The sequence below is a fragment of the Microbacterium sp. B35-30 genome (genome assembly GCF_010634855.1).
Classification (GTDB): domain Bacteria; phylum Actinomycetota; class Actinomycetes; order Actinomycetales; family Microbacteriaceae; genus Microbacterium.
Genome location: NZ_MWLQ01000020.1, coordinates 1 through 56,415, shown reverse-complemented (window position 1 = coordinate 56,415; position 56,415 = coordinate 1). Strand labels below are relative to the sequence as shown.

Sequence of the window (56,415 nt, the reverse complement as noted above, 5' to 3'; positions counted from 1 at the left end):
GCTGTGCGACCGAGGTCGATGCGCCGAGGTCGGTCGTGAGCGCCGGCAGCGCCGGCAGGTAGAGGTCCATCGAGATCGGCCCGAACACCGTCAGCAGGAGCAGCAGCGTCGGCAGCAGGCGCGTGAGTGCGGGACGCAGCGCGGCGGCGGATTCGGTCATGCATCGAGCATCGCGGGAGTGCGACCGCCGGGGGAGTTCCTGATGAGACGTGTATTGACAAGGCACCCCTCGCGCGCCGGAGCCGATCTAGCCTTCTCGTATGGACAATCGAGCCGAGGTCCGCGAGTTCCTGATGAGTCGCCGCGCCCGCGTCACGCCCGACGCCGCCGGCATCGCCGCGGGGCCGGGCCGCCGGGTCGCCGGGCTGCGCCGGGGCGAGGTGGCGATCCTGGCAGGCGTCAGCGTGGAGTATTACGCCAAGCTCGAGCGGGGCGCCATCGCCGGCGCATCGGCGTCGGTGCTCGACGCCATCGCGCGCGCCCTGCAGCTCGACGACGCGGAGCGCTCACACCTGCTCGACCTCGCCCGCGCGGCCGACGGCATCCCCACCAGCGGTCGGCCGCGCCGTCGCGGCGGCCGGGCGGCGGCCGCACGGCCCAGCCTGCAGTGGGCGCTCGCGTCGATCACCGACGGGATCGCGTTCGTCCGCGACCCGCGCCAGAACCTCCTCGCCACGAACGAGCTGGGCCGCGCGTTCTACTCCCCCGTCATCGGCGACGGCGGCCGCGTGCCGAACCTCGCGCGCTTCCAGTTCCTGGATCCGGCGGCCCGGGAGTTCTACCCGGACTGGGATCGGTTCGCCGAGATGTGCGTCGGGGTGATGAGGGCCGAGGCCGGCCGCGATCCGCACGACCCGGCCATGCAGGAACTCGTCGGCGAGCTGTCGACGCGCAGCGAGACCTTCCGCCGGCTCTGGGCGGCGCACGACGTCCGCACGCACGGCGCGGGCACGAAGCGCTTCCACCACCCGGTCGTCGGCGAGCTCACCCTCGCCTACGAGGAGCTCGCGCTCACCGCCGAGCCCGGCCACGTCATGCTCATCTACACGGCCGAGCCCGGCTCGCCCTCCGCCGAGCGCCTGCGCCTGCTCGCGTCGTGGGCGGCGACGCACCCGCGACCCGACGAGACGGCGGCCGGCGTCGGTCAGCTCGCAATCGAGGGCGCCTGAGAGGCGGGCAAGGGCGCGACGTCCCGCATCGCCTCAGCGAGCGCGGGATTGTGCGGGGCGAGGTGGTCCGTGATGTTCTCGCGCACCTCCGCGGGCTTGTTCTGGCTGAGCTTGGCCCGGGCATCGAACCGCGTGACGCGCAGACGCAGGCCGACCGTGCCCTTCGCGATGCGGCGCGTGCCGGCCTCGTCCTCGTCGAGGCTGCGGCCGTGCGGATGCCCCGCCTCGAAGTGGTCGGTCAGCCGCGAGAGCATCGCGTAGTTCGCCTCCTCGGTGAGGATCTCCGGCGTGCCGTACAGGTGTGCGGTGACGTGATTCCAGGTCGGGACGAGGTCGCCGGGCGCGTACCAGCTCGGCGACACGTAGTCGTGCGGCCCTTGGATGATCACGAGCATCTCGTGCCGGCCGAGCTCGTGCAGCTCGTCGTCGGGCCGGCCGAAGTGACTGACCACGACGATGTCGTCGGTCTCCTCGTCGAGGAGCACCGGGTAGTGGGACGCGACCAGCCCATCGGCCGTGTGCGAGACGAAGGTCGCCCACGGGTGGCGGCGGATGAGCTCCTTGACCTGCTCGGGGTCGGTCATGAGATAGCGCGGCGTGTGTCGCATCAGGGTTCCTTTCTGGTGAGGCGGGTGCGGACGGCAAGGCCCGCGCAGGCGATGACGGCGAGCCCGCCGAGCAGCGTCGGCAGTCCGATCCGCTCGTGCAGGAAGAGGGCTGACCACAGGATGCCGAGCACGGGCTGGATCAGCTGCACCTGGCTGACCTGCGCGATGGGGCCGATCGCCAGCCCGCGATACCAGGCGAAGAAGCCCAGGAACATGCTGACCACCGCAAGGTAGGCGAACGCCGCCCACTCGACCGGCGTGGCAGCCGGCGGCTGCTGGACGACCGCCACGATCGTCGCGACGATCATCAGCGGCGCGGCCAGCACGAGTGCCCACGACACCGTCTGCCACGCGCCCAGCTCTCGGGCGAGCAGACCGCCCTCCGCGTAGCCCATGGCACAGAGGAGCACCGCCAAGAACAGCAGCAGGTCGGCCTCGTGCAGCTCTCCGAGACCGCCGTTCTGCAGCGATGCGAAGGTCATGGCCGCCACGGCGCCGAGGCCCGCGAACACCCAGAACGAAGTGGCCGGGCGCTCCTTGCCCCGCAGCACCGCCATCACTGCGGTCGCGGCGGGAAGGAGGCCGATCACGACGACGGCGTGGTTCGCCGGCACCGAGAGCAGCGCGTACGACGTCAGGAGCGGGAAGCCCACCACGACGCCGGCTGCGACGACGGCGAGGCGCGCCCACTGGACCGCGTTCGGCCAGTGCTGCCGGGTGAGCGAGAGCGCGAGGGCTGCGAGGGCCGCGGCGACCACGGCGCGGCCGGCTCCGATGAAGAGCGGCGACAGACCGCCGACGGCGACGCGCGTGAACGGCAGCGTGAACGAGAAGGCGACGATGCCGACGAAGCCCCATCCCAGGCCCGCCAACCGCGGTAGCACCGGCGCATCCGAGAGAGTAGCGCTACTCTGTTGTGTCATGAGTCAGGATAGCACCACGCGCATCGCGGTCGGTCTCCGCGCCTGGATCGCAGCCGCCCCGCCGGGAGCGCGACTCCCGTCCAACCGGGCGCTGGTCGCCGAGTACTCGGCGAGCCCGGTCACCGTGCAGAAGGCCATGCGCACGCTCATCGACGCCGGCCTGGTCGAGAGCCGGCCCGGCATCGGCACGTTCGTGCGGGCGGTCCGGTCGGCACGGCCCGCCGACTACGGCTGGCAGGCGGGAGCGCTCGGTGCGCCCCCGGCACGGCTGTCGGTGCTCTCGTCGACGCAGCGGTCGGTCGCACCCGATGCCATCGGCCTGCACTCCGGGTATCCGGCATCCGATCTCCTTCCGGAGCGTGCGGTGCGGGCCGCGATCTCCCGCGCGGCGCGCTCGAGCGCGGCGATCACCCGCTCGCCCGTGACGGGCATGCCCGAGCTGCAGGAGTGGTTCGCCCACGAGCTGGCCGCGAGCGCTCCCGCCGGCATCACGCCGCCCGCCGCACGGGACGTGCTGGTGATCTCGGGCAGCCAGAGCGGCCTGTCGTCGATCTTCCGCGCGGTCGTGGGGCCGGGGCAGCCGCTGCTCATCGAGTCGCCGACATACTGGGGTGCCATGCTCGCGGCCGAGCAGGCGGGCGTCATCCTGGTTCCCGTGCCGACCGGTGCCGACGGTCCGGATCCGGACGAGGTCGACCGGGCGCTGGAGCGTACCGGCGCACGGGCGTTCTACGCGCAGCCGACGTTTGCCAACCCGACCGGCGGGCAGTGGACGGCAGAGACCGCCGACGCCGTCCTCGAGGTCGTCCGCCGGCGAGGCGCCTTCCTCGTGGAGGACGACTGGGCGCATGATCTGGCGATCGACGCCGACCCTCGCCCCGTCGCCGCACACGACGACGACGGCCACGTCATCTACCTGCGCTCGCTCACCAAGAGCGTGTCGCCGGCGCTGCGCGTGGCATCCGTCATCGCTCGGGGACCGGCGCGCGAGCGCATCCTCACCGATCGCGCCGCCGAGTCGATGTACGTCAGCGGACTGCTGCAGGCCGCAGCCCTCGATGTCGTCACGCAGCCCGCGTGGCGCACCCACCTGAAGAGCCTGCGCCCGCAGCTGAGGGCGCGGCGCGACCTGCTGCGCGACAGCGTGCGCGAGCACGCGCCGACTGCCCACATCGAGACGACGCCGAAGGGCGGCCTCAACCTCTGGGCACGACTGCCGGACGGCACGGATGCCGCACTCGTCGTTCGCGAGGCCGAGGCGCGGGGGCTCATCATCGCCGCCGGAGACGAGTGGTTCCCGGCCGAGCCCTCTGGGCCCTACGTGCGCCTGAACTACTCGAGCGACGACCCCCGGCGATTCCCGGATGCCGCGCGGATCCTCGGCGAGACGCTCGACAGCGTCACAGGCTGAGCCCGGCCCGCGGTCGTTGAGCGAGTGAGGAACGAGCGAGACGAAACGCCCCGAGCCGGGCGCCGCGGGTCGGCCCGACGCGTTTCGTCTCGGTCGCTGGCGCTCCCTCGCTCAACGACCGATATGCACATCCCCCGGTCGTTGAGCGAGCGAGGAACGAGCGAGACGAAACGCCCCGAGCCTCCGCAGAGCCCCGGGCGCGCTTCGTCTCGCTTCTCCCGCTCAACCGCCGATGAACGGCATCCGTCTCCTACTTCGTCACGGTCACCTTGAGGGGCGCGCTCACCGTCGTGCCGGCGGCGTTCGTGAACTCCACCGTGTAGGTGTACGTGCCCTTCGCCTTGCCGGTGATCGGCAGCGTCGCGCGCTGCGCGTCGGGCGAGGCCGCGGTCAGCGCCCCGGCTCCGACCTCCGCGCCATTCTCGAGGAACCGGTAGGACGTGGCGTTCGTGCCCCACCACAGGTCGGCCGTGACCACGTACTTGCCGTCGCCGTCCTTGTTGTCGGCCGACAGCACGGGCTTGCCGGGCGACGCATCGGTGACCTTGACGGTGAGCGGCGCGGTCGCCGTCGTGCCCTTCGAGTTCACCAGCTCTCCCGTGAAAACGTAGGTGCCGTTCGGAAGGCCCTCGATGTCGACGACCGCGCGCTGCGCGCCGGGCGTCATCATCGTGAGCGGCACCTTGGCGACGAGCTCGCCGTCGCGGTAGAGCTTGAACAGCGACCCGTTCTCGCCCCACCACAGGTTCATCGTGACCTGGAAGGTGCCGTCCTCGAGGCCGGTGTCCCAACCGTCGTTCGACGAGAGCGCGCCCTTGCCCGGCGCCGTCTTCGCGCCGTCGTCGGACGGCACCTCCGGCAGGGTGACGGATGCCGTCGCCGCCGACCGCTCGCCCTCACCGATGGCGTTCACGCCCGCGACCTCGTACGCGTGCGTGGTGCCGAGCTCCAGCGCCTTCACGGTGCAGGTCGTGCCGCTCGTCTCGCACACCGGGTCGGTGCCGCCCGCCTCGTACACGCGGTACCCGCTGAATCCCGGTCCGGTGAGGGCCGAGGCATCCCACGAGACCGTGATCGAGGTGTCGCCGGCACGGGTGGCCGTCGCGTTCTGCGGCGCGCCCGGCAGCGTCTGGTCGGCGACCGCGAGCCACGAGATGACCGGCTTCTCGCTGCCGGCGCCCTCGTTGGTGACGAGGTAGTCGACGGTGGCCGGAGCGGTCAGCGTGAAGGTGAGCGGAGCGGCGATCGGCGTGTTCGAGCCCGACAGCGGCACGGTGCCCTTCGCGAGCTCGGTTCCCGCGACCGACACCGTCTGGTACATCGCGCGGTTCACGCCCCACCACTCGGTGAACCCACCGGTGAGCGTGTAGGTGCCCGCGTCGAGCGGCAGCCGGTAGACGAGCTTCGTCGTGTCCTGGTACAGACCCGTCGAGTACTTGTCGTTGATGTCGGTGGTGCCCTTCGTCTTCATGCCGTCGGCGATGTGGCCCCACTGGTCGGCGGCCGTCGAGACCTGGTCGACCTTGTCGTTGCGCAGCGCCACCGAGCCGGCGACCGCCGTGTACTGCGGCGAGGCCGCACCGCTGGTGCCCGCGTCGATGTAGTACACCAGCGCCGGAGGAACGATCTCGAAGCCGGCGACGACAGCCTGATCGGAGTCGGTCAGGCGACCCGTCACGGTGAGCTTCGCGTACTCGGCGCGCGGCTGCGCGGCGGATGCGGCATCCCACTCCACGGCTCGCTCGGTGCCCGCGACGACGACCGTCTCGGGCAGCTCGTCGTCGACGCCCAGGGCGCCCTGCACTCCGAGATCACGCGGCAGGCTCTGCACGTACACCAGCGCGAGGCGGGCGTTGTAGCCGCTCGTGCCCGTCGTGCCGAACTCGAGGTCCACCACCGCGTCGGCATCGATCGTGAGCTTCTGCGCGACGGGTGTGGCCGAGCCCGTCGACACGGCGGTCTTGGTGGTCTCGGTGCCGGCGACCTTCACCTTGGAATACACGTTGGTCGTCAGGCCCGCACGCGGCGCCTGCACGCCGACGATGTTGTACGAGCCGGCCGGCAGCGTCAGGTGGTAGGTGATCGGCTTGTTGAAGTCCGCGCCGACGTACGACGAGGCCCAGTCCTGCGGGTTGCCGGCAGCCAGCGTCGTCGCGGCGGTGGAGTAGCCCCACGTCTCGCCGGCCGCTGCGCCGTCCCACTTCTGGTCGCTCGTGTCGTTGAGCAGCTCCGGGAAGGATGCCGCGGCCGCGGCGTAGACCGATCCGTCCGGGGCACCCGAGGCGCCCGAGTCGATGAAGTACTCCAGGTCGGCCGGCACCACGAGCACCGTGGCGCTGAAGCGCTGGTACACCCCGGACGAGAGCTTCTCGGTCGAACGGCCGGTCGCGGCGAACGTGCCGAGCTCAGCCGTGGTCTTCGCTGCGGCGACGGAGCCGAGGCTCCACGTGACCTTCGCCTGCACACCGGCGAGCGTGAGCTCGGCCGGCAGCGCGCGATCGGTCGAGGTGATCGACACCACACCGAGGTTGAGCACGTCGGCACTGACGTCCTTGGGCGTCAGGCCGTCGGCCGCCGCCGTCAGGCGAGCGGCGAGCGCCGCCGAGCCCTCGGCATCGAGGCCGTACGCCACCGGGTCGGCGACGGCCGACTCCGCGTCGGCGAGCACCGCCGCGAACACGGCCCACGTCTCGGCGCTGTACTCGCTCTCGTCGAGACCCTTCACGGTGTCGATCGCGGCGGTGAGCGCCGCGGTGTCCACCGCGGCGGAATCCGCAGTCGCGGTGATCACGCCCACCGCGTCGACGTTGATCGACGCATCGTTGGCGGTCTTGATGACGACGGTGTGCGCGGCGTCCTCGAGCCCGCGCAGCATGAACGTCGTCTTCTCGCTGCCCGCCGCAAACGTCGGGGCTGCTGCCGCCACGGTGACGCCGTCGACGATCACGTCGAGGGTCGTCGCTCCGTTGTTCGTGCCGATGATGTCGAGGCCGGTGCCGGTGAACGAGTACGTCATCGCCGCGCCCTTGGCGGTGCTCTTCGACGCCGTCCGCTGCCACTCGAACATGCCCTGCCCGTTCACGTGGCTCCAGCTCGCATCGAACTTCAGCACCGGGACGGAGCGGTCGTCCCAGCTGGTCTGGTGCATGCCGTCGATGATCGTCGCGTAGTACGGCGTGTAGCCGGGCACGGTCTCGACCTTCAGGTTGTCGAACTGCACGAAGCTGAAACTCGCACCCAGCTGGATCCGTCCGGCGGCCTGCGGTGCGGCATCCGTGTACGTCGCGACCTGCACACCGTTGACGAGCGCCGTGTAGACGTTGCCGGCGACCTTCACCGCGATGTTGTTCCAGACGCCCGCGCCGGTCTTGAAAGCGACGGCCGGGGTGCCGGCGACGCTGCCGCTCGACAGCGTCGCGCCGTAGCGCATGAAGGTCCAGGCACCGGCCGGGTCGACCCGCAGCTCGGCGGCCGAGACGCTCTGCCCATTGGCCGTGCCGCCCTGCTCACGGGCGCCGATGGTCGCGTACTGCGATCCGGTCGCCTCGAAGAGCACGTCGGACGAGACGGTGTAGTTCGCCCAGCGCGCGTCGCCGATCGTGGTCTTGGGATCGCCGGCGTTCCACGCGCCGCCCGCCATACCCGGGCCCACCTGCTGGCGCAGCACCCGGTCGTGTGCGGCATCCCCTTCTCCACCGGAATACACCGTCGCGACCGACTCGAACGCGCCGTTCGTGTCGTTCGTGTAGCGGGGGGTCGCGCCGTAGTCCTCGCTCTGGACCGCGGGCGTACCTGCAGGCTTCGCCTCGGCGCCGCGGCTGCCGAGGAACGTCTCGCCGGTGTCGACGAGCTGGCCCGTCGCCGGGTCGTAGCCCTTGATCGTGCCGGCTTCGGCGTAGTCGAAGTCGTCGGCGTAGATGAACGCGTCGTCGGTCACGCCGTTGACGTTTCCGCTCGCGTCGGTGTCGAGCACATCCCGGCCGCCCTCGGCGTCGGTGTACTCCTTCGACGTCGGCAGCGAGCTGCCGTAGCCGTCCTTCGCGGTGAGCTCGCCACCCGCCCCTGCGGTCGCGTGGTCGAGCGTGGTGAACGTGAGCGCCGACCACGGCTTGACCGTGACGGTGTACGAGCCGTCGGCCGCGGGCGCGACCTCGCCGACCGGCTTCAGGTAGTTGGCGTCGTAGGATTCGCCGTCGTCGGCGGCGCGCGTCTCCCACAGCTCGGCCGTCTGGTCGGAGCCGAGGTTCAGCCCGTTCGGGACGACGCGATAGGTCTTGGTGAAGCTCGAGTCGTTGATGACCACCGTCGAGAAGTCCGAGGCGTCGGGCGCGGCCAGCGTCGTGTACGACGCCCCGCCCGCACGCGCGCCACTCGGCGGGTTGCCGGTGCCGAGCTCGCTCTTCGATGCCTGCGGGATCGCCCGCCAGATTCCGGCGGTGTTGTCGGCGTTCTCCCACCCGAGCTTCGCGAACTGCGTGAACTGCTCGATCACGGCGAGGCCGCCGTCGTAGTACATCCAGCCCGACCACGGGTCGCGGGCGTTGACGAGCTCCTTCGACGAGTACTGGAACCCGTCGTAGAACGACCCGATCGCCGGCTGGAAGATGTTGAGAGTACGTCGCGAGGCCGAGAAGCCGGTCGTGACCCAGTTGCCCATCTCGAGCGCGCTGTTCGTGCCGCCGAACTGCGTGCCGAAGCCGCCCTGCTCGTTGCTCGCGTTGTTGTTCGGGCGGTCGGCCGAGCTCGAGAAGGTCGACTGTCCCTCCGAGTTCCAGACCTCCTGGTCGAGCTGCTCGGCGATCTTCTTCATGTTGCCGGCGCTGTCGTCGGCACTCGAGTAGTGGAACCCGACCACGTCGACGGCGTCGCGCAGCGACGAGTCCGTGGGGGACGTCATCGCGTTGCCGAACGAGACCGGGGGTGTGCCGACCGTGTCGGCGGCGACGGTGCGGATGGCGCGGAAGAGGCTCTTCTCCTCCTCCGACGCGAAGCCGTTGTTCGGGTCGGCGGCGCTCGCGCCCTCGTACCCGGCGGCGTCGTTCGCGACCCAGCCGGAGAAGGTCTTGTAGAGCGGGATGTTGGGGTTGCTGGTCTCGTTGGTGTCGGGGTTGATCGAGTCGACCATCACGCCGAACTCGCGGTACGCCGCGATCACGGTGTTCTTGAACCAGATGTACTGGTCGGCGTCGTTCGCCACCCACGCCGGGCGGTTCCAGCGGAGGATGCTGACGTGGATGTCGCCGTGGGCCACGAGCTGCGCGTCGGCGGCGAGCTGGAAGCCCGGTTCGCGGAGCACGTTCGGATACTCGTCGCGCGAGCGCATGGTCGACGCGTTCGGCCCCGTCGAGGTGTTGCGGTCGTTGCCCATCTCGATCTTGACCGTGTTCATGATCGGGTGGTCACCGCCGAACAGCGTCTCGATCAGCTCCCAGTACTTGTCGGGATGCTGCGACTTGTAGTCGAGGAGCAGCGCACTCGTCGAGTTCGCCGACAGCACGCCGAAGCCCTTGAACGTGAGCCCGTTCTTGTTCTGCGCTGCTGCGGCGACGTCGGCGCCGTTGACGTTGACGACGACCGGGTCGGTCACCGCCGCCTGGGCCATCGTCGGCACCGCCAGCGGTGACGCGATCAGCGCCGCCGTCACCGCGGCGGCGAGGCTGATCCGCAGGGATCGCGTGCTGCGACGAGGGGTGTTCCGGTCGTCCTTCGGACGAGGCATCCTTGCCTCCGACATCTGCGGTTCTCCGTTCCGGGGCTGCTTCCGCGCGCTCGAGGCCATGGGGTCGGCCGCGACGCACGAAGGGCACGACACCGTGCCCGCATCGAGATCCTCCATCGAGAGCGACGGATGCCGGAAGTCAATCGAACAGACTCGTTCATGCTTGAAGCGAATCGCACACAGTTGTACGCTGAGGCGATCATGGAGCCGCCCACGGACCCGCCTGCCTTCGGCCTGTCACGCCGCGAGCACATCCTCGATGAGCTGCGCCGGACCGGCTCGGTCCGGGTCACGGACCTCGCGCGGGAGCTCCGGGTGTCGGAACTCACCATCCGCCGCGACATCGGCCACCTCGCCGACCGCGGCCTCGTCACACGCGTCCATGGCGGCGCGACGCTGCGCAGCCGGCTCGACACGACGGTGCCCGCATCCGCCACCGGCGCGCCGATCCGGTTCCGGGTGGGCATGGTGGTGCCGTCGCTCAGCTACTACTGGCCGCACATCATCATCGGGGCGCGCGCTGCCGCCACGGAGCTCGGCGTCCAGCTCATCCTCCGCGGAGCGAGCTATTCGGTCGATGATCAGCGGCGCCAGATCTCGTCGCTCGTCGAATCGGGGAGCCTGCACGGGCTCATCGTGGCGCCCGAGACGCTCGGAGCCGACGGGCGGGCGCTGCTGCACTGGCTCGAAGCGCTGCCGATCCCCGTGGTGCTCGCCGAGCGCCGCGTGCCCTCCGCTCTCGCGCTCACGAAGCTCGAGTGGGTCACGACCGACCACGTCTTCGGCGGCTCGCTGGCAGCCGATCACCTGGCCTCGCTCGGACACCGGCGTGTCGGCATCCTGACCTCCGCCGGCTCCCCCACTTCGTGGCAGCTGCGGCGCGGCTGGGACCGTGCCGTGGCGGCGCTCGGCCTCGAGTGCCTCGTCGACGTCGATGCGACCCTCGACGCGCTCGACGGCGTCGCCCGCGAGGTGCTCATCGCCGAGCTTCTCGGACGGTGCCGCGAGACCGCGACGACCGCGCTGCTCATCCACAACGACCCCCAGGCTGTACTGCTGGAGCAGTACGCGCGCGACCACGGCTGGTCGATCCCCGACGACCTCGCGATCGTGGCGTACGACGACGAGGTGGCGGAGAGCGCCGAGCCCGCGATCACGGCACTCCGCCCGCCCAAGCAGCACGTCGGCCGGCTCGCGGTCGAGACGATGGTCGCGCGACTGGCCGAGGGCGGCCGGCGGCCGGTGCAGCGCGTGCACCTGCTGCCCGAGCTGCTGCCCCGCGACTCGACGGTGGGCCGGGCGACCTGATCAAAATTTGCACGCACGCCCCTAGAGTGCAAAACTGCATGACGTGACCGATAGTGCAGATGGACTCCGCGAGCGCCGACGCTCCGAGACCACGCGCACCCTCATCCGCTCTGCCCGCCGCTTCACCGCCGAGCGTGGTCTCGCCGGGTTCACCGTCGAGGAGCTCTGCGCCGAGGCTGCGGTGTCACGGCGCACGTTCTTCAACTACTTCGCCTCGAAGGACGACGCGGTGCTGGGCGTCCCTCTGGAGCGATCAGATGCCGCCGCCATCGCCCGCTTCCTCGCCCGCGGCTCGGACGGCCCCGGGCTCTCACCCAACCTGCTCACCGAGCTCGCGCTGCTCGCCGAGGAGCGCTGGCGCGCCCTCGACATCGCGCCCGACACGGTGCGTGACCTCTTCCGCGCGGTCGAGAAGGAGCCCCGCCTGCTCGCCCGCATGCTGGAACTCGGCGCCGAGGGCGAGCAGTTCGACGCGCGACTGATCGAGCAGCGCGAGAACCTGCCGTCGGGCGATCTGCGCGCGCAGGTCGCGTCCCACCTCGTCGGCGCACTGGTGCGCTCGGCGGCCGGCGAGTTCCTGAAGCCCGGCAACGACGACACCTTCATCGAGATCTTCGAGAGGCGCGTCGCCGCGGCACGCAGCCTCTTCGCCACACAGAACGCACTGATGGGAACCCCCGAATGACGACCGCCACGATCCCCACCGTCACGCCCGGTGGCGACGCACCCTTCCTGCTGACGCAGCGCCGCATCTGGATCATCTTCTCCGCCCTGATCGCGGGCATGCTGCTGTCGAGCCTCGACCAGACGATCGTCTCGACCGCGATGCCCACGATCGTCGGCGAGCTGGGCGGCGTCTCGCACCAGGTGTGGATCACGACCGCGTACATCCTCGCGACGACGATCGTCATGCCGATCTACGGCAAGTTCGGCGACGTGCTCGGCCGGCGCCGGCTGTTCATGGCGGCGATCGCGATCTTCACCCTGGCTTCGGTGGGCTGCGCCTTCGCGACCGACTTCTGGATGTTCGTGGTCTTCCGGGCCCTCCAGGGCGTCGGCGGTGGCGGACTCATGATCCTGTCGCAGGCGATCATCGCCGACATCGTGCCCGCCGACCAGCGCGGCAAGTACCTCGGCCCCATCGGCGGCATCTTCGGCCTCGCAGCCGTCGCCGGACCCCTTCTCGGCGGATTCTTCGTCGACCACCTCACCTGGCAGTGGGCGTTCTACATCAATATCCCGATCGGCATCGCAGCGTTCTTCGTCGCCGTGTTCGCCCTGAAGCTGCCGAACAAGAAGGCTGAGAAGCCCATCGACTGGCTGGGTGTGCTGTTCCTGTCGGCGGCGACGACCTGCCTCATCTTCTTCACCGACTTCGGCGGCTCGGCCGACCACGGCTGGGAATCGACGGCGACGTGGGCGTGGGGCGCCGGTCTCGTCGCCTCCGCCGGGCTGTTCGTCTTCACCGAGTCGCGTGCGGCCGACCCGATCATGCCACTGTCGATGTTCCGCAACCCGATCTTCGTCAACGCCACCGCGATCGGCATGGCGATCGGCATCGGCATGTTCGCCGCGCTCGGCTTCGTGCCGACGTTCCTTCAGATGTCGTCAGGCACGTCGGCTGCGGCATCCGGTCTTCTCATGCTGCCGATGATGGTCGGCGTCATGGGCACGTCGATCGCCGCGGGTCTGCTCATCACGAAGACCGGCAAGTACAAGGTGTTCCCGATCATCGGCACGATCATCGTCGGCGTCGCGATGATCCTGATGACGACGCTGACGGCCTCGACCCCGATCTGGCTGATCTGCACCTACCTGTTCCTGTTCGGCGTCGGACTCGGCTGCATCATGCAGGTCGTCGTGCTCGTCGTGCAGAACGCCGTGCCCGCATCCGATCTCGGCACCGCCACGTCGACGAACAACTACTTCCGCGAGATGGGCGCCGCGCTCGGCATCGCCGTGTTCGGCACGCTGTTCACCACGCGTCTCACCGAGAACCTGACGACGGTGTTCACGGATGCCGGAGCAAGCCCCGAGCAGGCCGGAGAGGCGACCTCGACCATCGACCCGTCGGTGCTGAGCACGCTGCCCGACGCGGTGCGCACCGGAGTCGTCGACGCCTACGCCGACGCGCTGGCGCCGGTGTTCTGGTACCTGGTGCCGTTCATCGCCGTCGCGTTCATCCTGGCGCTCTTCCTCAAGGAGATCCCGCTGTCGGACGTCGCCGGGCTCGTCGCCCGTGGCGAGGCGATCGGCGGCGAAGAGGCCGAGCGCCTCGAAGCGGAGCAGCGCAGTGCGGTCGATCAGGGCGACGCGGCGCCGGAGCCCGGCGGCCGACGGCCGCGGCAGCGCGACCGCGCCGGCCGATAGTCGGGACGCGCGCGGCTCAGGCGCCGAAGCGGCGCTGCATCTCGGCATAGCCGAGGGCGCCGTCGAGGAAGCCGAGCGTGCCGGACTCCTTCAGTTCGCGTCCGGCGCGCTCGACGAGACTGAGTGCGGCGCGGGCGATGCTGCCGCCGACGCTCACCCGGGACACCCCGAGCCCGAACAGCGTGTGCGCCGGGATGACGTTCGAGGCGAGCCCGGCGACGACGTTGAGTGGTGCGGGGATGGCGTCCGCGAGGCGCCGGATGGTCTCCTCGTCGTTCACCCCCGGCACGAAGATGCAGTCCGCGCCGGCGCTGACGTACCGGCGGGCGCGCTCGACGGTCTCCTCGAACGGGTCGCCGGCGACACTGCCGAGGTAGGTGTCGGTGCGAGCGTTCAGCACGAAGGTGCCGGGCCGCGCCGCCGCCCGCGCCGCGGCCAGCCGCTGCACCGCTTCCTCGATACCGAAGAGCCGGCCGTCCTGGGCGTCCTCGATGTTCGCGCCCGCGACGCCCAGCCTCGCCGCCCGCGCCACGGTACGGCCGACCTCGGCCGGCGAGTCGCCGTAGCCCGCCTCGAGGTCGGCGCTGACCGGCACGCCGACCGCAGCCACGATCTCGGCGACCCGCTCGAACATGGTGTCGGGATCCAGCGCGTTCCCATCGGCGACGCCGCACGCCCAGGCGATTCCCGCACTCGTGGTCGCGATGGCGGGGAATCCCACCTGCTCGAGGATGCGGGCAGACCCCGCGTCCCACGCGTTGGGGATGATGAACCCGGGGCCGGCGTGCAGCACGAGCAGCGAGGTGGCCCGGCTCGTGAACCTGAGGTCGTCCATGGCTTCTCCCATCCGGGGTGCGGGCGTCAGACGGCGGGAGGCCGTCTCCGTTCCGGCACCGTATCAGCCGGGCGAGGCGGTGGCGCGGGGCCGGTACGCGGCGAGGAAGACCGCCGCGCCGGCGCCGGCGCGGGCGCGGGCGCCATCGGCAAAGTCAGACCTGAAACTGATCCTGATCACGACGACCGGGAAGCTCCGCGGCGTCGAGGTGGCGGCGAGCGGCGGCGATCGCGAGGCGGGCGTGCTCCTTCCCGCCGACCTGCGCGACGAGCGTCGCTCGCGGAATCTCGAGCGCGAACGGGAGACCGGCAGGGAGCGCATCGAGGATGCCGAGCATGTCGATGCCCCCCTCGCCCGGGAAGAGCCGCTCGAAGCGTGCGGTGTGGATCAACTCGGCAGTGGTCGCCGGGATCTCTGCGGGGGCGTCGCACACGTGCGCGTAGTGGAACCACTCGGGCGGAAGCTCCCGCAGATCCTCCACACTCGACCGTGAGCGGGCGAAGTGCAGCAGGTCGATGAGCAGGCCCGCATTCGGCTGATCCGCCGCTCGCAGGACGCGCGTCGCTTCCGCGAGGTCGGGCGTCTCCGTCCATGACGGAAACTCGAGGTCGATCGTGAGGCCCAGAGGAAGCGCCAGCTGACAGAGCTCCGAGAAGCGATCCGTCTTGCGGGCGAAGTCCGAGTCGGGCAGCTGGGCGATGACGTGGCGCGCTCCCAGTTCCGCACCCGCCTCGAGGAAGCGCAGGTAGTCGCGGGGGCTGTCGCCCGAGGTGATGCGCGCCAGTTCGATGTCGAGCACCTCCACCCCGGTCGCCGCGAGATGCGTCTTCGTCCTGCGCATCAGCGCCGGATCGTACGCCAGCGGGTAGTGGGGTTCCTGCGGGGTGACCTTGGTCATGCGCAGGCCGACGTAGCGGTATCCGGCGGCGGCCGCGGCATCCACCAGTTCCGGCGGCGACAGACTCAGCGCCGTGAGGTGGGCCAGCGAGTAGTCGTGACGATGCCCGACCGTCGACTCGGTCGGGTCGCTCGCCAGTGTGCGCATCCGCTGCCGGCGATGGGCGGCCATGCGCAGAGCGACGCTGCGCGGGTCGCCGAAGCCGTCGTAGCCGTGGATCCGCTGCACCACCTGGAAGAAGACCCGCGAGCCGAGCATCTCTGTGAAGAAGTGCAGGAACTCCCCCTGCGCGTCGCGGTCGTAGAGGATCGAGTTCTCGCGCAGCGCCGCGACGAACTCGGCGGGCAGCGCGAGCCGCGCCTCGAGGTCGTCGTAGTAGTTCGCGGGCATCTCGAGGATGGGCGCCCGGCGCTCGCGGACCGCCCTCGCGCAGGCGATGGCGTCATCCGTGGCGAAGGCCACCAGCTGCGGGCTCGTGACACCCGGCGACCAGTCGCCCCGCCGGAGCGGGTTCGTGCTGAGAGCGACGCGGACGCAGCCGTCCGGACCGCTGGCGGACCATGTGCGGATCAGGCCGAAGGGTGCGGTGATCTCCGTCAGCGGCCGGGGGACGAGGCCGAGCACGGAGTGGAAGAAGAGCGCGGACTGGTCGAAGTCGTCGATCGACTCGGTGACCGATACGTGGTCGATGCGAGTCAGGAGCGGTGACGCGTCGGCCCCGGCCGCCTCGGTCGGGGCCTCGATCGGCGCGAAATCCTCGATCCAGGGAGTGCCCCCGGTGGCGTCGCAGAAGAACAGCGCGGTGCCGTCCGGCGTCGCCACCGACGCGAGATCGGTCTCGTCCGGCGCCCGGCGACGGGCGAGCTTCGGCGCCAGCAGGCTCTCGGCCCGCCGCATCGACGCGGCGGCATCGGCCGTCTGCACCGCCAGGGCGCAGATCGCCGCAGTGGCGGGGGCGATGGAACGCTCCGGGGCGGAGTTGAGGAGCACGCGGGCCTCGCCCTGCTGCCACAGCTGCACCGGCTTGGAACGGTGCTCCCCGACGTGCGAGAAGCCCAGGCCGGCGAGGGCCCGCGAGACGAGCGGCCCCGAGACCTGGTCCACCGCGAGCTCGGCGAATGCGAAACCCTCGAGTCGGGGAGCCCGGGGCAGCTCGCCACCGGCGAGCGGAGCGGGCGCATCGTCGGGGTCGCGCGCGGCCACCGCCTCGGCCAGCGCCCGCATCGAGCGCATCGCATCGATGGCGGCGTGCCGGGGATCCTCCTGCTGATAGATGTCGTTGAAGACCTCGATCGCAATGGGCCCCGAGTAGCCCGTCGACAGCAGACGGCCGAGGAAGCCGGCGACATCGAGGGCGCCCTGGCCGGGGAACATCCGGTAGTGGAGGCTCCACTCCCGGACGTCCATGTCGAGACGGGGCGCGTCCGCCAGCTGGACGTGGAAGACCTTGTCGGCGCTCACTCGCGACACGGCGTTCGCGTCGTTGGCGGGCGAGAGGACGTGGAAGCTGTCGAGACAGAGCCCGAGTGCGGGGTGGTCGACCTCCTCGATGAGACGCCACGCGTGCTCGTACGTGCGAACCCGGCCCCACGGCACAGCCTCATACGCCAGGCGAACGCCGCTCTGCGCGGCCCGCTCGGCCAGAGCGTGCAGCTGCTCCGCCGTCAGGCCGTCGTCATCGACGCCGTCGTCCGTCCTCGACGAACAGCACACCAGCACGCCGGCCCCGAGTTCGGAGAGCAGCTCGAACTTGCGCTCGGCGCGGCGGAGGGCAGCACCGAAACGGTCCGGCGGAACCGTCTCGACGTGGAACGGCTGATAGACCTCGACCGAGAGGCCGAGGTCCGTGGCCTCCCGGGCCACCCGCCCGGGAGACCACGTCGACATGATGAGGTCGTACTCGAGCATCTCGATGCCCGAGAAGCCGGCCGCGGCCGCGGCACGGAGCTTGTCCTCGATCGTGCCCGACAGGCACACGGTCGAGATCGACACGTCCAGCACGCGCTGTGCCGGGCTCATGATCGGCGTGCGGTGTACATGATCGGACCGCCTCACGAATCGGTTCGTCGCCGTGTGCGACGGGTCAGGGGGTGGCGACGTGCTCCACGGTCTCGCCGGGGGCGTAGATGTCGAGGATGTTCCAATGACCTGACGTGGGCGTCGGCACGTTGACCATCGACACATCGATCACGACGGGACGCTCGAGCGCGATGGCCCGCTCGAGCGCGGGCTTGAACTCCGCCGCAGACTCGACCTTGATGCCGGTGACACCATAGGCCTCGGCGATCGCGGCGAAGTCGGTGTACAGCGGGTCGTCGGCGCTGCCAAACACCGTCCCGTAGGTCGTGTCGAAGGCCGCCTTCTCGAGGCCGGCGATCGTGCCGAAGGCGTTGTTGTTCATCACGACCCAGACCACCGCGATGCCCTGCTCGCGGGCGGTCGAGAGCACCGCCGGATTCTGCCCGAAGCCGCCGTCGCCCACGAGCGAGACCACGACGCGGTCCGGGCAGGCCATCTTGGCGCCGACCGCGGCCGGCCCGCCGAAGCCCATGGTCGCGAAGCCCCCGGGGGTGAGGAAGCTCCCGGGCGTGAGGATGTCGAACTGCTGCCCCACCCCGTTCTTGTTCCAGCCGACGTCCGTGGTGATGATCGCGTCCGCCGGCAGCACCTCCCTCGTCTCGGAGAGGATCCGCTCGGGACGCATCGGCCACGCATCGGATGCCTGGGCCTCGGCGTTCTGGAGCTTCAGCGTCGCCCGGTTCGCGGCGATCTGCGCCAAGAGCTCGGTGCGCCGCACGCCGTCGGGAGCCAGCCGGCGGGCCACCCGCAGCAGCATCGCCAGCGCCGACTTGAGATCGGCCAGCGCGCCGATCTCGAGCGGGTAGTTGCGTCCCAGCTCGGCCGGGTCGACGTCGATCTGCATGAGCTTCGTACCCGGGATGTCGAAGGTGTACTCCGCATACCAGGAGCTCGAGTCCGCCTCAGCGAACCGTGTTCCGAGCGCGAGGATCCAGTCCGCCGTGCGCGTGGTCTCGTTGGTGAACGCCGTTCCCCAGAACCCCGTCATCCCGAGGACCAGCGGGCTGTCGTCGGGCACCGCGCCCTTGCCCATCAGGCTGTGGGCGACGGGAAGCGAGAGCAGCCCGGCGAATTCGGCGAGCTCGGGTGCCGCGCCGGCGGCGACGATGCCGCCACCGACGTACAGCACCGGCCGCTCGGCATCCAGCAGGTTCTGCACGATCCGCTCGGCGACCGCCTCGTCGAGGCCCGGCTTCGCGAGCGCGCGGGTGTTGCCGACCACCCTGTCGAAGAGGGCGACGTCGACCTCGGCCGAGAACACGTCCATCGGCACGTCGACGAGCACGGGACCTGGGCGCCCGCTCTCCGCCAGCGTGAACGCCTTGTCGAGCACCTCGGCGATCAGGTGCGGCTGATCGACGCGCCACGCCCGCTTGACGAAGGGCCGGTAGATCTCGTATTGCGCCGCATCGGCGTGGAGGTTGATCTCCTGGTGCGGGTGCTTGCCGAAGTAGTGGGTCGGTATGTCGCCCGCGATGACGACCATCGGAATCGAGTCCAGCGCCGCGTTCGCGACACCGGTCGTGGCGTTGGTCAGACCGGGACCGAGATGCGTGAGGACGACCCCGGTGCGCCGGGCCGCCCGCGCGTAGCCGTCCGCCGCGTGCGCCGCGATCTGCTCGTGCCGCACGTTCACGAAGGAGATCTGATCGCTCTTCTCGAGCGCGGCCAGCAGCGCGATGTTCGTGTGACCGCAGAGGCCGAAGACGTGCTCGACGTCGCGTGCTTCCAGGTAGCGAACGATCTGGTTCGAAACCAGGTCCCTCATGGGGTGCTCCTTCTCTCGTCGCCGGCGCCCGCGACCGATCGCCGCGCCGGGCCCGTGTACGTGTATCCGATGGACTTGGGCAGCGGCCCCTTGATGCGGCCGCCCTGGACCATCTGCTCGCTGGCGTGCGCCAGGATGCCGACCGAGCGCGCGAGGATGAACACGCCGCGCCCGAGCTCGGGGGTGAAGCCGAGCTCGCAGTAGATGACGGCGGTCACTCCGTCGACGTTCATCGGGACGGGCCGGGGCTTTCCGGCGCCGATGGCCGCCTCGACGGCACGCCCGATCGTCGCGAACCGTCCGCTCACCGTGCCGTCCGCCGCCGCGGCGTCGACCAGCGACAGCAGCCGGGGGGTGCGCGGGTCGAGCGGATGGAACCGGTGCCCGAATCCGGGGATGTAGGTGACGCCCGCATCCCGCCGGCGTTCCAGGACGAGGCGGACGGCTTCTTCGAGCTCCTGCCCCTGCTCGCACTCGGCGTCGATCTCGAGGTACAGCTCCATGCACTGCTGCCCCGGGCCGCCGTGGATGTCGTCGAGCACGTTGATCGCCGACGCCATGGCACCGTTCACCGGCACGCCGCACGTCGTCGCCATCCGGGCGATCGCGATCGACGGAGCCTGCGGTCCGTGGTCGACGGAGGCCACCAGGGCGGACTCGAGCAGCGTCGCCTGCGCGCGCGAGGGCAGTTCGCCCCGCAGCATGAGCCAGATCGTCTCGACGAATCCGACGTTGCCGATGAGCTGTTCGATCGGGTAGCCGCGCAGCGCGATCTCGCCGGGATGGATGTCGATGATGTCGGTCTGCCACCATCGCCGCGCCTCGTCCACGAGCTCCTCGGCCGACATCCCGCTCTCGGGGCCGCGGTCTTCGGCGGAGCTCATGGCGTGGCCGCCGCAGCCTCGGCCGATTCCAGTGCGGGGTCGTAGAACTCGCCGAACAGCTCCTCGTCGGTGGGCCGGTCCTCCGCGATCGTGCGCGAGACCCACGTCGTGTTCAGGTAGTGACGCAGCGACACGTTCTCGGACGTGATGTTGCCGCCCCAGGTGCCGCATCCCATCGACGAGGTCATCGGCATCCCGTTCGTGAACGACCCGGCGTTCGCCTTCGAATTCGGCTGCCGCACCATGATGCGCGAGACGGGCATGTGCCGTGCGAAGTAGTCGATGTGCGCATCGTCGGTCGACGCGATGCCGCACGAGTGGCCCTTGCCGCCGATCTCGTAGAGCCGCTTCGCGAGCTCGACGCCGTCCTCGAAGCCGCCCTCGTACGCGTGGACCGCCATCAGGGTGGTCAGCTTCTCCTTGCAGAACTGCCGGTCCTCGGCGATCCCGTCTCCCTCGACCACGATGAACCGGCTCTCCGACGGGATGTCGAATCCCGCGGCCCGCGCGAGCTGCTGAGGCGAGATCGCCACCGTGTCGGCGAGCCGGTGGCCCTCGGCACCCCACATCACAGCCTGCAGTGCGGCCCGCTGCCCGGCGGTCGCAAGATACCCGCCTTCGGCCTGGAGCGCCTCGATCATCTCGCGGTACCGGGACGCGGGCACCAGCACGTTGCCGTCGGCGGAACAGCCCGAGCCGAAGTCCGAGGTCTTCGAGAGCATGCAGTTGCGCGCGGTCTCGCGGAGGTCGGCGGTCTCGTCGACGAACTCGGTCGCGTTGCCCGCGCCCACGCCGTACGCCGGGGTTCCCGAACTGTACGCCGCGCGGACGAGTCCCTGGCCGCCGGTGGCGATGACGAGGTCGGAGCGGCGCATGATCTCCTGCGAGGCGGCGAGGCTCGGCAGTGTGATGCACTGCAGGATGTCGGCGGGAGCACCCTCCGCCTCGAGCGCCTCGCGCATCAGCCGGACCGTCTCGAACGTCGTGTGCTTCGAACGCGGGTGCGGCGAGAACACCACGACGTCGCGCGCCTTGATCGCATAGATCGCGTTGCCGGCGGGCGTGAGGTCGGGGTTCGTCGTCGGGACGACGCAGCCGATCACGCCGACCGGCTTGCCGTACTTGACGAGCCCCTTCTCGCGGTCCTCCTCGATGATGCCCACCGAGGGACTGCGCAACGCGTCGCGAAGGACGCCGCGGATCTTCATCCGCTTGTTCATGCGGCTGTCGAAGTCGCCGAGGCCGGACTCCTCGATGCCCATCCCCACCAGCCGATGGAACGACGAGCGATTCGCCACCGCCCACGCGACGGCACGGATCAGGCGATCGACGCGATCCTGATCGTAGGTCTCGATGACGGCGAGTGCCGCCCGCGCCCGGTCGAAGACCGCGTCGAGCTCTTCCTGCTGCGCGGTTGACAGGGGGGTGGATGCTGCTGAAGCGGCCATGACGACTCCGTCCATGGGCATTGATGCCGACCGCCGCATGGTACGCAGAGGGCGCCGCCGCAGACAACGAGTGTCCCACTGGGCAGAAAGCCCTCGGCTGCGGAGGCCTCGTACCCGAGCCGGAGCCGGGGGTTGTACCACTCGATGGGTCGCACGGTTGCCGCCTCCTCGGCCCGGGGTTTAGCGTCCGAGCGCCGGCCGGTGCGGCCGATCCCCCAGGGTCGGCAGCCGGACGGCATTCCCCACAGGGGCGCCGGCGGGCACGTGCCACCCGGCGCCGGATCGAAGACGATCAAGGAGCAAGGGATGCGCAAACGACTGACCACGAGGGTGGCAGCTGCGGGAATCGGGGCACTGGTGGCAGTGCTCGCGGTCGCGGCCTCACCCGCCTACGGACTGACCAGACCGGCCGAGCCGGTCCCGCCGGCAGGGCTGACAGGTGTCGAGCCCACCGGTGCCGACATGCCCACGGTCGGGGGCAACCTCGGCAACCAGCACTACTCCGGCCTCACGCAGATCACGCGGGAGAACCTCGGAGAGCTCGCGCCGACCTGGCGCACGCACGTGTCGGCGGTCGCGCCGGCCAGCGACGACACCGGGCAGCAGACCACCCCGATCGTCGTCGACGGCGTCATCTACCTCGACACCCCGAGCGGCGGGGTGATCGCGGTCGACGGTGCGAGCGGCGAGCCCGTCTGGAAGTGGGAGAACACCGTCTACGGGCTGTCGGGCACGCGCCGCGGCGTCTCGGCCGGTGACGGCAAGATCTTCACGCTGGCGGGCGGCAACCGCGTCGTCGCGCTGGACCAGGCCACCGGCGCAGAGGTGTGGGCGGCGCAGCCGACCGGCGCGGACGGTGAGGATCTCGGACGCGTCGGCAAGGTCGCGACCGTCTACTACGACGGCATCGTCTACGCGCACGCCGCGGACGGCGACCGCGGCGCCGTCGTCGCACTGGATGCGAGCGACGGATCGTACCGGTGGCACTTCTTCGGCGGACCGCCGCGCGGCGAGCAGTACACCGGCGTGGACGGCATCACGTTCGACCCGTCCGAGACGTGGGGGCCGGTGCTCCCGGACGGCACCGACTGCTCCGAGGAGGGCGGCGCGACATCGTGGATGCACGGCGCGGTCGACCCCGAGCTGGGCATGTACTACATGACCTTCGGCAACGCCCGCAGCTGCAACACGTCGCAGGACGGGTCGCTCCGGCCGGGTGACAACCTGTTCTCGAGCACGATCGTGGCGGTGGATGCCGCAACCGGCGCCTACAAGTGGCACTACCAGTCGATCCATCACGACGTGTGGGACATGGACAACGTCCACCCGCCGACACTGGCCGACATCACGGTGGACGGCGAGGAGCGGAAGGTCGTCTTCTACGGCAGCAAGTCGGGCCACCAGTTCGTGCTGGATCGCACCGACGGCGAGCCGGTGCTGCCGGTGACCGAGAAGCCGATGATCACGGACTCGCGGCAGAGTCACTCCCCGACCCAGCCGTTCCCCGCCACCCGGCTGCTGCCGGAGTGCGTCGTCTGGGAGAAGCTGGATCCGGCGAACATCCCGGGCGACCCCTGGCGTGCGGTGCCCAACTACAACGGCTACCAGCCGGATGCCGAGGGCAACCTCGTCTTCAACCCCGACAGCTATGTCGCGGCCGACGAGCCCTTCCTGACGTATCCCGAGGGCTATCCGGCCGACCACCGTCTGGGCTGCATGTACGACCCGCAGTGGGACGCGCCGGTCCTCTCGACCACCAGCCAGAACGGCGGTGCCGACTGGTCGAACCACTCGTACAGCCACAGCACGAACCTCGTCTACTACCCGTACGGCACCAACCCGGTCGCGCACTACAACGGCGCCTCGGCCAACGGACTGCGCGCCATCGGGCAGTACCAGACCGGCGGCATCCTGGCGTACGACGCCTCGACCGGTGAGGTCGCGTGGCAGAACCACCTGGGCACCGACATGTCGCATGGTCAGGGACCCCTGACCACGGCATCCGATCTGCTGTTCGTCGGCCAGATCGACGGCAGGGTGCTGGCGATGGACGCCGTCACGGGCGACGTGCTCTGGGACTTCCAGACGGGGTCCGGCATCGCGGCGGCGCCGGTCACCTATGAGGTCGACGGCGAGCAGTACGTCGCCGTGTTCGCGGCGGGCTCGACCAACCCCTACGGGGGATCGGTGACGCAGGGCGACTCGCTCTGGGCCTTCAAGCTCGGTGGCGAGTACACGACGGAGTCCGGAAGCCAGGAGGGGCCCGACACGGCGCCGCTGACCATCCGCCGGCCCGTGGGCGGTACTGCCGTCGAGGGCTCGACGGTGGGCAACACCGTGCTGCTGGCGCGGTCGAGCCGCACAGCCGACACGGCTGCCGCACGCGACAGCGTGTCGACGAACGGCATGCAGCCGACCCACCTGCGGGTCCCGGTCGGCACGACCGTGACCTTCCGCAACCCCGGGGCCGAGACGTTCCCGAACTTCCCCAACCAGAAGCCGCACTGCGCCACGCAGTTCTTCGAGGGCGAGTTCAACGCGAAGCTGCAGCCCGGAGAGACCTATCAGCACACGTTCGACCGTGCCGGTGAGTACTTCTTCAACGACTGCACCGACCCGCGCCCGACCGGCAAGATCGAGGTGTACCTCGTGCCGCAGGATCAGCCGGGTGCGCTGAAGTTCACGCCGGGCAAGCTGCAGCTCGGCTCGGAGACCGGGCTGTTCACCGGGGTCGAGGGCCAGGTCTCAGCGCACTTCGAGCTGCCGGCCGGCTACACGTACGACGGCGGTGCGGTGCTGATCGCCCCGCTGACGTCATCGCCGATCGAGGCGTCGGACGTCACGGCGAACAAGAACCGGATCATCGTCCGGTTCGACGCCGACGCGGTCGACCACAACGTGCCCACCGGGGAGGTGACATTGACCGTGAGGGCGAACGTCCTCAACGCCGCGGGGGTCCAGGAGCAGCTCTCGTCCACCGCGACGGTCACCGTCGTCAAGTAGCGGCTGACCCACCCCCGCCGACCCGGCACCCCGATCCGTCCCCGTCACGCACGACGGGGGCGGATCGGCGCGTGCGGCCGGTGTCCCATTCGGCGAAACTCTTCTTTGCACGCACCCGCCCGCAGACCAGAGTCGCAGGGGCGGCGATGCGCGCGCGGCCCCGCATCAACAGAGAGGTTGGCAATGCACCCTGACACCCTGGCGGTGGCGCCATGACCGACAAGGACCCGGGGCCCGAACCCGAGGAGAGCGGCCGCACCGAGCCCGAGAAGGCTGCGGAAGCCTCGCACGAGCCGGGGGTGGGCGAGTCGATCTACCCGCACACCAACACCTACTACACGACACCGAAGCTCAACCAGGGCGTCCCGCCCGACCCGGTGTTCATCCGCGTGCTCTCGGGCATCGAGATCACGATCGGCGTCACCCTGTTCGCCTTCATCATCTTCGGCGTCATGTACCAGGTGCTCGGCCGGTACTTCCCCGCCGTCAGCTGGGTCGGCGCCGGCGAGCTGGCCCTGCTGTCGATGATCGCGCTGACATTCATCACCACCGGCTACCTCGTGGGACGCAACGGCCACATCGTGCTCGAGATGTTCGACGAGATGCTCGCCGGGACCCGGCTCTTCGTCGCGCTGCGCGTCATCTCAGCGGTCATCATGGTCGTCACCAGCCTCGCCCTCGCCTACGAGGCCTGGGTGAAGATCGACATCGAATGGGGCCGGCTCAGTGCCGCGATGCACGTGCCGCTCGGCGTGCTGTACATCTTCGCGCTCGTCGGCTTCGTCTCCGCAGCGATCCACTCGTCGTTCAAGATCCCCTATGCGAACCGCCCCGAGCGCAAGCTCGACATCGGCGAGATGGAGGGCTGATCGTGGACCTCTGGCTCTACATCCTGCTGTTCGTCGTCTTCCTGCTGCTGCGCGTGCCGGTCGCCTTCGCGATGATCGCGTCGAGCATGCTCTACTTCTACAGCCAGGGACTGTCTGCCGGGTACGCGATCTCGTCGATCGTGAACGGCATCAACAGCTTCCCGCTGCTCGCCGTGCCGCTGTTCATCTTCGTCGGCACCGTCGCCAACAACCTCGGCATCGCGACGCGCCTGTATGACTTCGCGCGGGCACTCCTGCCGCGTCTGCCCGGCAACCTCGCCTATGTGAACCTGGGCACCGCGATCGGCTTCTCGTGGATCAGCGGCTCCGCTCTCGCCGACGCCGCCTCGACGAGCAAGGTGCAGATCCCCCAGATGCTCAAGGCCGGCTATCCGTACGGGTTCTCCGCAGGGCTCACGGCGTCGGGCTCGCTGATGAGCACCGTCATGCCGCCGAGCATCCCTGCCGTCCTCTTCGCCGCGACCGCGTCGATCTCCACGGGGGCGCTGTTCGCGGGCTCCATCATCCCTGCCATGCTCATGGCGGTCGGCCTGGCCGCTTACATCTTCTTCTGGGTGCGGCGGCACCCGGAAGTCGCCGTGGGCCGGCCGTTCGACGGGCGGATGCTGGGCAAGGCTGCCGCGCGCGTCATCGGGCCCGCACTGCTGCCGGTGATCATCCTCGGCGGCATCTTCAGCGGCTTCTTCACTGCGACCGAGAGCGCCGGCATCGCCGCGGTGTACATGCTGCTCCTCGGCGTGATCTACCGCACGTTGACGTGGCGGGTGTTCTGGAAGTCGGCGAAGGAGACGGTCGTCATCTCCGGCGGCATCCTCCTCATCCTCGGCGCGTCCAATCTCATGGGCCAGGTGCTGGCGCGCGAGCAGGTGTCGCGGGCGCTGGGCGAGTGGCTCACGGGACTCACCGACAACCCGATCGTGTTCCTGCTGATGCTCAACGTGCTGCTGATCCTGCTCGGCATCCCGCTCGAGGCGCCGCCGGTGATCCTCGTGCTCGTGCCGATCCTGATGCCGATCGTCGCCCAGTTCGGAATCGACCCGGTGCAGCTGGGTGTGCTGATGATCCTCAACCTCATGATCGGCTCGCTGACTCCACCGGTGGGTGCGGTGCTCTTCGTCGTCGGGTCGATCACGCGCAGGCCTATGGGCGAGCTGTTCCGCGGTATCCTGCCGTTCCTGATCCCGCTGGGAACGGTCCTGCTGCTGCTGACGCTGTTCCCCGTGATCGTCACGTTCCTGCCGACGCTGCTCGGCCTGTAGAAGCCCGGCTCCCGATGCCCCCGCGACGACCACGCGGGGGCATCGGGGGGCCCCGCGGGACGGAAGGAGTCCTCCATGACGAGAAAGCTCTTCGTGCTGAACGGCCCGAACCTCAACATGCTCGGCGTCCGCGAGCCGGAGCTCTACGGCACCAAGACCCTCGACGAGGTACGCGCGGACTGCGAGCGCGTCGCCGATGAGCTCGGGTTCGAGCTCTTCTTCGCGCAGTCGAACGCCGAGCACGAGCTCATCGAGTGGGTGCACGAGGCCTTCCGCCAGCAGGCGACCGTCGTGATCAATCCGGCGGGGCTCAGCTTCGGCTCGGTGTCGCTGCTCGACGCGCTGCACATGCTCTCCACCCCCGTCGTCGAAGTGCACATCACGAACATCCACGCCCGCGACGCCGACCATCGTCACTCGATCACGTCGAAGGTCGCGCGAACGGTGATCGCCGGTGCGGGCGTGTACGGCTACGAGCTGGCGATCCGGGCCGCCGACCGGCTGACCGGCTGAACTTTCCGGCGTCAGGCGCGCGTGCCGCCCGCGATCATGTCGGCAGCCACGACGCCGAATACGAGAGCCTTCGTGAGCGCCGTCCCCGTCATGTACGACGCGCCGTGGAATCCGCCGACGACCTCGCCGGCGGCGTAGAGGCCCTCGATCCGGCTGCCGTCGACCCGCGCCACCGAGGCGTCGGGCGCGACGCGGAGACCTCCGTACGTCGAGGTCATGGCCGTCACGGCGGGGTACGCGTAGAAGGGCGCTCGGGCGACCGGCAGCAGCGCTCCGACGCCGTTCACGAGGCCGGTCCGGCCGAAGGCATCCGCAACCCGGCCGGCCACGGTCTCGTTGTACTGATCGACGGTGCCTTCGAGCGCGCCGGTCGGCAGCCCGAGCCGGCGTCCGAGCTGGGTGAGCGTCGGTGCGCCGACGAGATGGCCGAGCTCTTCGATCCGCTCCATGTCCGACAGGGGCACGCCCGGCTTCGACAGGGCACGCACCCGGGAGTCGAAGATCTGGAACGCCATCCGGCCGGGCTGGCTCAGCACCGCGGAGCCGAGCACTTTGTACGACTCGGACTCGTCGGTGAAGCGTGCGCCGAGCGCGTTCACGAGGATCGCACCGAGGTAGTTCGCGGTCAGGAGTTCGTGCTCGGCGTCGGTCGCCTCGGCGTGCTGGCCGTAGGTTCCTGCGACGTGGCCGACGTCGGCGAGGCCGGCGCCCAGCATCCATGCCATGCGAAGCCCGTCGCCGGTACTGCCCACGCCGCCGTACGGCATGGCAGGCGCCTGATCGGGCACGAACAGGTCGAGCAGCTCGCGCGAGCGCGAGAATCCACCGGTGGTGAGGACGATGCCCGCATCCGCGGCGAGCACCTCCTCTCCCGACCGGATGCCGATGACCCACCTGTCCTCCGTGATCAGCGCCTCGGCCGGCCGGCCCAGGACGATCGACGCCCCCGCGGCGACGGCTTCGCGCTCGAGCGACGCGAGCAGGCCGCGGATGCGGATCAGGTGCGCGCGTGCGATCGTCATGCCGGCGCTGACCTTGAGTTCGTCCGTCCACGCGTCCGCCCGGTCGATCGCCGCCACCGCGTGCGCCTGATGGGCGACGAGCGCCCGCAGCAGAGACGGGTCGGCGAAGCCGCCGCCGGTCTCCAGCATGTCTGCCAGGAAGACGTCGTCGGAGTCCTCGACGGCAGCTCGCCGCTGGACCGGCGTGCCCGACAGCGCGAACCATCCGCCGCTCATCGCGGAGCTGCCCCCGAGCCGGTCCCGCTTCTCGACGAGCGCGACGTGCAGTCCGGCCGCGGCCAGGCGGTGCGTCGCCGCCAGACCGGCGAGGCCTCCTCCGACGACGATCGCGTCGAACCGGCGCCCGTGCGGTGCCGTCATCCGTCCGCCTCCGCCTCTGCCTGCGCATCGGCGCTGAAGCGTGCGACGTCCACGGTTCGACCGGTGCGCGCGGCGAGCGACGCCGCCTCGACCAGCGCGAGGGTGCGGGACGCGTCGTCCGCCGACACCAGGGGTGCGGCCGTGCCCCGTGCGACCTCGACGAAGTGGTCGAGCTGAGCGGGGAAGGATCCGCGCGGCGCGTAGGGAAGGTAGGTGCGCGAAAGCGGCGAGTGCCAGTCCGCCGGCACCGACGGTGCATAGGCGTACATCGCGAGGTTCGGCACCGACAGTGCCGCCCGTGTGCCGACGATGCGGTAGGCGACCTCGTCGGGCAGGAACGGGAAGGCGAGCGACTCCTCCGTGGCCTGGTCCCAGCCCCACGGCGAGACGCCGGCGTCCGAGGCGATCAGGCTTCCCAGGGCACCGCTCTCGAACCTGAGGCTCATCGAGACGGTGTCCTCGACGTCGAGCCCGCGGACGTTCGAACCCTGGATCGCCTGGATCTCGGCGACCTCCCCGCACAGGTGCCGGAGGAGGTCCAGATCGTGCACGGCGTTGATGAGGGTGACGCCCGCCCCCGGCTCGCTGTGCCACGGCGCCTCGGTGAAGTACTCGGGCTCCTTGCGCGCGGACCACATGCCGTTCACGGCGACGACCTGGCCGAGCTCACCGCCGCGGATCGCGGATCGCGCCCGGGCGATCGCCGGGTGATGTCGCCGGTGATGCCCGACGAGCAGTCGTCCGTACAGGCGTTCGACGGCCTCCACCAGCCGCCGTGACTGGGCGTACGAAGTGGCGACCGGCTTCTCGAGGAGCACCGCTACACCGGCCTGTAGGCATTCGACGGCGGTCTCGACATGCAGCGCGTTGGGGTTGACGATGATGACCGCGTCGAGTTGCTCGGCATCCAGCATCTGTGCCGTCGACGGGTACGTGGGGCACTCGAACTCCGCCGGGTTCGCAGCAGGGTCGGCGACCGCCGTCAATACCGCCCCCCGCGCGGCGCGGATGAAGTCGATGTGCTGGCGCCCCATGAACCCGGCGCCGACCATGCCCATGCGAACCGGTGACGGTGCGGATCCGGTCACGGCGCCTCCCTGCATGGTGGTCGCGGCGAGAGTCGGCCACGAGCGTATGGCACGATGGGCCGACGTGGGCGGATCGTTCCATTCAGCGGTGAGGCCTCCCGCTGGGCGCTCCGACCTCATGTTCCATTCGCCGGGACATCGCTTTGCCGGCCGATCGAAGTCCGTAAGAGTCAGCACTGCCACCGGGCCGCACGTGACGGCGTGGTCGACGGGGAGCGCGCAGCGCGAGCAAGTCGACGGCACGTCACGCACCGGCTATCGAATGACACGTCAGAACCCGCACGACGACGTGCGCACACCAGAGGAGAGTCCCATGAGCACAGCCCGCTCGAAGCGCCGCGGCATTTTCGCCGCGACAGCGCTCGCAGCAACCGCTCTCGTCGCCGCCGGCTGCGCCGGCGGCGGCACACCCGAGGGCACGGACACGGAGTCCGCGGCGGAGAACGAACCCGTCACGCTCACGGTCGCGACGAGCCAGAACGAGGAGACGCCGAACTACTACTGCGGCGTCGAACTGCTCAAGGAACGGCTCGAAGAGGCAGACATCGGCTTCACCGTCGACCTGTACCCCGCGAGCCAGCTCGGCCCCGACGCCGACCGCTTCCCGCTGGTCCAGGCCGGAGACATCGACATCGACCTGCAAGGCGCATCGGCGCTGAGCTCGACGTTCGAGCCGATCGGCGTCGTCGACGCGACCTACGCCTTCGACGACGTCGACCACGCGTTCCAGTGGATCGACGAAGGCTCGGAGGACTTGTTCACGTCGTTCCACGAGTCGACGGGCGTCAACATCGTCGACGGCTGGTTCTTCGGCTCCCGCACCTTCACCACGAAGGACGTCGAGGTGACGAGCCCCGACGACCTCGACGGCGTGCCGATCCGCTTCCCGAACTCGCCGCAGTTCCTCGCGAACGCCGAGGCGCTGGGTGTCACCAGCCCGGTGTCGGTCGCCGTGGAGGAGGTCTACTCCGCGCTGCAGCAGGGCATCGCCGTCGGTCAGGAGAACCCGATCGTCGCGACGCGGTCGTCCAGCTACGACGAGATCCTCAACGTCGCGGTGCTGAACAACCACAACGTCGGCATCCACTGGATCCTCGTCAGCGACAAGACGTACGAGAAGATGAGCGACGAGCAGACCGCGCTGCTCGAGGAGACCATCCATGAGATCCGCCCCGAGAACGCCGCCTGCGTCGACGAGGCGACCGAGGAGATCCTCGACGAGTACCGCGCCAACGACGCGATGACGGTCATCGAGACGGAGGACATCGACATGGATGCCTTCATCAGCAAGTCGGAGGACTACTTCAAGGGGTACTTCACCGGCGAGAGCCTGGAGGCCTACGAGGCCATCCGCGAGATGGCCGGCTGACCACTGCGACAAGGAGGGGTGGGTGCGCACGCGCACCCACCCTTTCGCTTGCGCTGTGCGGCCTCGCTTGCGCTGTGCGGTCGTGCGGGCGCGGTCCGCGTTCAGTGGCCCCGCTCGGCAGTCAGCCGGCGGCTCAGGGTGACGGCCGCGGCGCGTACCGCGGCGGCGACCCGGTCGGGCTGCAGCGCGGCGGCGGGTCCGGCCACGCAGATCGCCGCGGTCGGCGCCTCACCCGGAACGAGGATCGGGCTCGCGACGGCGACGGTGCCCAGCGCGCACTCCTCGTGCTCGGTCGCCACGCCGCTGCGACGGACATCCGCGAGCTCGCGCACGAGCGCCGCCTGCTCGACGATCGTGTGCGGCGTCCGTCGCTCCCACCCGCCGGCCGCGAGGCGCGTCACCACCTCCGGAGGAGAGAACGCGAGGATGCACTTTCCGAGCGCCGTCGCGTGCGCAGGCTCACGTCCGCCGATCCGAGCCGGCGACGGCGCGGGAGAGGGGCCGGTGGACGGCTGCCGCAGCATGGCGATGAGGACGATGTCGGACCCGTCGAGCACCGCCAGCTGCACGGTCTGCGCCGTGACGTCCTCCAGCTCCCTCATCACCGGGAGCGCGAGCTGGCGGAGCATGCGCGGCTGCGGCACCGTCTGTCCGAGTTCGAAGAGACGAACGCCGAGATGGAGCAGCTCGCCGTCGCGATCGAGGAATCGCTGGGCCACGAGGTCGGCAGCGATCCGTGACACCGTCGATTTGGGGAGGTTCGCCCGCCGGGCCAGCTCCGAGACGCCGAGCCCGTGATCGTCGTCGCCGAAGGCGTCGAAGACCGCGGTCACGCGGTCCAGCACGCTGACCGAATCGGTCCAGTTCGCGGTGCGCATGGCCCTTACGCCGCCGCCAGCCGGCGGGTGACCGTGCTGCCGGCGGCGCGCACCAGCGGCGAGGCCCGCTCCGGATCCATCGCGCCACTCGGACCGGCGATGGAGATGGCTCCGATCACGACGCGGTCGCCGGAGAGCACGGGGCTCGCAACCGCGAGTATGCCGGGGTACGACGCCTCGATGTCGAGGGCCACCGCTGCATCGCGCACGTGGGCGAGCTCTTCCCGGAAGTGGTCGGCGTCGTCCTCGACGAGCGGCGCGCTGATCCGCTCGACCACGGCGGGATCGGCGCAGAACGCCAGGTAGGCCTTGCCGCTGGCGGTCGTCAGCGCCGGGGATCGCATTCCGGCCCGGGTCGGCAGCATGGGCAGGCGCCCGGCGACGGCGGCGATCGACACCATGTCGGTACCCTGCTGCACCCAGAGCCCCACGCGTTCGCCGGTGACGTCGCGCAGATTCCGCAGGACGGGGGCAGCGGCGGCCACCAGCCGGCGGGGCAGGCTGGCGCGAGCGCCGAGTTCGAAGAGGCGCAGTCCGAGTGCGACGCCCTCCTCGGTGCGCTCCAGGTACCGCTGCCCCGTCAGCTCGGTGACGAGCCGCGAGACGGTGGACTTGGGCAGGGCGGTCCGGGCGGCGATGTCAGTGATCGTGATCGATCCGTCGGACTCCTTCACGGCATCGAGGATGGAGAAGATCCGGTCGAGCACAGAGACAGGCGCGCGCCGTCCGGCGGGAGTCGTGTTCCATTCGGCGAGACTCATCATCGAGTGTCCTCTCCCAGCAGGTTGAATCGTCGTCGATCACCCTTCGGCTTTCGAACGTACTAGTTAGTACACAACCATGCAATGCTCTAGACAGAATCATGCGGACACCAGCGCCGGTGGCCGCAGGGAGGTGCCATGCGCACGTCGATCGCCACGGTCTGCCTGAGCGGAACGCTCGATGAGAAACTCGTCGCCGCGAGCGCGGCCGGGTTCGAGGGAGTCGAGATCTTCGAGCCCGACCTCATCGCGTCGCCCCGCTCACCGGAAGCCATCCGCGATCGCGCCGCCGACCTCGGTCTGACACTCGATCTCTACCAGCCCTTCCGGGATTTCGAGGGGGTCGGGCCGGAGCTGCTCGACCAGAATCTGCGCCGCGCCGCGGCGAAGTTCGCCCTCATGAATCGCCTGGGCATCCAGACCATGCTGCTCTGCAGCAACGTCGCCACCGCGCGCAGCGGCGACGAGCAGCTGGCCGCGACTCAGCTGCGGCAGCTCGGCGGCGTCGCCGAGCAGTTCGGCGTGCGAGTCGCGTATGAGGCGCTTGCCTGGGGCCGGTTCGTGGACAGCTACGAAGCTGCCGCACGCATCGTCCGGCTGGCCGATCATCCCCGCATCGGGCTCTGCCTCGACAGCTTCCACATCCTCTCGAAAGGCCACAACCCCGAGGCGATCGAGACCATCCCCGCCGACCGGATCTTCTTCGTCCAGATGGCGGATGCCCCGCTGCTCTCGCTGGATGTGCTCTCGTGGAGCCGGCACCACCGCCTCTTCCCCGGCGAGGGCGGCTTCGACCTCGGCACGTTCATGGCGCACCTGGTGCGCACGGGATACGACGGCCCGGTCTCGCTGGAGATCTTCAACGACACCTTCCGCCAGGCGGACCCGCTCGCCACCGCGATCGACGCGCGACGCTCGCTCCGGTGGCTCGAGCACGAGACGGCCGCAGCCCTGGGCGTTCGTGCCGGGGGCCGCGCCGCGCGCATGTCGACCGCGCTCCTCCCCCAGGTGGCGGCGCCCACCGACGTCAACTACGTGGAACTGCGCACCGGAGAGGTGTCCGAGCTCCGACGGCTGCTGGCGCAACTCGGCTTCCGCTCGCATGGGCCGCACCGCACCAAGAGCGTCGAGCTGTGGTCCCACGGTGCCGCACGGGTCGTGCTGGGCGCTCCGGACTCGGAGCACCCCCAGCCGACCGTCGCGGGCATCGGCCTGTCGGTCGACGACCCCCCGCTCGCCCTGCGCCGGGCGACGGGCCTGTTCGCCCCGGAAGTGCCACGGGCCGAGCACGAGGGCGACGAGCGGCTCGTCGGGGTGAGCGCCCCTGACGGCTCGGAGGTGTTCTTCGGCGCCGGACAGGGAGCGGAGCCGAGGTGGGTGAGCGAGTTCGGCACCCCCGCGGAAGAGGACGCGGGCATGATCGAACGCGTCGACCACCTCAACCTCGCTCAGCCCTGGCAGCACTTCGATGCCGCGGTGCTGTTCTTCCATTCGGTGCTGGATCTCCACGCCGAGGCATCGGTCGAGGTGGCGGCCCCGGTGGGCCTGGTGCGGAGCCAGGTGCTCAGCAGCGCCGACGGCGTCGTGAGGATCGCCCTCAACCTCGTGCCCTCGGGCGCCCGTGACGACGCGATCCTGCCGCAGCACATCGCCTTCGCGACGACCGACGTGCTGGGATTGGCTCGCGCGGCCCGCGAGCGAGGCTTCCGGCCCCTCGACATCCCTTCGAACTACTACGACGACATCGAGGCGCGGTACCAGATCGAGCCTGAACTCCTGGAGGAGCTCCGGCAGTTGAACGTGATGTACGACCGAGACGAGTCCGGAGAGTTCCTGCACTTCTACACGCATCCGATCGGGACCGTCTTCCTCGAGGTCGTCGAGCGGCGGGGCGCTTACGCCGGCTACGGCGCGCTCAATGCCCCGGTGCGGCTCGCGGCGCAGTACCAGCACCGCCGCGCCCTCGAGGGAGTGCTGGCGTGACCCGGCCCGTCGCCGCCGAATCGACTTCCGAACGGCCCCGCGACCGGTACCTCGTCGGCCTGGTCGGCGAGGGGATCACCGCATCACTGACGCCGGCCATGCACGAAGCCGAGGCCCGCGCCCTCGGGCTGGACTACGAGTACCGCATCTTCGACCTCATCGAGCTCCGCCGTCCCGCGGCGGACGTCGGCGCGATCCTCGCCGACGCGCAGTCCGCGGGCTTCGCCGCGATGAACATCACGCATCCGTGCAAGCAACTCGTTCTCGACCTCGTCGACGAGCTGGACACGGATGCCGCGCAGCTGCGCGCCGTGAACCTCGTGGTGTTCGACGGCGGACGCCTGCGCGGCTACAACACGGATTGGATGGGCTACCGCGACGCCCTCGTGACGGGGCTGCCTGAGGCATCCTTCGAGCGGGTCGTCCAGATCGGATGCGGCGGCGCCGGCGCCGCGACCGCGTACGCGCTGCTGACGCAGGGGACGCGACGGCTCGACCTCTTCGACGCCGAGCCGCTGCGCGCCGCGGAGCTTGCCGCACGCATGCGCACCCACTTCCCGGAGCAGACCATCGCCACGCTGTCACCTGAAGAGCTCGCGCGCGCCATCGCCGGCGCGAGCGGCATCGTCCACGCGACGCCGATGGGAATGCTCCACCACCCGGGAGTCGCGTTCGAGCTGGATCTGCTCCAGCAGCAAGCGTGGGTCTCGGACGTCGTCTATCGCCCGCTCGAGACCCAGCTCATCCGGCAGGCCGCCCGGCGAGGGCACCCCGTGCTGGACGGCGGGTTGATGGCGGTCGGTCAGGCATGCGCTAGTCTCCAGATCATCACGGGCATCCGGCCTGATCGTGACAGGATGCAGCGGCACTTCCGTGAGCTCATCAGCGACGAGGAGCGCTCGGCCACGGGGAAGGGCGGTCGATGAGCGATCAGCGCAGCGAGGCGCGCGAGGGAGCTGCGACTGAGCGCGCCGTGCGCACGCAGGGCGACATCATCAAGGTCGCCACCGCCGAGTTCGCCGCCAACGGCTATGCCGGTGCCCGGGTCGACGAGATCGCCGCTCGCACGCGCACGACGAAGCGCATGATCTACTACTACTTCGGCTCGAAGGAGGGCCTCTACCTCGCGGTGCTGGAGCGGGTGTACGCGCAGATCCGACAGGTCGAGCGCGGCATCCATATCGGTGAACTGGCGCCCGATGCGGCGCTGCGCACCATCGCCGAGGCCACCTACGCGCACCACACGACGCACGAGGCGTTCATCCAGCTCGTCAGCATCGAGAACATCCACCGCGCCGAGCATCTGCGTCAGTCCGAGACGATCCTGCGCGAGAACGCCACCGCCATCACGCTCCTCGAGGACGTCATCAACCGGGGCGTCCGCGCCGGGATGTTCCGCGACGACGTCGACGCGGTGGACGTCCACATGATGATCAGCGCGTACGCCTGCTTCCACGTGGCCAACCGCCACACCTTCGCCGCCATCTTCGACCGCGACATGCTCGCTCCGGGGTTGCAGGACTCCCATCGTCGCCTGATCGGCGACATGGTGGTCGCCACGATGACCGATCGCAGCGCGGACTGACACGCCCGATGGCCGGAGTCAGTCCGAGGGGGCTCTGAGCGCCGCCAGGCGGCGTGCGAGCGTCAGCGCAGCCGCCCGCAGCGCCTGCGCGACACGGTCCGCGTCGAGGTCGGCCTGGTGCCCCGATACCGACACGGCCCCCGCCAGCCGGCCCCCGGGCGCGAACACCGCGATCGCGGTGCACGAGACACCGGTGGCGAACTCCCCCGCCTCGACGGCGAGCCCACCGCCCCGGATGCCGGCGAGCTGACGCCGCAGCGCCGCCGGATCGGTGATCGTCTGCGCCGTCCACGCCGCCAGCCCCGCCGAGAGCACGTCGTCGATGCCCGAAGGCGAGTCGTGGGCGAGCACCGCCTTGCCCAGCGCCGTGGCGTGCAGGGGCAGCCTCCCGCCGGTGCGAACGGTCGACAGCCCTGCCGACCGGCCGCGCATGACCGCGATGCACACCACCTCGCCTCCGTCGCGGATGGCCAGGTGCACGTTCTCGCCGGTCTGGTTGCGAAGGTCGGCCATGACCGGGAGCGCGGCGATCCTGAGCTCGCGGGGCTGCTCGGCGAGCTGTCCGAGCTCGAAGAGCCGCAGGCCCAGGTGGATCAGCTTTCCGTCGCGCTCGAGATACCGCTGGCGCACCAGGGTCGCGACCAGCCGCGAGACGGTCGACTTCGGAAGGCCTGCACGCAGTGCGAGCTCGGAGATGCCCATCCCCCGGTCGTCCCCGTCGAACGCCTCGAGGATGCAGGTCATGCGGTCGAGGACGCCGACCGCGTCACCGGGGACGGTGGACATGACTCACGGCGGACATGCCTCACGCCACCTGCAGTGCAAGCCGATGGGTGAGGGCCAGGGCGGCGTGTCGCACGAGGGGCGCGATCCGCTTCGGGTCCATGTCCGCCACGGGACCCGCGACCGAGATGGCCGCCAGGGGCAGGCGCTCCGGCGAGAGCACAGGACTGGCGACGCCGACGACCCCGGGGAAGGTCTCGCAGCGGTCGATGGCGACGGACTCCGTGCGCACGGCGTCGAGCTCTTTCTCGAGGGCGTGCCGCCGGCTCGCATCGAGCCCGGTGATCACGCTGCAGAGGACGCCCTCGTCGACGGTGAACGCGAGCACCGCCTTGCCCAGCGCGGTGGTCGCCGACGGCACGCGAACGCCCGCACGGGACGGCACCGGCCGCAGTCGCCCACGGACGGAGATCACCGAGAGCATGTCGCGGCCCTCCTGGACCGCGACATTGAGATGCTCGCCGGTGGCGTTGTAGAGCTCGGCGAGCACCGGGAGCGCTGCCGCGGTGAGCCGGCGAGGCGTGCTGGCGCGAGAGCCCAGCTCGAAGAGCCGCAGGCCGATCGTGACGCCGTCGTCGGTGCGCATGAGATAGCGCCGCCGGACGAGGTCGCCGACCAGCCGTGAGACGGTCGACTTCGGGATGCCGGTGGCCAGCGCGAGCTGGGTGATCGTGGTCGAGCCGTGCGACTCGCGGACGGTGTCGAGGATGGCGAGGATCCGGTCGAGCACCGATACCGGCTCGCCTGTGAGAGCGGATCGCATGTGTGCAGTATCCGTCGGCACGGAAGGCGCGGCAAGCATGCACGGCCGGACGGAACCGATGGTTCCACCCAGTGGGACATCACGCTTTCCAGGCGTGCCGTGCTCTGACGAAACGGGGGCCCGGACGCGTCGTGACGACGTGCCCGGGCCCCCGGCTCGCAGATGGTGGACTCCCGTCCCCGCGGTCAGGTGGTGCAGAACGGCTTGACGCCCATGGCGCTCTCGATGCCCTCCATCACGTGCTGCTTGAAGAACTCGTCGCCGGCGAGGGGCGCATCGGTCCACGCCGCCACGTCGTGGCCGAGGGTCGTGAGCCACGACCTGCCGCCGTCGTAGTACTGGCACCAGCTCACCGGGTGGGATTCGCCGTGGCCGGCCGGCGTCGCCTCGCTCGTGGCCTTGTCGACCTCGAGCAGGACGTTGACGAAGCTCGGGTACGGAATGAGGTTGTACCACTCGTCCTTGAACGCCCACGTCTCAGGCAGGAACGACGTCGACACGTCGCGGTTGTTGATCGTCTCGACCGTGCCGTCGCGGTTCGGCCCGTGATTGTAGAAGTTGGCCCCGCCCAGCAGGCCCTCGTAGTACGGCCAGTGATACTCGGCACCGAAGGCGTTGTGAATTCCCACGAATCCACCTCCGCCGCGGATGTACTGCATCAGCGTCGTCTGCGCGGTGTCGTCGAGTGTGTCGCGGTTCGAGCCGAGGAACACGACCGCCTGGTAGTTGTTCAGTCGGCTGAAGCTCGCCAGGTCTTCGGTGTAGTCCACCGCGATCCCCCGGTCCGCCGCCCACGCGATCATCGCTTTCTGAGCGACGTTGTTGTCGTTCAGCGGCGGGTTGAGCCCAGGACCGAGCGCCGTGCCGAGATGGGCGTGACGCGGACCCGCGGTACGGCTCCACACGAAGATGCGCTTCTGCTCGCCCTCCGTCCAGCCGTTGCCCCACTCGTGGTAGCACTCCGGATCCGTGCCGCGGCACACGCCGTAGTCCTTGATCTCGTCGAGGTAGATCTGACTGGCGGTTGCCGGCTGGCCGCCGAGGCCCTTGCCGTTGTCCTTGTCGGCCCCGGCCGCCGTCCCGGCGAGGACGATCCCTGCGCCGAGCGCCGCAGCGGCGACGAGCGCGACCCCGGAGCGTAGTAGCGATCTCATGTGATCTCCTTCGATCATTCGAGGTGGTCCTCGGGGAATCGAAGCGCGATGGCCGCGCTCGGCCGATGACAGCCTCCGGCCCCGCCTGGGGAGCGGGGATCCCGGATCGACCCTCGGGTTGGTGCGAATGTAGGGGCCGGGCTGCGGCGGCGGCAACGCGCGTTCCACCCAGTAAGCCGGGCACCGGTTCCGCTGTGCGCCGGGTCGTCCATGCACAGGCGCCGCCGCGGGACAAGCCCCTCAGTGCGTGCCACTCGCCGGCGTATGTTTCCGGTGACGACTGAGCCGCTCCGAGCCTCCCGCACGGCTCGACGCGCTCGAGGGGCCTCGCCCGGGGCATCCCCACGCTACGTTGTGAAAGGTACCGCCGATGCCGCAGCCCGCGAAGGAGCAGAATGCGACGACCGCAGAGGGGGGCGACGCGGCACCTCCCGCCGAGGGCTCGCTGCGCATCTTCCTCGTCGGCGACGAGATCGAGCCGCTGACGGACGCCTCCCTGGAGGACGTACCGCCGATCGTCCGTCGCACGCGACGGAAGGACGACTTCATCTGGCTGCACCTCGTCGAGCCCGACGAAGACACCGTGCGACGCGCGAGGGACGTGCTCGGCATCCACCCCACTGCGGTCGCCGACGTCGTCTCGCGCCGTCAGCAGCCGAAGGTCCAGAAGTTCGACGAGCACCTCTTCGTGATGCTGTGGAACGTGCTGCACACGGCCGACGAGGCGCTGGTGCTCGGCGAGACGTTCCTCTACATCGGCGAAGGCTGGCTGCTCACGGTGCAACGCGGCAACGGGGGCGAACTGCCCGACTTGCCGCAACTGCTCGAGGATGCCCGCGAGGAAGCGCGTGCCGACACCCTGCCCGCGGCGCACCTCATCATGGCGCAGATCGTCGGCGGCTACGCGGATGCCGCGGCATCCGTCGAATCCGCCCTCGAGGAGCTCGAAGAGCAGGTCTTCAGCGAAAGCGAGCGCGAGGACCACCACCGGATCTACCGGATCCGCAAAGACATCGGACGGGTCGACCGCGCCGTCTCGAGCATCGCCGCGGCGCTGCATGAGAGCACGCGTCACCTCGAGACCCTCACTGTCGGCAACGAGCACATCCTGCCGTACCTGCACGACCTGCTCGACGACGCCGCCGGGACCGCGGCCCTCATCAACAACCAGAGCATCGCGCTGGACGCCATCCTCTCCAGCTATGAGAACAACGTCGCCGCCCGGCAGAACCAGGACATGCGCACGATCTCGGCCTTCGCGGCGCTCCTCGCGGTGCCGACGCTCATCGCGGGGCTCTACGGCATGAATTTCGAGAACATCCCGCTCGTCCAGTGGCAGTACGGATGGATCGTCATCGGCCTGACCATCATCACCATCGACCTCGTGATCTACGGGCTGTTCAAACGCCGTCGCTGGCTGTGACCCGTCGGGTCTAAGGTTCTCGCATGACGACGACTCCGCCCGGGTGGTACGACGACGGCCACGATGCGACGCGGTGGTGGGATGGCACCCGTTGGACCGAGCACGTCGCCGAGCCCGGCGCGACGGACGGGCAGGCGACCGCCACGGCACGCTCGGCTCCCACCGCCATCGCACCGGCGCCTCCCCCGGCACCGGCGAAGTCGAGACTGTGGATCGTGTGGGTCGTGCTCGGCGTCGTGGTGCTCGCCATCGTCATCCTGGCCGCCACACTTGTTCCGCGGCTGATCGCGGGTCTCGACGCCGCCGGACCGCTCGGGAGCGGGACGGCCACGGACCCCGACCAGCGGGCCGCGGTCGCCACCGTCGAGCTGTACGACGAGGCGTGGCAGGACGCCGACTGCGAGTCCTATGCCGCATCGACCACCGAGAGCTTCCGCACGCAGTCGGGACTCGCGGACTGCTCGGCGTTCGAGACCGAGGCGGAGACGTTCACGGACTCCGTCGAGGACTATGAGATCGATGTGACCGACGTGCGGCGGGACGGCGACGCGATCGTCGTGACGACCACAGAGACATACACGGCGCTCGTAGATGAAGATGGCGCGCCGCTCGACGAGCCGTCCGAGGACTCCATCGACTGGGTGTACACCGTCGTCGCCGACGGCGACGACTGGCTCATCGACGGCATGGAATAGCTGCCCCGCCCGCGCGCCCCGGGCCCTGCAAGGCCCGTGAGCCTGGGCCTGTGCATCGATTGGGCCGCGAGGGATGCCCTCGCCGTCGAGAGGGGCTATGCTCCGGCCATGGGGAGCTCTGGGGGCTCGTCTGACAGTGGCGTCCGCGCCGTCGGACGGGCGGCCGACAGTGTCGGCGAACACACGGCGGCACGTCGACGGCCATCCGCGCCCGAGCGGCATCGACGGCATCGCCGATGGATCGCTCCGGCGCTGCTGGCGGCTGTCCTCGGCGCCATCGCGGTCACGTCGTTTCCCACCACAGCTGCCGGCTCGACCGCGGCGCCCCGGGTGCATGCGGTGGCGGAGCCGTCGCCTTCGCCGTCGTCCACGGGCGGCAACGAGGCCGACGCGATGGCGGTCGTCGCAGCCTATGAGACGGCCTTCGCCGAGGAGGACTGCGACCTGTTCGTCGCGGTGACGACGACCGAGTTTCGCGCACGCATCGGCCTGCCGGACTGCGACGTCTTCGTGCAGTCCGCCGGCGGCCGCGCGCAGGTCCTGGAATCACTCGAGGTGACGCCGATATCCGCGGCCGGCACCGGCCGTGGCACGATCGCCGCTCTCGCGCACATGGAGGCCCGAAGCTACATCGACGAGAACGGTGAGCCGGTGACCACCCCGGTGTCCGTCGAAGTCGACTACCGGTATCACCTCGTCCGCGCCGATGGTGCGTGGAAGCTCGAGAGCGTGCATGATGTCACCGGCGGCCGCACCGAGGGGCAGCTGACCGCGGGCGAGGACCAGGCGGTCGCCGAGACGATGGCCGACTGGCGCGCCGCCTACTCCGCCGGAGACTGCGCCGCACTGGAGGCGTCGACGACAGCGGGCTTCCGCGAGCTCATGGCGTGGCCGGACTGCGCGAGCTTCCAGCAGCACATCAGCGATCAGAACGCGTACTGCCCGATGGACGTGCACCCCGAAGACATGCGGTTCCGCACCCTCGTCGACGCGCACGTCGGCGAGATCATCGTCGACGTCGTCGAGGTGTGCACGCTCGACGTCGACGAATTCGGCGAGCCGATCGACCCGCCGTACGAGACCGGCGCGCCGTACCGCTATCACCTGGTCGAGGTGGACGGAGCGTGGAAGATCGCCGAAGGAGAGAACGGGGCGGCGGCCGAGGACGAACCGGCGAACACGAATGAACGCGCGGCGATCGAGGCCATGCGCGCGTACAACGACGCCTGGCTGGAGGGCGACTGCGACGCCTACCTGGCGACGACCACCGCCTCGTTCCGCAGCGCGATGGACGCGAGCGGGTGTGCAGCGTTCGGACCGGCATCCCGGTCCTACAGCGCGGCCGTCGCCGACTTCGCCTTCACACCCACCGACATCGAGCGACGCTCGGCCGAGACCTTCGAGATCAAGTCGCACGAGACATACGACTCGCTCACGGATGCCGACGGTGCGCCGGTGGATCAACCTTTCCTCGTCGACGAGTACTGGGTGTACACCCTGGTCCTCGTCGACGGGACCTGGGTGATCACCGACATCGTCATCCTGCTTTGAGGTCGGCCGTCGAGGCAGACTCCGGCGCTCCGAGCATCGAGCCGAACCGCACGGCAAGTCCGTGTCAAGCCCCTCCGCGGCGGATCCGACGCGCGCCTAATGTCGCTGGATCAGCGGAAGGAGAAGGACATGACCGTTGCCAGGGACATCATGACCCCCGACGCCCGGTGCGTGGGAGAGAACGAGACGCTCGTGGACGCCGCGCGCCTGATGGCTTCGTTGGATGTGGGGGCACTGCCGATCTGCGGTGAGGACAAGCGGCTGAAGGGCATGCTCACCGATCGCGACATCGTCGTGAAATGCATCGCGCAGGGCGGCGACCCCTCGAGCACCACCGCCGGCTCGCTCGGCCAGGGCAAGCCTGTCACGATCGGCGCCGACGACGACATCCAGGAGGCCCTCGAGGCGATGAAGCGGCACCAGGTCCGCCGGCTGCCCGTGATCGACGGCCACGATCTCGTCGGAATCATCAGTCAGGCCGACATCGCGCTCGCTCTCGCGCCGGTGGAGACGGGCGAAACGGTCGCCGAGATCTCGGAGTGACGCGGCGGCGTCAGACGATGCCGTCGTAGCCCTGTGTGTGACCGACCTCGTCGTGCGACATCGGCGTGTCGCCACTCGGGACGATGCGGTGTGCCCGCGCGACGAGGGCCTGGACGGCGCCGTGATCGACGAGCTCGTCGGTGACATCCGACCGAGTCTCGGCGTTCACGTGCGTCTGCCAGCCGATGGTCAGGAGCGCCTGCTCGACGCCCCCGTGCGGCGCACGGTAGGGGATCTCCACGACGTCCACCCGCTGTTCGTTCGACAGCGCGACCCCGAGGCGGACGACGGCATCGGCGATCCGGTCGCCGGTCAGATATGCGCCCGTCCCGTTCGTCAGCAGTTTCATGGGTTCACCCGGCCTTTCTGGAGAACGCCAGGGTCTGGGGCGCGCGCGGCCAGTATACGCTCCGGGTCTCGACGTGTCAGCCGGGGCGATTGTCGTCGACCGGCTCGCCGATGCGCAGCTCGCGGTTGACCAGCCGGGCCGCGACGGCGCTCAACGGAAGCTGGTGGCGACGCGCGTACGCGCGGATGGTCTGGAAGGCATCGTCGATGGGAACGCCGTTCGTGAAGGCGACGACGCCCTTCGCCTGTTCGATGGTGATCCGCGACTGCAGCGCCTGCTGCAGCTGCCGCGCGAGCACCTCCGACTCCCGCAGGGTGCGCTCGTGCAGGATGCCGATCGTCGCGACATCCGCGAAGGCCCGCGCCGCGGTCACGTCGAACTCCTCAGGCGGCCCCTCCTTCTCGCGGAAGAGGTTGAGTGCGCCGATCGTCGTGTCGCGGAGGCGCAGCGGCACGGCGTCGGTCGCGCCGAACCCGTGCGCGGTCGCGCTGTCTCGGAAGGCGCCCCACTCCTCGGGGACAGACGCGATGGAGGCCACCGACACGAAGGTCCCCCGGCGGTAGCACTCGATGCAGGGACCGGCCTGCGCGCCCAACTGCATCAGCTCGACCAGGCGGCTGGCTTCACTGGTCGAGGCGACGACCTGCAGCTCGCCGTCGTCGTCGGCGAGGAGGATGCCGGCGGCAGAGATCCCGAGCACGTCATGACACGCGTCGACCAGCGACTGCAGGAGGTCGACCACGTCGTAGTCGTCCACCATGGTGTCCGCCAGCATGGCGAAGGTCTGGAGGAGGTGACTGTCGCGCGAGGTCTTCGTCATGACTCGACCTCGATCCTGTCGTCCTGCCGAGTGAATCGGAGTCTTCCCGCCACGACGTCCTCCGCGACATCCGCCATGGTCCTCCCCGTTGCGAAGGCCTGACCCTGGATGACGAGCCGGGCGTCCTCGGGCGACAGTTCGAGCTGGGCGAGCACGATCCCCGTGGCCTGATGCACAACGCGCCGCGAGAGCGGCTGCTGCAGGCTCTCTTCGCGGATGTGCTCTTCGAGCCCCAGCCGCAGCACGTGCCGGCTGATCACGAACGCCATCGCCGAGGCCTGGTGCTCGTGGTCGGGGTTGAGAGCGGTGGGCTCTCGCGAGTACAGGTCGATCGCGCCGACGCGCAGCGCGCCGACGACCAGCGGGAACGCGAACAGCGAGCTGACCTCCTCGCCTTCGAGAGCGCCGACGAAGGCCGGCCACCGCCGGCGGCCCGCGACGCGGAGGGATGCCTCCGCCACCGGACGCGCGCTGCGCAGGGCGTCCCAGCACGGGCCCTCACCGAGGTCGAACTGCAGCTCGTCGAGGCGCGCCGCCCGGTCGTCGGAGGCCGACAGCGTCTCGCTTCCGAAGACGTCACCGAGAGTCGATACGGCAGCCCCGGTGATCGGCAGGAACTCGACGAAAGCGCTGCTGAACTCCTCCGGTCGACCGCCGGACTGCTCGAGGTGCGCCAGCGCGACGGCGAAGCTGCTGCTCATCATTCTCCCTTCCCCACGCTACCGGCGCGAGGCCCGCCTGCCCAGGGCTCAGCGTGAGAGGGGCGCGATGAAGCATCGATCGGGTGCATTCTGGCTTCAAGCGCATGCAGGCCGGGAGGAGACTCGCACTCCGGCTCGTGGCTCTGATCCCGGCATCCGGAGGTCTCATGGGCAAGTTCATCTACGAGGGCGCGGTCAAGGTCGACTTCGACGACCGCGTCTTGGCGCACCTCATGGTGGTCATCAGCGCGAAGCTGCGTCGCGGCGAGTCCTTCTCGTTCAGCTGGAAGGACGACCCCAGCATCGGCAACGGGCGCACCACGGTGTGGGTCCACTCGCATGCCTCGCTGGTCTACAAGTTCTACGGCAGCCGGCAGCCGCCGATCAACCGGGCCTGGGTGGAGGCACTCATCTACACTGCCAACTCGGTCACGGGACTGCACATCGTGCCCGAACCGCCGGAGCACACCGAGGAGACGCACCCTCACCACGAGCTCTGATGCGGTCGAGGACTCCACAGTGCGCGGCCGCCCTGTGACCGGGCTGACTGCGAGAGGAGTGATGGCGTGGGCGACACGCGCCCCGAAGTCACGGAAACGGCGACCAGGCGTTAGCACGCGTGCCGACGGGGTGCAATGGCGTGGGCGAGTCCTCCCGCGCCCGGCACGCTGGAGGGCATGGTGTTCCTCGGATATCACGCATCCCATGAGCAGCTGCCGCCCTCGCGACTGCTCGCCGCCGTGCAAGAGGCGGAGCGGGCCGGGTTCGACGGGGCGATGTGCTCCGACCACCTCGCACCATGGGGGCTGGCGCAGGGCGAGTCCGGCTTCGCCTGGAGCTGGCTGGGTGCGGCCCTCGCCACGACGTCGTTCCCGATGGGCATGGTGTCGGCTCCCGGGCAGCGGTACCACCCGGTCATCGCCGCCCAGGCGCTGGCGACGCTCGCGGAGATGTTCGAGGGGCGCTTCTGGTGCGCCCTCGGCTCGGGTGAGGCCCTCAACGAGCATGTGACGGGAGACGACTGGCCCGAGAAGCCCGAGCGGCAGGACCGCCTGGTGCAGGCGGCCGACGTCATGCGCCGGCTCATCGCGGGTGAGCGGGTGACGCACGACGGTGCGTTCCAGGTGCACGACGCCCGCGTGTGGTCCCGCCCCCAGAACCCGGCGCCGCTGCGCGCGGCCGCCGCCTCGGCAGAGACGGCCGCGTGGGCCGCGTCGTGGGCCGACGGCGTCGTCACGGTCGGTCACGACCCCGAAACCGTGGGGCGGATCCTGACTGCATACCGGGATGCCGGGGGCACGGGCCCGTGCGCCGTGCAGGTGCACGTGAGCCTCGCCGACACCCACTCCGAAGCGCTGCGGACGGCGGCCGACCAATGGCGCCAGGCGACGGTCGACCCCGCTCTGATGTGGGAGCTCATGCAGCCGGAGGACTTCGACCGGCTCGCCGACCCCGACGACACCGAAGCGCTCGAGCGCGGCATCCTCATCTCCGCAGAGGAGCGGGATGTCGCCGAACGCCTCGGCGCGCTGGTCGGCGCCGGCGCCGACGAGCTCTTCCTCCACCCCGTCGGGAAGGATCAGAGCTCCTTCCTGGCGCGTGCGCGAGAGGGGCTCCTGGACGCGATCAGGGAGCACGCGTAGAGCGAGCAGGTGGAATCAGGAAGGAGAGCGCGATGGATGAATTCACCCCGGAGGAGGCTGGCCCTCGCCGCGGAGAAGCCGTGGTGTTCTGGTCGTGGATCACGGTCCTCGCCGTCGGCCTCGCCTACATGATCACGATTCCCCTGATCGGACGGTGAGCCATGCGACAGCTTCGCGACAACGGACTCAGCGTCCTGTTCGGTGCGCTCTTCGTGCTCGCGCTCGTGGGGCAATCCGTGGCCGGCTGGTTCGAGAGCAACGAGCGGCTGGCGCAGCACGGGATGCCGGCCGAGGCATTCGGCTCCTTCGTGACGTCATCGGAGTTCGTCGTCGACGTCGCCGAGAACTGGCAGTCGGAGTTCCTGCAGTTCTTCCTGTTCATCGCCGCGACGATCTGGTTCGTGCAACGCGGCTCACCCGAGTCGAAGAAGCCCGGCGACGAGGGTCCCGGCAGCGATAAGGATCAGATGGTCGGCGAGCATGCACGACCGGATTCGCCGTCCTGGGCCCGGGCCCGCGGCATCCGTCAGACGCTGTTCTCGAACTCGCTGCTGCTGGTGATGGGAACGGTGTTCGTGCTGTCGTGGCTCGCGCAGTCCCTGGCGGGCAACGTCGTCATGAACTCCGAGAGCGCCGAACACGGGCAGCCTCCCATTGCGTGGGTGGAATACCTCGGCACGCCTGACTTCTGGAACCGGACCCTGCAGAACTGGCAGTCCGAGTTCCTGGCGGTCGGCGCCATGATCGCGCTGTCGATCTTCCTGCGTCAGCGCGGCTCGGGTGAGTCGAAGCCGGTCGGCCTTCCGCACTACGCCACCGCGACGGAGAGCGAGTAGCCGAGGGCCTGTGGCGGTGAGCCCGGAGGCGCAGCCCGCGACGATCAGCGTGGAGCGCGCACGCGCAGCGCCCGGAAGTAGCGCCGTCGCGCCACGTGCTGCGCGATCAGCAGCGCGGGGTAGGCGGTCCGCCACCCCCATTGCGAACCGGGGCGGGTGAGGGAACGGATCGTCAGGATCACCGCCTCGCCGTCGCGGTGGACGATGAACGCCTCCTCACCGCTCACGGGGTGGCCCGGCAGCGTCCGGTAGGCGAATCCGACGCGCTCGCCGGTCTCCACCACCTCGACGACCTCGACGGGCTCTCGGACCGACAGGCCGAACGGGTGCGCCATGATCACGGGCCGGTCCCCCGCGGCGGCCCGCTCGCCCGGCGTCACCGTGAAGCCGCTGCGGGTTTTGACCCCCCACTGCATCACCTCGCGGATCGCCCAGCGCCAGACATCGTCACCTCGGCCCAGCTCCGCCGACTTCTCCCAGCGACGGAACCCGGCGCTCTGTGCACGCCACTGCCGATCTGCGGGCCGGGTCAGCGACATCCCTGAGTCTGGGAGCATTCACCGATGATCTCACCGTCCGGCGATCTCGAGGACTCGTCCTCCGCGACGCTCGAACGGCGACCGTTCGGGACCGTCAGACTGCGGTACTGACGCCCGGCCGCTGACACTCGCCCTGAGATCGCGCCCGGGCGCCGCGCTACAGTTCGGGGGTGACCAACCGCGTGCATTCCGGGCGTGCACAGGTCGTCCGCGCCAGGCGTGGCCTGCGGCTCCGCCCGGCCCAGGCCGTTGTGACGGGGTTCGGGATCGCGGTGGCTGCGGGGACGATCCTGCTGATGCTGCCCATCTCCAAGGTCGGGCCCGGCGGTGCGAACTTCATCCAGGCGCTCTTCACCTCCACGAGCGCGGTGTGCGTCACGGGCCTGACCGTGGTCGACACGCCGACGTTCTGGACGCCGTTCGGGCAGGTGGTGATCCTGCTGCTGATTCAACTGGGCGGTCTGGGGATCATGATCTTCGCGTCGCTCATCGGGCTGGTGCTCGCCCGGAAGCTGTCGGTGCGGGCACGACTCAACACGGCGGCCGAAGCGAAAGCGGTCGGGTTCAACGACGTGCGTGGGCTCGTCCGCGGCATCGTTCTGATCTCGCTCACCATCGAGGCTGTCACATTCGCCCTGCTCTTCCTCCGCTTCCTGCTGGGGTACGGCTACACGGTCGGCGAAGCGGCGTGGCACGGGGCGTTCCATGCCGTGTCGGCCTTCAACAACGCCGGCTTCGCGCTGTACAGCGACAACCTGATCGGATTCGCCCAGGACCCGTTCATCTGCCTGCCGCTGTGTGCCGCGATCATCCTCGGCGGCCTCGGCTTTCCGGTGATCATGCAGCTGCGAAAGGAGTTCCGTCGCCCGCTGCATTGGTCGATGAACACGAAGCTGGTGCTGTGGGGCACGGCGGTGCTCCTGATCGCCGGGACGGTCTACATCACCATCCTGGAGTGGAACAACCCCCGGACCTTCGGCGGGATGGACCCCTGGGGCCGCGTGCTCGCCGGCTTCTTCCACTCCGTCCAGACACGGACGGCCGGCTTCAACTCCGTCGACATCGGCGCGATGCACGACGAGACCTGGCTCGGCATGGACGTGCTGATGTTCATCGGCGGCGGCCCTGCGGGCACGGCGGGCGGGATCAAGGTCACGACCTTCGCCGTGCTGTTCTTCATCATGATGACCGAGTTGCGCGGCGAGGGCGCGGTCAACATCTTCGGCAAGCGCCTTTCACGCGCCGTCCACCGCCAGGCGATCACGGTGGTACTGATCGCCGTTGCGGCAGTGATCGTCGGCGCCGGACTTCTCATGCTTCTGAGCGGCGAGAACCTCGACCGCGCGCTCTTCGAGACCGTGTCGGCGTTCGCCACCGTCGGGCTTTCGACCGGCATCACAGCCGACCTGTCCGCGAGCGCGCAGGTGGTCCTCGTCGTGCTCATGTTCCTCGGCCGGCTGGGCCCGTTGACCCTCGGCTCCGCGATCGCACTTCGCGATCGCCGCATCCTGTACGAGTTCCCGAAGGAGAGGCCCGCCGTTGGCTAGATTCCCGTTTCTCGGCGCCGACACATCGCGCCGCATCGCCGAAGCAGACTCGGTCGCCGTCATCGGCCTGGGTCGATTCGGCAGCGCCCTCGCCCTCGAACTCGTGGCCGGAGGCACCGAGGTGCTGGGCATCGATATCGATGAAGAGCTCGTGCAGTCGCTGAACGGTGAGCTCACGCAGGTCGTCCGCGCCGACTCCACTCGCCACGAGGTCCTCCAGCAGCTGGCGGTCGACGAGTTCGATCGAGTGGTGGTCGCGATCGGCGGCGACATCTCGGCGTCCATCCTCACCTGCTCCGTGCTGCTCAGCATGAAGATCCCCGTCATCTGGGCCAAGGCGGTCGACGACCGTCATGGTCTGATCCTCGAGCAGCTGGGCGTGCACCACGTCATCTACCCCGAGAAGGACATGGGGCGCCGTGTCGCACACCTCGTGCGCGGTGCCGCGCTGGATTTCATCGAGATCGCCCCCGGCTACGCACTCGTCAAGGCACCGGTGCCATCGACGATCCAGGGCACGCCGTTGGGCGAGACCGGGTTGCGCAAGAAATACGGCGTCACCATCGCCGCGTACCACCATGAGGGCGGGTCATGGACGAACGCCGACAACACCACCGTCCTGCAAGAGGGCGACATGATCCTCGTCGCGGGACCGACGGGTAAGGCCGAGAGCTTCGCGCAGCTGCGCTGACACCGCGGCGCTCCGCCTTTCCGCTCCGAACAGTCAGTCCCCGTCGAGGCCGTCGCGCTGCCGGGTGAGGAAGGCGAGCTCGGCCGTGTTCTGCGTCAGGGCGATCGCCGCGGTGTAGGCCTCACGGGCGTCGGCCGCCCGACCCAGTCGGCGCAGCAGCTATGCGCGCGCCGCGTGATACGCGTGGTAGCCCTGCAGTTCGGGCGCGAGCGAGTCCATGAGCGCCAGCCCGGGGGCCGGGCCATCGCGCTCGCCGACTGCGACCGCCCGGTTGAGGCGCACGATGGGCGAGCCGTCGAGCCGCACGAGGTGGTCGTAGAGCGCGACCACCTGCGCCCAGTCCGTCGCGTCGCCGTCGGTGTGCACCGCGTTGATCGCCGCGAGCAGCTGGTAGCGGTCGGGCGGCACGCCCGAAGCCAACCGCTCACGGACCAGGGCGTGCCCCTCGGCGATCAGCTCGGCATCCCACTGTCCGCGGTCCTGTTCAGCCAACGGAACCAGTTCGCCCGCCGACGACACCCGTGCCGAGCGGCGCGCATCGGTGAGCAGCATGAGCGCGAGGATGCCGGTCACCTCGCCATCGTCGGGCAGCAGGTGGTGCAGCAGCCGTGCCAGACGGATCGCCTCGCCGGTGAGCTCCTCGCGCACCGGCTCGCTGTCCGAGCCGGACGCCAGATACCCCTCGTTGTAGATCAGGAACAGCACCGCCAGCACGCCCGCGACCCGGCCGGGAAGATCCTCGGCCCCCGGCACCCGATAAGGGATTCGGGCCGCGGTGATCTTGGCTTTCGCTCGCGTGATGCGGGCGCCCATCGTCGTGTCCTGCACCAGGAACGCCCGCGCGATCTCGGGAACGCTCAGCCCGCCCACCATACGCAGCGTGAGCGCCACCCGCGCGTCCATCGCCAGTGCCGGATGGCAGCAGATGAAGATCAGCCGCAGCCGATCGTCGTCGATCGCACCGAGCGGCTCGGGCTCCGCGCCGTACACGAGCTGCGCCTCCCTGTGCCTCTCATCGCGGCTGCTCTCGCGCCGGAGTCGGTCGATCGCCTTGCGGGTTGCCGTGGTGGTGAGCCATCCTCCGGGGTTGGGCGGTGCCCCCTCCGCCGGCCAGCGCTCTGCGGCGGTGGCGAACGCCTCCGCCGCCGCCTCCTCGGCGGTGTCGAGGTTGCCGAATCGTTTGGCGAGCGTCGCCACCACCCGCGCCCACTCGTCTCGGTGGGCGCGGATCAGGGCATCCTGCGCGTCGGTCACCCGCCGAGGAGAGGACGCACCTCGAGCCGACGGTTGCAGGCCCTCGAGCCCTCGCTCATCAACTTCAGCGCGACGTCCAGGTCGGGGGCGTCGATGATCCAGAAGCCGGCGGCCCATTCCTTCGCCTCGACGAATGGACCGTCGGTGAACAGCGGCTCGTCGCCGCGCCCGTCGACGACGGTGGAGACCGTCGGGTCGGCCAACCCGGCGGCGAACACCCAATGGCCGCCCGCGCGGAGCTTGTCGTTGAAGGCATCGATCGCGACGGCCTCTTCGGCCGTCCCCGAGTTGCTGCGGCTGTCGATGACGTTGACGAGATACTGCATGGTCGTATCCTTCCTCGCCTGCGAGACGCGGGGTACCCTACTCGGCGCTGCGACGCTTCGGCCCGACACCCGCGGGGATCTCGCCGTGCAGCCGCGGGGCATAGACGAGCTTCTGCATGCGGCCGTCCAGCACGGTCGACTCGATGAGGTCGAGGTCGAGTTCCGCCCCGCCGTGGAGCAGGGCAGCTCCGCCTGCTCGACCGGTGACGGCGGGGAAGATGACGACTTCGAGTCGGTCGACCAGTCCGGCGGCGAGAAGCGCACGGTTCAGGGAGATGCTGCCGTGCGAGCGCATCGGCACATCCGTGGTGCGCTTGAGGCGCTCGATGGCGGTGACGGCGTCCTCGTGGAGCACGGTCGAGTTCTGCCACCCGAGCGGCTCCTCGAGCGTGCGCGAGAACACGATCTTCGGCAGCTCGGTCAGCCGGTCGTAGTAGGGCTCGTCGTACTCCTTCACGAATGTCCGGAACTCCCGGAACGTCGTCGCCCCGAAGACGAGCACCTGGTCCTGGGCGTACGTGCGGACGAGGTCGTCGATGAGCTCGGGGCCTTCCTTGCCCCAGTACCCGGGCCAGCCCTCGGCCATGCCGTAGCCGTCGAGAGTGCAGAAGAAGCCGATGGTGAAGGTCGTGCTCATGATCCTGAGGCCTTTCTTGTCGCGGAGCGGTGTGGGCGAGATCGCGATCACCGCGAGCGTCCGGTGCTCGCTGATCCCCGCCTTCACTACCTCTACGGACGGGACGAGCCGGATTCGACAGGTCCGTCGAAATCTGCGCAGATCGTGTCGATGACCAGCGGCCGCGACGTCACGCGCCGTCGAGCTGGTCGGACACACGGTCATCCGGACGGGGCTGCGGAGGGATCTGGCACTTCTTCCCGATCCGCTCTCACGCGCAATTGTCGATCGGCACTATGTTTCACTGAGTGGCACGTGTATTTTACTCTTTAGCAAGAATGGCAACCGACGCAGACACACCCCGCGGCGCACCGGCAGGGTTGCCGCTCCAGGAGGCCGCATGAGCGAACAGTCCACACGCACCGTCGAACGGGCGCTCTCCCTGCTCGCGAACGTGTGCGAGCAGGGCAGCACGACGCTCGCGGACGCGTCCCGCGCCGTCGACCTGGCCCCCAGCACGGCGCTGCGGCTCCTGCGCACGCTCGAGTCGAGCGGCTTCGTCCGGCGCGACGATGAAGGAAGCTATCGAGCCGGTTCACGGCTGATGCAGCTGGGCGCTCAGGCGCTCGGTCACGAGTCCCTGATCAACGTCTGCCACGAAGAGATGATCGGGCTGGAAGAGGCGACCGGCGAGTCGGTCTATCTCAGCGTCGAAGGCCACGCGTCCACCGCGCTCTACATCAGCATCATCGAGGGGTCCCACTCGGTCCGGCACGCGAACTGGGTGGGTCGCACCATCCCGCTCCAAGGGTCGGCCGCGGGATTGGTCCTGGGTGGCGAGACGCCCGCCGAGGGCTACGTCATCGTCGAGCGCGGCATCGAACGGGACGTGACGGCGATCGCCTCTCCCATCGCAGCGGCCGGGCGCGTCGTCGCCGTGCTCAGCATCCTGGTGCCGAGCTATCGCATGACGCCGATGTCAGCCGAGCAATACGGCGTGCTCCTGGCCGCCGCCGCCCGCCGCCTCTCGGCGGGACTCACCACTGGCACCGCCCTTTAGGGCCGTCTACACGAAGGAATCCCATGTCACGCCAGATCCGCGCCGCTCGCGGCAACACCCTGGTCGCCAAGAGCTGGCAGACCGAAGCGGCCATGCGCATGCTGATGAACAACCTCGACCCCGAGGTCGCCGAGCACCCGGAGGACCTCGTGGTCTACGGGGGCACCGGTAGGGCCGCACGCAGCTGGGAGGCGTACGACGCGATCGTGCGGACGCTCGAGACGCTGGAATCGGACGAGACCCTGCTGGTGCAATCGGGCAAGCCGGTCGGGGTGTTCCGGACGCACGAGTGGGCGCCGCGCGTGCTGATCGCGAACTCGAATCTGGTGGGCGACTGGGCGAACTGGCCGGAGTTCCGCCGGCTGGAGGCTCTGGGGCTCACGATGTACGGCCAGATGACGGCCGGGTCGTGGATCTACATCGGCACGCAGGGCATCCTCCAGGGCACGTACGAGACGTTCGCCGCGGTCGCGCGGTCGCTCGGCCGCGACGACCTCGCCGGAACGCTCACCCTCACCGGTGGCGCGGGGGGCATGGGCGGCGCCCAGCCCCTCGCGGTCACCATGAACGGCGGAGCCGTCCTCGTGGTCGACGTCGACGAGTCGCGCCTCGCACGGCGCGTCGATCACGGATACCTCGACGAGTACACCACCGATCTCGACCGCGCGCTCGAGCGCGTGCTCGCCGCGAAGGCGGCGGGAGAGGCGCTGTCGGTCGGCCTCGCGGGCAACGCCGCGACCGTCTTCGCCGAGCTCCTCGACCGCCAGGTCGCGATCGACATCGTCACCGACCAGACGAGCGCCCACGACCCTCTCGCGTACCTTCCCGAAGGCATCCCATTCGAGGAGTGGAAGGCGGCCGCCGAGGCGGACCCCGAAGGGTTCACCGAGCAGTCCCGGCGCAGCATGGCCAAGCAGGTGCAGGCGATGGTCGGATTCCTGGATGCCGGCGCCGCCGTCTTCGACTACGGCAACTCCATCCGCGCCGAGGCCGCCCTCGCCGGCTACGACCGCGCGTTCGCCTTCCCGGGCTTCGTGCCCGCCTACATCCGCCCGCAGTTCGAAGAGGGCCGCGGACCGTTCCGCTGGGCCGCTCTCTCGGGCGACCCGGCCGACATCGCGGCGACCGACCGTGCGGTGCTCGAGCTCTTCCCGGAAGACAAGGCGCTCGCGCGCTGGATCACGCAGGCGTCCGAGAAGGTGCACTTCGAGGGCCTTCCCGCGAGGATCTGCTGGCTGGGGTACAAGGAACGTCATCTCGCCGGGCTGCGGTTCAACGAGATGGTCGCGTCGGGCGAGCTGTCGGCCCCGATCGTGATCGGCCGCGACCACCTCGACTCCGGTTCGGTGGCATCGCCGTACCGCGAGACCGAGTCGATGAAGGACGGCTCCGACGCCATCGCCGACTGGCCGCTGCTCAATGCCCTGCTCAACACCGCGTCCGGCGCGACGTGGGTGTCGCTCCACCACGGTGGCGGCGTGGGCATCGGCCGCTCCATCCACGCCGGCCAGGTCACGGTCGCCGACGGCACTCCGCTGGCGGCGCAGAAGCTGGAGCGCGTGCTCACGAACGATCCGGGCACCGGCGTCATGCGGCACGTCGACGCAGGCTACGAGCATGCGGCCGACATCGCCCGCTCGCGCGGCCTTCGGGTGCCGATGTGGGAGGGCGAGTGACCGGCTTCGACGCCCTCGATCTTCTCGCCGAGATCGAAGGCGTCGGCCGGGATCGCCGGCGCGGCGGGTACACCCGGCACGTCTTCGACGATGCCGAGCGTGAGCTGCGCGACTGGTTCGTCGAGCGGGCACAACGTCTCGAGCTGGAGGTCACGACCGACCGCAACGGCAATCTGTGGGCGTGGTGGGGTGAGCCGGGACCCGACGCGTTCGTCACCGGCAGTCACCTCGACTCCGTCCCCGGCGGCGGCGCGCACGACGGACCCCTCGGTGTCGTCAGTGCCCTCGCCGCGGTCGAGCAGCTGAAGGCTGCCGGCTTCGTGCCGTCGCGCCCGCTCGCCGTCGTCGTCTTCGCCGAAGAGGAGGGTTCGCGCTTCGGCCTGGCCTGCCTCGGTTCACGGCTGCTCGCAGGCGCCGTCGCTCCCGACCGGCTGCAACAGCTGACGGATGCCGCGGGGCAGCGTTTCGTCGACGTCGCACGCGACGCCTCCCTCGATGCGCCGGGCTACGACGCCGAGTCGCTCGCGCGCATCGGCGTGTACGTCGAGCTTCACGTCGAGCAGGGCAAGGGATTGATCGACCTCGACGCGCCGGTCGCCGTCGGGTCGTCCATCCTCGAGCACGGACGCTGGCGCATCGACGTGCACGGCCAGGGCAACCACGCGGGCACGACCGACATCGCCGACCGCCGCGACCCCATGCTTCCGGCCGCGGCCGCCGTGCTCGCCGCGCGCCGCGCCGCCGCCCGCCGCACCGGCTCGCGGGCCACCATCGGCCGACTCGAACCGGTGCCTGGCGGGACGAACGTCATCGCCTCACGGGTGTCGGCGTGGATGGACGTCCGCGCAGATTCCGAGGCCGATACGCGCGACATCGTCGCCGAGGTTCAGGCCGCGGTCGCCGAGGCGGCCGCCGCAGAGGGATGCGAGGCATCCGTCATCGAAGAGTCGTACAGCGGCGAAGTGCGCTTCGACCCGCAGCTGCGCGACCGCATCGCCACGACGCTCGGCGGCATTCCGGCGCTGCCCACCGGCGCAGGCCATGACGCAGGCGTGCTCGCGGCGCACGTGCCGACGGCGATGCTCTTCGTCCGCAACCCGTCCGGCATATCGCACGCTCCGGAGGAAGGCGCGGACGACGACGCCGTCCGCGCCGGCGTCGACGCGCTCGCCCGGACGATCGAGGATCTCGCATGAGGATCTGGGTCGACCGGCTGCTCCGGGGAGGCGCCGTCGAGCGGGGAGTGCTGTTCGAGTCGGATGCCGCCGGGGCGGTCGTGACCGAGACGGCAGGCACCGCGGCCCCCGCCGATGC

At 69.8% G+C, this 56,415-nt stretch carries 49 protein-coding genes (1 of these 49 only partly in view); 26 read left to right on the top strand and 23 right to left on the bottom strand.

Annotated elements, in window-relative coordinates:
- Positions 1 to 160, bottom strand: partial view of a multidrug effflux MFS transporter gene (locus B2K11_RS12125; RefSeq protein ID WP_163618543.1) — the start only. Its footprint begins 1,088 nt before the window's first position; only the first 160 of its 1,248 coding nucleotides appear in the window; its start codon is at positions 158 to 160; the stop codon falls past the left edge of the window.
- A gap of 100 nt (positions 161 to 260) precedes the next feature.
- Between B2K11_RS12125 and B2K11_RS12120 the strand changes: the two genes are divergently transcribed.
- Complete coding sequence (locus B2K11_RS12120; protein ID WP_163618542.1) at positions 261 to 1,169, top strand: helix-turn-helix transcriptional regulator; 909 nt, start codon at positions 261 to 263, stop codon at positions 1,167 to 1,169.
- On the opposite strand, the gene B2K11_RS12115 is transcribed toward B2K11_RS12120, so the two are convergent.
- Both B2K11_RS12115 and B2K11_RS12110 read right to left on the bottom strand, forming a co-directional pair.
- Positions 1,145 to 1,777, bottom strand: a complete 633-nt coding sequence (locus B2K11_RS12115; RefSeq protein WP_163618541.1) for an FMN-binding negative transcriptional regulator — start codon at positions 1,775 to 1,777, stop codon at positions 1,145 to 1,147. The two genes, B2K11_RS12120 and B2K11_RS12115, sit on opposite strands and share 25 nt — an antisense overlap.
- Positions 1,777 to 2,700, bottom strand: coding sequence for an EamA family transporter (locus B2K11_RS12110; RefSeq protein WP_163618540.1), 924 nt, complete (start codon positions 2,698 to 2,700; stop codon positions 1,777 to 1,779). Before B2K11_RS12110 ends, B2K11_RS12115 begins: the two co-directional genes overlap by 1 nt.
- Here B2K11_RS12110 and B2K11_RS12105 point away from each other — a divergent pair.
- Entirely contained in the window at positions 2,699 to 4,111 is a 1,413-nt protein-coding gene (locus B2K11_RS12105) for a PLP-dependent aminotransferase family protein (protein WP_163618539.1), read from the top strand. The genes B2K11_RS12110 and B2K11_RS12105 overlap by 2 nt on opposite strands.
- 250 nt (positions 4,112 to 4,361) lie before the next feature.
- Here the strand turns inward: B2K11_RS12105 and B2K11_RS12100 are convergent, their stop codons facing one another.
- On the bottom strand, positions 4,362 to 9,830 hold the full coding sequence (locus B2K11_RS12100) for a family 16 glycoside hydrolase (RefSeq protein ID WP_163618538.1): 5,469 nt from the start codon (positions 9,828 to 9,830) through the stop codon (positions 4,362 to 4,364).
- Between the two features lie 201 nt (positions 9,831 to 10,031).
- Between B2K11_RS12100 and B2K11_RS12095 the strand changes: the two genes are divergently transcribed.
- The 3 genes from B2K11_RS12095 to B2K11_RS12085 are packed head-to-tail and all read left to right on the top strand — an operon-like array spanning position 10,032 to position 13,508.
- Positions 10,032 to 11,138, top strand: coding sequence for a substrate-binding domain-containing protein (locus B2K11_RS12095; protein WP_163618537.1), 1,107 nt, complete (start codon positions 10,032 to 10,034; stop codon positions 11,136 to 11,138).
- A 43-nt stretch (positions 11,139 to 11,181) separates the two neighbouring features.
- Positions 11,182 to 11,823, top strand: coding sequence for a TetR/AcrR family transcriptional regulator (locus B2K11_RS12090; RefSeq protein WP_163618536.1), 642 nt, complete (start codon positions 11,182 to 11,184; stop codon positions 11,821 to 11,823).
- Positions 11,820 to 13,508 carry an MDR family MFS transporter gene (locus B2K11_RS12085; RefSeq protein ID WP_163618535.1) on the top strand — a complete coding sequence of 563 codons (1,689 nt, stop codon included), beginning with the start codon at positions 11,820 to 11,822 and terminating at the stop codon, positions 13,506 to 13,508. Before B2K11_RS12090 ends, B2K11_RS12085 begins: the two co-directional genes overlap by 4 nt.
- A gap of 16 nt (positions 13,509 to 13,524) precedes the next feature.
- On the opposite strand, the gene B2K11_RS12080 is transcribed toward B2K11_RS12085, so the two are convergent.
- The 5 genes from B2K11_RS12080 to B2K11_RS12060 all read right to left on the bottom strand — a co-directional run bounded on the left by B2K11_RS12080 (position 13,525) and on the right by B2K11_RS12060 (position 21,420).
- Positions 13,525 to 14,343, bottom strand: coding sequence for an isocitrate lyase/phosphoenolpyruvate mutase family protein (locus B2K11_RS12080; protein WP_163618534.1), 819 nt, complete (start codon positions 14,341 to 14,343; stop codon positions 13,525 to 13,527).
- 154 nt (positions 14,344 to 14,497) lie between these two features.
- On the bottom strand, positions 14,498 to 17,260 hold the full coding sequence (locus tag B2K11_RS12075; RefSeq protein ID WP_163618533.1) for a TIM barrel protein: 2,763 nt from the start codon (positions 17,258 to 17,260) through the stop codon (positions 14,498 to 14,500).
- 64 nt (positions 17,261 to 17,324) lie between these two features.
- Complete coding sequence (locus B2K11_RS12070) at positions 17,325 to 19,088, bottom strand: thiamine pyrophosphate-binding protein (protein ID WP_163618532.1); 1,764 nt, start codon at positions 19,086 to 19,088, stop codon at positions 17,325 to 17,327.
- Entirely contained in the window at positions 19,085 to 19,972 is an 888-nt protein-coding gene (locus tag B2K11_RS12065; RefSeq protein WP_163618531.1) for a citryl-CoA lyase, read from the bottom strand. The genes B2K11_RS12070 and B2K11_RS12065 overlap by 4 nt, the downstream gene beginning before the upstream one ends.
- Complete coding sequence (locus B2K11_RS12060) at positions 19,969 to 21,420, bottom strand: aldehyde dehydrogenase family protein (RefSeq protein WP_163618530.1); 1,452 nt, start codon at positions 21,418 to 21,420, stop codon at positions 19,969 to 19,971. The genes B2K11_RS12065 and B2K11_RS12060 overlap by 4 nt, the downstream gene beginning before the upstream one ends.
- Positions 21,421 to 21,726: 306 nt before the next feature.
- Between B2K11_RS12060 and B2K11_RS12055 the strand changes: the two genes are divergently transcribed.
- From B2K11_RS12055 to B2K11_RS12040, 4 genes are all read left to right on the top strand, one after another.
- On the top strand, positions 21,727 to 24,423 hold the full coding sequence (locus tag B2K11_RS12055; protein WP_163618529.1) for a PQQ-binding-like beta-propeller repeat protein: 2,697 nt from the start codon (positions 21,727 to 21,729) through the stop codon (positions 24,421 to 24,423).
- A gap of 212 nt (positions 24,424 to 24,635) precedes the next feature.
- Positions 24,636 to 25,292 carry a TRAP transporter small permease gene (locus B2K11_RS12050; protein WP_163618528.1) on the top strand — a complete coding sequence of 219 codons (657 nt, stop codon included), beginning with the start codon at positions 24,636 to 24,638 and terminating at the stop codon, positions 25,290 to 25,292.
- 2 nt (positions 25,293 to 25,294) lie between these two features.
- Positions 25,295 to 26,572: a TRAP transporter large permease gene (locus tag B2K11_RS12045; RefSeq protein ID WP_163618527.1), complete on the top strand. Its 1,278-nt coding sequence runs from the start codon at positions 25,295 to 25,297 to the stop codon at positions 26,570 to 26,572.
- Between the two features lie 75 nt (positions 26,573 to 26,647).
- The gene (locus tag B2K11_RS12040) at positions 26,648 to 27,085 is read left to right on the top strand and encodes a type II 3-dehydroquinate dehydratase (protein WP_163618526.1); all 438 of its coding nucleotides are present in this window, start codon (positions 26,648 to 26,650) and stop codon (positions 27,083 to 27,085) included.
- An 11-nt stretch (positions 27,086 to 27,096) separates the two neighbouring features.
- Here B2K11_RS12040 and B2K11_RS12035 read toward each other — a convergent pair whose 3' ends face one another.
- Together B2K11_RS12035 and B2K11_RS12030 are read right to left on the bottom strand one after the other, a co-directional pair.
- Complete coding sequence (locus B2K11_RS12035) at positions 27,097 to 28,467, bottom strand: FAD-dependent oxidoreductase (RefSeq protein WP_163618525.1); 1,371 nt, start codon at positions 28,465 to 28,467, stop codon at positions 27,097 to 27,099.
- Positions 28,464 to 29,555: a Gfo/Idh/MocA family oxidoreductase gene (locus B2K11_RS12030; protein ID WP_204260103.1), complete on the bottom strand. Its 1,092-nt coding sequence runs from the start codon at positions 29,553 to 29,555 to the stop codon at positions 28,464 to 28,466. The genes B2K11_RS12035 and B2K11_RS12030 overlap by 4 nt, the downstream gene beginning before the upstream one ends.
- Before the next feature lie 313 nt (positions 29,556 to 29,868).
- Between B2K11_RS12030 and dctP the strand changes: the two genes are divergently transcribed.
- Positions 29,869 to 30,924: a TRAP transporter substrate-binding protein DctP gene (gene dctP / locus B2K11_RS12025; RefSeq protein WP_163618523.1), complete on the top strand. Its 1,056-nt coding sequence runs from the start codon at positions 29,869 to 29,871 to the stop codon at positions 30,922 to 30,924.
- 101 nt (positions 30,925 to 31,025) lie between these two features.
- Here dctP and B2K11_RS12020 read toward each other — a convergent pair whose 3' ends face one another.
- Together B2K11_RS12020 and B2K11_RS12015 are read right to left on the bottom strand one after the other, a co-directional pair.
- A complete protein-coding gene (locus B2K11_RS12020; RefSeq protein WP_163618522.1) occupies positions 31,026 to 31,802 on the bottom strand; it encodes an IclR family transcriptional regulator in 777 nt (258 codons plus the stop codon).
- A gap of 5 nt (positions 31,803 to 31,807) precedes the next feature.
- Positions 31,808 to 32,563: an IclR family transcriptional regulator gene (locus tag B2K11_RS12015; protein ID WP_163618521.1), complete on the bottom strand. Its 756-nt coding sequence runs from the start codon at positions 32,561 to 32,563 to the stop codon at positions 31,808 to 31,810.
- 138 nt (positions 32,564 to 32,701) lie between these two features.
- Between B2K11_RS12015 and B2K11_RS12010 the strand changes: the two genes are divergently transcribed.
- Genes B2K11_RS12010 through B2K11_RS12000 form a run of 3 tightly spaced genes read left to right on the top strand, consistent with a single transcriptional unit; the run spans position 32,702 to position 36,131 of the window.
- Positions 32,702 to 34,546, top strand: coding sequence for a sugar phosphate isomerase/epimerase and 4-hydroxyphenylpyruvate domain-containing protein (locus tag B2K11_RS12010; protein ID WP_163618520.1), 1,845 nt, complete (start codon positions 32,702 to 32,704; stop codon positions 34,544 to 34,546).
- On the top strand, positions 34,543 to 35,472 hold the full coding sequence (locus B2K11_RS12005) for a shikimate dehydrogenase (protein WP_163618519.1): 930 nt from the start codon (positions 34,543 to 34,545) through the stop codon (positions 35,470 to 35,472). The genes B2K11_RS12010 and B2K11_RS12005 overlap by 4 nt, the downstream gene beginning before the upstream one ends.
- Positions 35,469 to 36,131: a TetR/AcrR family transcriptional regulator gene (locus B2K11_RS12000; RefSeq protein WP_163618518.1), complete on the top strand. Its 663-nt coding sequence runs from the start codon at positions 35,469 to 35,471 to the stop codon at positions 36,129 to 36,131. Before B2K11_RS12005 ends, B2K11_RS12000 begins: the two co-directional genes overlap by 4 nt.
- Before the next feature lie 18 nt (positions 36,132 to 36,149).
- On the opposite strand, the gene B2K11_RS11995 is transcribed toward B2K11_RS12000, so the two are convergent.
- The 3 genes from B2K11_RS11995 to B2K11_RS11985 all read right to left on the bottom strand — a co-directional run bounded on the left by B2K11_RS11995 (position 36,150) and on the right by B2K11_RS11985 (position 38,831).
- Positions 36,150 to 36,917, bottom strand: a complete 768-nt coding sequence (locus B2K11_RS11995) for an IclR family transcriptional regulator (RefSeq protein ID WP_163618517.1) — start codon at positions 36,915 to 36,917, stop codon at positions 36,150 to 36,152.
- Positions 36,918 to 36,936: 19 nt separating this feature from the next.
- Entirely contained in the window at positions 36,937 to 37,677 is a 741-nt protein-coding gene (locus tag B2K11_RS11990) for an IclR family transcriptional regulator (protein WP_163618516.1), read from the bottom strand.
- 185 nt (positions 37,678 to 37,862) lie between these two features.
- Positions 37,863 to 38,831 (bottom strand): ThuA domain-containing protein, encoded by a 969-nt coding sequence (locus B2K11_RS11985; protein WP_204260102.1) that lies wholly within the window; start codon positions 38,829 to 38,831, stop codon positions 37,863 to 37,865.
- A 370-nt stretch (positions 38,832 to 39,201) separates the two neighbouring features.
- Between B2K11_RS11985 and B2K11_RS11980 the strand changes: the two genes are divergently transcribed.
- The 4 genes from B2K11_RS11980 (at position 39,202) to B2K11_RS11965 (ending at position 43,043) form a co-directional block, all read left to right on the top strand.
- Entirely contained in the window at positions 39,202 to 40,254 is a 1,053-nt protein-coding gene (locus tag B2K11_RS11980) for a CorA family divalent cation transporter (RefSeq protein WP_163618515.1), read from the top strand.
- A 23-nt stretch (positions 40,255 to 40,277) separates the two neighbouring features.
- A complete protein-coding gene (locus B2K11_RS11975) occupies positions 40,278 to 40,949 on the top strand; it encodes a DUF2510 domain-containing protein (protein ID WP_163618514.1) in 672 nt (223 codons plus the stop codon).
- Between the two features lie 393 nt (positions 40,950 to 41,342).
- On the top strand, positions 41,343 to 42,500 hold the full coding sequence (locus B2K11_RS11970) for a hypothetical protein (protein ID WP_163618513.1): 1,158 nt from the start codon (positions 41,343 to 41,345) through the stop codon (positions 42,498 to 42,500).
- Positions 42,501 to 42,629: 129 nt separating this feature from the next.
- The gene (locus B2K11_RS11965) at positions 42,630 to 43,043 is read left to right on the top strand and encodes a CBS domain-containing protein (protein WP_163618512.1); all 414 of its coding nucleotides are present in this window, start codon (positions 42,630 to 42,632) and stop codon (positions 43,041 to 43,043) included.
- A 10-nt stretch (positions 43,044 to 43,053) separates the two neighbouring features.
- On the opposite strand, the gene B2K11_RS11960 is transcribed toward B2K11_RS11965, so the two are convergent.
- From B2K11_RS11960 to B2K11_RS11950, 3 genes are all read right to left on the bottom strand, one after another.
- A complete protein-coding gene (locus tag B2K11_RS11960; RefSeq protein WP_163618511.1) occupies positions 43,054 to 43,392 on the bottom strand; it encodes a hypothetical protein in 339 nt (112 codons plus the stop codon).
- Positions 43,393 to 43,468: 76 nt separating this feature from the next.
- A complete protein-coding gene (locus B2K11_RS11955; protein ID WP_163618510.1) occupies positions 43,469 to 44,212 on the bottom strand; it encodes a GAF and ANTAR domain-containing protein in 744 nt (247 codons plus the stop codon).
- A complete protein-coding gene (locus B2K11_RS11950; protein ID WP_163618509.1) occupies positions 44,209 to 44,913 on the bottom strand; it encodes a GAF and ANTAR domain-containing protein in 705 nt (234 codons plus the stop codon). The genes B2K11_RS11955 and B2K11_RS11950 overlap by 4 nt, the downstream gene beginning before the upstream one ends.
- 167 nt (positions 44,914 to 45,080) lie before the next feature.
- Here B2K11_RS11950 and B2K11_RS11945 point away from each other — a divergent pair, with 167 nt between their 5' ends.
- From B2K11_RS11945 to B2K11_RS11935, 4 genes are all read left to right on the top strand, one after another.
- Complete coding sequence (locus tag B2K11_RS11945; protein WP_163618553.1) at positions 45,081 to 45,413, top strand: ATP-dependent DNA ligase; 333 nt, start codon at positions 45,081 to 45,083, stop codon at positions 45,411 to 45,413.
- 177 nt (positions 45,414 to 45,590) lie between these two features.
- On the top strand, positions 45,591 to 46,556 hold the full coding sequence (locus B2K11_RS11940; RefSeq protein WP_163618508.1) for a TIGR03885 family FMN-dependent LLM class oxidoreductase: 966 nt from the start codon (positions 45,591 to 45,593) through the stop codon (positions 46,554 to 46,556).
- A 32-nt stretch (positions 46,557 to 46,588) separates the two neighbouring features.
- Complete coding sequence (locus tag B2K11_RS20770; protein ID WP_275576766.1) at positions 46,589 to 46,714, top strand: hypothetical protein; 126 nt, start codon at positions 46,589 to 46,591, stop codon at positions 46,712 to 46,714.
- A gap of 3 nt (positions 46,715 to 46,717) precedes the next feature.
- Positions 46,718 to 47,392, top strand: coding sequence for a DUF6766 family protein (locus B2K11_RS11935; protein ID WP_163618507.1), 675 nt, complete (start codon positions 46,718 to 46,720; stop codon positions 47,390 to 47,392).
- 44 nt (positions 47,393 to 47,436) lie between these two features.
- Here the strand turns inward: B2K11_RS11935 and B2K11_RS11930 are convergent, their stop codons facing one another.
- Positions 47,437 to 47,949: a DUF1990 family protein gene (locus B2K11_RS11930; protein WP_239525990.1), complete on the bottom strand. Its 513-nt coding sequence runs from the start codon at positions 47,947 to 47,949 to the stop codon at positions 47,437 to 47,439.
- Between the two features lie 152 nt (positions 47,950 to 48,101).
- Here B2K11_RS11930 and B2K11_RS11925 point away from each other — a divergent pair, with 152 nt between their 5' ends.
- Complete coding sequence (locus B2K11_RS11925; RefSeq protein WP_239525988.1) at positions 48,102 to 49,478, top strand: potassium transporter TrkG; 1,377 nt, start codon at positions 48,102 to 48,104, stop codon at positions 49,476 to 49,478.
- Positions 49,471 to 50,169 (top strand): TrkA family potassium uptake protein, encoded by a 699-nt coding sequence (locus B2K11_RS11920; protein ID WP_204260101.1) that lies wholly within the window; start codon positions 49,471 to 49,473, stop codon positions 50,167 to 50,169. Before B2K11_RS11925 ends, B2K11_RS11920 begins: the two co-directional genes overlap by 8 nt.
- A 159-nt stretch (positions 50,170 to 50,328) precedes the next feature.
- On the opposite strand, the gene B2K11_RS11915 is transcribed toward B2K11_RS11920, so the two are convergent.
- From B2K11_RS11915 to B2K11_RS11905, 3 genes are read right to left on the bottom strand one after another with little or no spacing between them, the layout of a single operon-like run.
- Positions 50,329 to 51,423, bottom strand: a complete 1,095-nt coding sequence (locus tag B2K11_RS11915; RefSeq protein WP_204260106.1) for a DUF6596 domain-containing protein — start codon at positions 51,421 to 51,423, stop codon at positions 50,329 to 50,331.
- Entirely contained in the window at positions 51,420 to 51,749 is a 330-nt protein-coding gene (locus B2K11_RS11910; RefSeq protein WP_163618506.1) for a YciI family protein, read from the bottom strand. The genes B2K11_RS11915 and B2K11_RS11910 overlap by 4 nt, the downstream gene beginning before the upstream one ends.
- A 37-nt stretch (positions 51,750 to 51,786) precedes the next feature.
- Positions 51,787 to 52,386 carry a dihydrofolate reductase family protein gene (locus B2K11_RS11905; protein ID WP_163618505.1) on the bottom strand — a complete coding sequence of 200 codons (600 nt, stop codon included), beginning with the start codon at positions 52,384 to 52,386 and terminating at the stop codon, positions 51,787 to 51,789.
- A gap of 379 nt (positions 52,387 to 52,765) precedes the next feature.
- Between B2K11_RS11905 and B2K11_RS11900 the strand changes: the two genes are divergently transcribed.
- From B2K11_RS11900 to B2K11_RS11890, 3 genes are read left to right on the top strand one after another with little or no spacing between them, the layout of a single operon-like run.
- The gene (locus B2K11_RS11900; protein ID WP_163618504.1) at positions 52,766 to 53,425 is read left to right on the top strand and encodes a helix-turn-helix domain-containing protein; all 660 of its coding nucleotides are present in this window, start codon (positions 52,766 to 52,768) and stop codon (positions 53,423 to 53,425) included.
- Between the two features lie 23 nt (positions 53,426 to 53,448).
- Entirely contained in the window at positions 53,449 to 55,101 is a 1,653-nt protein-coding gene (hutU, locus tag B2K11_RS11895; RefSeq protein ID WP_163618503.1) for a urocanate hydratase, read from the top strand.
- The gene (locus B2K11_RS11890; protein WP_163618502.1) at positions 55,098 to 56,297 is read left to right on the top strand and encodes an allantoate amidohydrolase; all 1,200 of its coding nucleotides are present in this window, start codon (positions 55,098 to 55,100) and stop codon (positions 56,295 to 56,297) included. Before hutU ends, B2K11_RS11890 begins: the two co-directional genes overlap by 4 nt.
- The last annotated feature ends 118 nt before the right edge of the window (positions 56,298 to 56,415 follow it).

What these genes read in the sequence shown, in the direction of transcription:
- B2K11_RS12120 (WP_163618542.1), top strand. Translation starts at nt 261, where the DNA reads ATGGACAATCGAGCCGAGGTCCGCGAGTTCCTGATGAGTCGCCGCGCC.
- B2K11_RS12115 (WP_163618541.1), bottom strand. Translation starts at nt 1,777, where the DNA reads ATGCGACACACGCCGCGCTATCTCATGACCGACCCCGAGCAGGTCAAG.
- B2K11_RS12105 (WP_163618539.1), top strand. Translation starts at nt 2,699, where the DNA reads ATGAGTCAGGATAGCACCACGCGCATCGCGGTCGGTCTCCGCGCCTGG.
- B2K11_RS12110 (WP_163618540.1), bottom strand. Translation starts at nt 2,700, where the DNA reads ATGACACAACAGAGTAGCGCTACTCTCTCGGATGCGCCGGTGCTACCG.
- B2K11_RS12100 (WP_163618538.1), bottom strand. Translation starts at nt 9,830, where the DNA reads ATGCCTCGTCCGAAGGACGACCGGAACACCCCTCGTCGCAGCACGCGA.
- B2K11_RS12095 (WP_163618537.1), top strand. Translation starts at nt 10,032, where the DNA reads ATGGAGCCGCCCACGGACCCGCCTGCCTTCGGCCTGTCACGCCGCGAG.
- B2K11_RS12085 (WP_163618535.1), top strand. Translation starts at nt 11,820, where the DNA reads ATGACGACCGCCACGATCCCCACCGTCACGCCCGGTGGCGACGCACCC.
- B2K11_RS12080 (WP_163618534.1), bottom strand. Translation starts at nt 14,343, where the DNA reads ATGGACGACCTCAGGTTCACGAGCCGGGCCACCTCGCTGCTCGTGCTG.
- B2K11_RS12075 (WP_163618533.1), bottom strand. Translation starts at nt 17,260, where the DNA reads ATGAGCCCGGCACAGCGCGTGCTGGACGTGTCGATCTCGACCGTGTGC.
- B2K11_RS12070 (WP_163618532.1), bottom strand. Translation starts at nt 19,088, where the DNA reads ATGAGGGACCTGGTTTCGAACCAGATCGTTCGCTACCTGGAAGCACGC.
- B2K11_RS12065 (WP_163618531.1), bottom strand. Translation starts at nt 19,972, where the DNA reads ATGAGCTCCGCCGAAGACCGCGGCCCCGAGAGCGGGATGTCGGCCGAG.
- B2K11_RS12060 (WP_163618530.1), bottom strand. Translation starts at nt 21,420, where the DNA reads ATGGCCGCTTCAGCAGCATCCACCCCCCTGTCAACCGCGCAGCAGGAA.
- B2K11_RS12055 (WP_163618529.1), top strand. Translation starts at nt 21,727, where the DNA reads ATGCGCAAACGACTGACCACGAGGGTGGCAGCTGCGGGAATCGGGGCA.
- B2K11_RS12050 (WP_163618528.1), top strand. Translation starts at nt 24,636, where the DNA reads ATGACCGACAAGGACCCGGGGCCCGAACCCGAGGAGAGCGGCCGCACC.
- B2K11_RS12040 (WP_163618526.1), top strand. Translation starts at nt 26,648, where the DNA reads ATGACGAGAAAGCTCTTCGTGCTGAACGGCCCGAACCTCAACATGCTC.
- B2K11_RS12035 (WP_163618525.1), bottom strand. Translation starts at nt 28,467, where the DNA reads ATGACGGCACCGCACGGGCGCCGGTTCGACGCGATCGTCGTCGGAGGA.
- dctP (WP_163618523.1), top strand. Translation starts at nt 29,869, where the DNA reads ATGAGCACAGCCCGCTCGAAGCGCCGCGGCATTTTCGCCGCGACAGCG.
- B2K11_RS12020 (WP_163618522.1), bottom strand. Translation starts at nt 31,802, where the DNA reads ATGCGCACCGCGAACTGGACCGATTCGGTCAGCGTGCTGGACCGCGTG.
- B2K11_RS12015 (WP_163618521.1), bottom strand. Translation starts at nt 32,563, where the DNA reads ATGAGTCTCGCCGAATGGAACACGACTCCCGCCGGACGGCGCGCGCCT.
- B2K11_RS12010 (WP_163618520.1), top strand. Translation starts at nt 32,702, where the DNA reads ATGCGCACGTCGATCGCCACGGTCTGCCTGAGCGGAACGCTCGATGAG.
- B2K11_RS12000 (WP_163618518.1), top strand. Translation starts at nt 35,469, where the DNA reads ATGAGCGATCAGCGCAGCGAGGCGCGCGAGGGAGCTGCGACTGAGCGC.
- B2K11_RS11995 (WP_163618517.1), bottom strand. Translation starts at nt 36,917, where the DNA reads ATGTCCACCGTCCCCGGTGACGCGGTCGGCGTCCTCGACCGCATGACC.
- B2K11_RS11990 (WP_163618516.1), bottom strand. Translation starts at nt 37,677, where the DNA reads ATGCGATCCGCTCTCACAGGCGAGCCGGTATCGGTGCTCGACCGGATC.
- B2K11_RS11985 (WP_204260102.1), bottom strand. Translation starts at nt 38,831, where the DNA reads ATGAGATCGCTACTACGCTCCGGGGTCGCGCTCGTCGCCGCTGCGGCG.
- B2K11_RS11980 (WP_163618515.1), top strand. Translation starts at nt 39,202, where the DNA reads ATGCCGCAGCCCGCGAAGGAGCAGAATGCGACGACCGCAGAGGGGGGC.
- B2K11_RS11975 (WP_163618514.1), top strand. Translation starts at nt 40,278, where the DNA reads ATGACGACGACTCCGCCCGGGTGGTACGACGACGGCCACGATGCGACG.
- B2K11_RS11970 (WP_163618513.1), top strand. Translation starts at nt 41,343, where the DNA reads ATGGCGGTCGTCGCAGCCTATGAGACGGCCTTCGCCGAGGAGGACTGC.
- B2K11_RS11965 (WP_163618512.1), top strand. Translation starts at nt 42,630, where the DNA reads ATGACCGTTGCCAGGGACATCATGACCCCCGACGCCCGGTGCGTGGGA.
- B2K11_RS11960 (WP_163618511.1), bottom strand. Translation starts at nt 43,392, where the DNA reads ATGAAACTGCTGACGAACGGGACGGGCGCATATCTGACCGGCGACCGG.
- B2K11_RS11955 (WP_163618510.1), bottom strand. Translation starts at nt 44,212, where the DNA reads ATGACGAAGACCTCGCGCGACAGTCACCTCCTCCAGACCTTCGCCATG.
- B2K11_RS11950 (WP_163618509.1), bottom strand. Translation starts at nt 44,913, where the DNA reads ATGAGCAGCAGCTTCGCCGTCGCGCTGGCGCACCTCGAGCAGTCCGGC.
- B2K11_RS11945 (WP_163618553.1), top strand. Translation starts at nt 45,081, where the DNA reads ATGGGCAAGTTCATCTACGAGGGCGCGGTCAAGGTCGACTTCGACGAC.
- B2K11_RS11940 (WP_163618508.1), top strand. Translation starts at nt 45,591, where the DNA reads ATGGTGTTCCTCGGATATCACGCATCCCATGAGCAGCTGCCGCCCTCG.
- B2K11_RS20770 (WP_275576766.1), top strand. Translation starts at nt 46,589, where the DNA reads ATGGATGAATTCACCCCGGAGGAGGCTGGCCCTCGCCGCGGAGAAGCC.
- B2K11_RS11935 (WP_163618507.1), top strand. Translation starts at nt 46,718, where the DNA reads ATGCGACAGCTTCGCGACAACGGACTCAGCGTCCTGTTCGGTGCGCTC.
- B2K11_RS11930 (WP_239525990.1), bottom strand. Translation starts at nt 47,949, where the DNA reads ATGCTCCCAGACTCAGGGATGTCGCTGACCCGGCCCGCAGATCGGCAG.
- B2K11_RS11910 (WP_163618506.1), bottom strand. Translation starts at nt 51,749, where the DNA reads ATGCAGTATCTCGTCAACGTCATCGACAGCCGCAGCAACTCGGGGACG.
- B2K11_RS11905 (WP_163618505.1), bottom strand. Translation starts at nt 52,386, where the DNA reads ATGAGCACGACCTTCACCATCGGCTTCTTCTGCACTCTCGACGGCTAC.
- B2K11_RS11900 (WP_163618504.1), top strand. Translation starts at nt 52,766, where the DNA reads ATGAGCGAACAGTCCACACGCACCGTCGAACGGGCGCTCTCCCTGCTC.
- hutU (WP_163618503.1), top strand. Translation starts at nt 53,449, where the DNA reads ATGTCACGCCAGATCCGCGCCGCTCGCGGCAACACCCTGGTCGCCAAG.